Genomic DNA, 42,565 nt, shown 5'->3' on the forward strand with positions numbered 1-42,565 from the left:
CCGAGTCGTACTTCGCCTGGGCCGCGTTCACCGCGCTGCGCGATCCCGGGCTCGAATAGCCGCCCGATGAGCTGCCGGAGCCGCTGCCGTTCGTCCCCGACGACGTGGAAGGCTCCTCGGTGATCGCTCGGACCTTCGGCTCCGCCTCCTGGTTGCCATCATCGACCTGCTGGCACTGAAATGCCGCCTCCCGTTCGGCATCCGCGATCGCCTGGGCCTCCGCCGCGTGCTGCGCCTTCGCGTCGCTCAGCGCACTCTCGCGACTCGCCTTCTCGGCGCCGTTGTAACCCTCGGTCGTGAACTTGGGGTCGGACGCGCTGGGTGCCGCGCCGTGGGAGGTCGGCAGCTTGCCTTCGTGCAAGTCGTACTTCGCCTTGGCGTCGTCGTAACGCTGTGCGACCACTGTCATGGCTTTGCATGCTGCCTCGATCGTTGCAGCCTTCTCGAGCATCTGCGCGGCCGCTTTGCTGTATGACGAGGCGGCCGCTTCGGCTGTGTAGGAGGACGCAGCGAAAGCGTCGCCGCACGCCTTAGCCAGTGCATCGAACTGCGTCGCCGTTGCCCTCAACTGGTCCCCTGACGCGCGCCAGTTGGTGACATAGGTGTCAATGTCGTCAGCATCGGCCGCGAGCAGATACTGCTGCAGGCGAATCATGTGCGGGCCTTTGACCCGGCCGACGCCGCCGCCGCCGTCGAGCGCCCCCATCAGGCACCGTCCTCTCCGGACGAGGAACCGATGATCTCGGCCCGCGACTGCATCTCCTGGAGTAGCCCGGGCGGGACCGGCAGGAACGGGATAGGAATCGGCAGGGCGTCGGGACGATCGTCCTTACCCAGGTTCAGCGAGAGCGGCTGGCTCACCATCGCCACACCGGCCGTCATCGCCCGGCCCCATGCCCCGGCTTCTTCGTCGACGCCGGTCAGTTCCTTGGCGGCGCGGTCTGTTCCGTCGTAGAACTTGATCAGCGCATCAGAAAGATGCGAGAGCGTCGAGTTGATCCGCTCACTCGCCAGATCCAACTGAGACTTGAGCGACTCGCCGCTCGCACCCTGCCCGAGAAGACCCGCACGTGGCGTCTCCGCCCGCACCTTGTCTACGTCGACCTTCATCTCGACCAGCATGTTCTTCATACTGTCAACGACCTCTTGATCGACCTTGGTTTCTTTCCCGCTCCCCACGGTGTACCCCCTCGGATGACGCATGGTGTCGAAACGTCAACCGAGCGCCTTCCGAAGTGTGGCGGTGGCCCGGGACCCATCAACCTTCTCGCCCACATTTTGCATTACAGGTCACCGGCTGTCCACGGAAGTGCGCTGTCTCGGGTTCAGCGTTGCATCTCGCGGCATCGACCTCGGCTCGCTACGCTCGCCACATGCCGACGACTCGGGCACGGCCCCGCCACGTAGTTTCGACGTCAGCCATAACTGTCGTCGCTCTTCTAGGAATCACTCTGAGCGCATGCGGCTCGGCAGAAGATCCAGGCAAGGGCGCCACAACGTCGTCAAGCAGTCCATCGAACGAGCAATCATCACCCTCGGCAGATCCAAAGGAGGACTGGCACACGGCCACGGAGAATGGTGGTCAACTCCTCGTCCCGCCAGACTGGGATGTGGAGGATGCCCCCACTGGGATTAACCTGCATGCTCCTCGTACGCGCGAAGGTGGGGCCCGGGTAGGCGGCGGAATTTTCGCCTCTAGGCTGACTATCGATTCCCCCGGCGCTATCGACGATGCAGGCAACACCGCGTTGGCATTCCACAAGAACGGCATGGACAAGGCCGAGCGTCTCCCTGACGTGACGCTCGGTGGCGTCAGGTTCTATCACGTCCGAGCCGAAGATTCGGCCCAGTGGTTGGACGACTACGGGACCGTCAAGGACGGCAAGTTGATCACCGTCCTGTGGACGTTCAATCGTGGGTTTGTCGATCGCAAGCAGACCGATGAGATGCTCAACCAGGTGATGCCGACCTTCAAGCCGGCGTCCTGAAGCGAGACGGATCCGCCGTCGGTTGCGGGCTGGTCAGTCGGACCCGTCCGGCTCGCCCCTGGCTCATCACGGCGCAGCTGTTTCGACAGGACCTCGTGACCCGAACAGTGGGCGGACCACACGTCGGTCGGACGTCGCGACAGGTGGTGCCGACCGCGCCGCGACGCAGGCATCATTGGACCGCTGGGTCGCTTCGTCCGAGCTGCCTCTGGCCGACCACTACGGACGTACGAGACCGAGTCGGCTCGTGGCTCGACGAGCGGCATACGTCTGCCAGGTTGAGCTCCCGATTGGCGTCGTACGCCTCGGCCAGCGGTGCGACGAAACGCTCGGCCATCACGGTGAGCTCGTCGTAGATCAGTACGACCCGAAATGGCTGCAGAGGCGCTTGAAGAAGTCAGAGTTCGACAATGGCCAGAGTTGTTGGTCGATAGCGAGCGCAACGCCGTCGCGTCCGTTGATGCCCGCGAGCTGCCAGCCTGGGAGTTCGATCGTCCACGCTGCTTCGGCGGCTGCCTCGGTGAGCACCTCGTCACGTGCGTCTTGGTCAGGTCCGAACACCTGGTTGAGCCGATCGATATCGAACGCCCGCAGCGCGGGACGAGCACCCTTGACTGGGCGGACCTTAAGGGTGCGAATCAGTGACGAGACCAGGTAGCCACGTGGAGCTTGAATCTCCTGCACCTGGGTTGGGTCATCGACCGATAGCCCCAATTGCAGGTCGATCGAGGTCATCCCGACGACGGCGCGATGCGCGAGCAGACCGCCGGCGCCGGCCAGCTTCCACGTCACGCTAGTACCGCTCATGGTGCTTCGCTCGGTTTCCAGGCTGTGGCGGTAGCCACCAGGGCGTCAGCCCACTGCGCGTACTCGCTGATGTGGACCGTCGCTGTCAGGGTATGCCCAATGCCGTCGATGTCGACGAACCACTGCTCCATCGCAAGCGGTACGCCTTCAGGCCCGTCGTAGATGGCCAAGCGCCGACCGCCTCGGCGCCCCTCGATGGTCAACTGCTCAAGGTCGATCGGTGTGTATCCCGGGAGCACCTGCGTGAACGCCATGTCAACGCCAACCTGCCAGTCACGAAATCCGAGGTCGCCGTTAGGCTCCGCGGTGGCCGTGAGATTCGATGTGAAGGTTCCGGTGCGCGGCGCATACGCGAGCAGAACCAAGCCGGCGGGCGGGTCGAACTGCTGCCAGCCAGGCGGGAGATTCAACGTTGGCGCCGACACGTCACACCGCCGCTTGTGCACGCAGCTCGCGGTACCAGCGAGGCTTCAGAAACGGTGGCGTCGGCAGGATCATGAAAGCCACATACGCCACGGCGATAGGGAAGAACAGGAGCGCGACGAACGCGAACGCACCGCTGTCGCGAGGAACCAACATCGCGAGGCCGAGCTCGATCGCAAATGCAGCACCGAACGGCTGATGGATGAGCACGTACACCTCGCCGGCACCACCGGCTGCGGGGCCAGTTGCCCACGAGCGCGATCGCGGCGTACGTCCTAGGTGTCGCCAGGTCGTCCATGCCGCTAGGCCGAGGCCAACCAACAACAGCGCGATCCCGAGGAGCAACTTCAGTCCCAAAAGGTAAGTGTGTCGCCGACGTCTTCAGCGACATCTCCGGCATCTTCCAGCGCCGACCCTACGGCATCCGCCGCGGCGCCACCGAGCTCCCCAGCAGTGTCCGCAACCTTGTCAGCAACCCAGCCAGCGGCTCCAGACCCTACGGCCCCGCCGATCAAGCCGCCGACGGCTCCACCGATCACGGTCCCGGCGCCGGGACAGATCATCGTGCCGATCGCGCCACCAAGTTGCGCTCCGCCCCAGGCGCCAGCCGCGGCACCACCGGCGGTGATCAACCCAGTGCTCGCTGCGCGAGCGCTCTTCTCGGTGTTGGAGAGTGTCGGGTCGTCCGAGTCCTTCTGCCATTGGTCGACTCCGGAGGTAACGCCTGTGACCACCCAGCCGGCCTTGGTCGCAACCTTCCCCGCGACGTTCCACTTGTTACGAAGAGCACCCTTGCCCGCCTTCGAGTCCCAATTGTTCTCGGAGAAGTGAGCCTTGAAACGCTGGTGCGGCCTAAGTGGCTGCGGAGGCCCGAATCCGCCGTGGGCCGGCCGCGGATGGAACGTGCCGTAGCGGCTCTTGACCATGAAGTCCACGGCGGCGCCAGTGGCGAGACCTCCCACACCGAAGATGAAGGCGCCCAGCGTGGCGCCACTTGGGAAGTCCGGGGGCAAGAGCTGGAGCTTCTCGAAGAGATTCTCGATCCAGCCGTCACCGGTGGACTTCTCGATCGCCTTATCGAGCGACTCGTGAGCTTGGTCCTCGTTAATTCGAGCGCTCTCGACCCGGGTCACGAGGTCGTCCCAGACCTTGACCTTGTCGTTGTGCGCATCGACTGCTTGCTCGTCGCCACCTTCCGCGGCCCCCGACGCCACGGGACGCCGAATGAACGTGCCGTCGACGGTAAGGCTGGCTCCACGGGCTTCCTCGCGGATCCCGATCATCTTCCGCTCGACCGACTCGAGGTCGTCAGCGAAAGCGGTCAGTCCCTTCCTGATGCCTTCCAAGCGAGACTCGAGGTTCCTCAGATGACTCTTGTGATCGGCGATCCTGGATTCGAATGCTGCGCCTGCCTGACCGTGCCAACTGCTAGCCGAGCGCTCTGCCTTCGATGAGTCAGCGATGCTGTCGCCAACGACATCGATCGCCGTCGTGCATGCTTCGGCCGACTTCCGAACCGACTCCGGGCTGCCGTGGACGGTCGTGTCCATGTCAGTCATCAGGCTCGGTCCTCCAGCCCGCGACGCTGCGCGTGTCCGCGCTGCGCGGCGTCCTCGTCAGCCTCGATCGCGGCGTCCAACGCGTTCTGCGCAGCGTCCTTCAAGACACCGAAACGCTCGGACAAGGCACCAACGACCGCCGCCAGCCCCGCCAGTGCCTCTGCCGTCTCGTCAGACGACTCACCGCAGTCGGGGGTGGTCTGCACTGGCTTGGCCTGTTTGAACAGGTCCGCTCCCGCGGTGTCGAGCGTACGGATCGCGTCCCGCAGGTCGTCCTTGTTGACTTGGATGGTGGCTGGGTAATTCAACGGGGCTCCCGAGATCGACGCCTTGTCCTCCACTCATACCCGCTTGGCGGCAACCTAAACAAAGGAGGCAAACATTTTACTTTGGCGGTCAGTTGCCGCCTGCAGAACTGAGCTCGTTGAGGAACTTTTCGACTGCCTTGGGTGCGGTCTTCTGCTTGATGAGACCTTCCTGGGCGGACGCCTGGACCTTCACGTCGGCCGCGGCGTCGCCGGCAGCGAGTACCTGCACCTCGACGTGCGCCCCGTTCATCCCGCCGAAGCCACTCGGGACGATCCCGACGATGCGTTGCTCCTCAAGACGCCGCTCTTCAACGATCCCGACCCGCTCGAAGGCTTCGAACGCCTTCGTCCATGCGTGTTCCGCCGGCAACGGAAGGATGACCTGACCCTCGGCTGTGTCGATGCGTGCCACGCCGAAAGCGTACCGGCTCCGCTGGGACGAATGGACAAGAGACGCCACGTACACGAGTGGCGACAGTTCGAGCCCCTCCCCAAGTGCTTCGACGATCGAAGCTCCAAGGAACCTGCCGCAGACTTTTTACCTTTCGGAGGCCAGTGCGGCGGCGACCTGGTCGAGGCGGGCACCGCGGGACGCCTTGATGAGCACGACGTCGCCGGGCGCAAGGTGGCTCCGCAGCCAGTCGATGGCGGCGGGGTTGTCGGGCAGGGCCAGCGCGCCTTCCCCCGCGCCCTCGGCGATGACGGCGGCGGCCTCGCCGACGGTGATGACCAGGTCGGCCCGGGTGGCTGCGTACGTCCCGATCTCGTGGTGGGCGGCACGGCTGGCCTCGCCGAGCTCGAGCATCTCGCCGAGCACGGCGATGCGGCGCTTGGCGTCGATCGAGGCCAGCGCGTCCAGGCCGGCCCGGGTGGACTCCGGGTTGGCGTTGTAGGAGTCGTTGAGCAGGGTCGCGCCGCTGCTGAGAGCGCGCAGCTCCATGCGCCACTTCGAGATCGACGCGTGGTTCAGTGCGCTCGCCGCGTCGGCGAGAGGGACGCCCGCGGCGAGCCCGGCAGCCGCGGCGGCCGCGGCGTTGAGCGCCCAGTGCGCACCGACGAACGGGAGCGAGACGACAGTTTGCTCGCCCTGGTGCCGCAGGGTGAACGAGGGCCGGCCGAGCCGGTCCAGGGACAGGCCGAGCACGCGTACGTCCGCCCGGTTGCCGGCGCCGAAGGCCAGCACCGGCCCGTCCCTGAGGCCGCCCATCTCCAGCACCCGCGGGTCGTCGGCGTGCAGGACGGCAGTGCCGCCTGCGGCCATCCCCCGCACCAGCTCGCTCTTGGCCACAGCGATCGCCTCGCGCGACCCGAACTCACCCAGGTGCGCCTGGCCGACGTTCGTCACCACGGCGATGTCGGGCGCGACCAGGCCGGTCAGATCGGCGATGTCGCCGATGTGCCGCGCGCCCATCTCGAGCACGAGGAACCTGGTGGACTCGTCTGCCCGCAGCATCGTGAGAGGTACGCCGAGCTCGTTGTTGAACGAGCCGGAGGTGGCGACGGTGGGCGCCGCGCTCGAGAGCACCGCCTCGATCATGTCCTTGGTGCTGGTCTTGCCCTGGGAGCCGGTCACCGCGACCACCGTGAGCCGGTCGCGCAGCATGATGACGTGGGCAGCCAGACGCTGCAGCGCGGCCTGGGTGTCCTCGACCACGACGGTCGGGAGCGCCGTCGGGCGCGACCCGAGGACGGCGACCGCACCTGCCTCGGCGGCCTGCGGTGCGTGCTCGTGCCCGTCCGTGTGCTCGCCCGCGAACGCGACGAAGAGCCCACCCGGCGCCGCCTCACGACCGTCGATCACGGCGGGGGCGCTCACCGTCACCGAGCCGTCGCCGACGACCTTTCCACCGACCAACGAAGCGATCTCGTCCAAACTGAGGGGAATCATTCCATCAGCAAACGAAATGGCATGTTGTCAGCCTGTATCCGATAATCGATATGCGGACGATATGCCGCAGCGACCTATCGTCTGCATATCGGAAACTTCATACGGGCCCGCAACTGGCCGTCGAGTTTGCTGGCACCGATGATCTACCACGAACCCGCGCTCACGGAGCGCTCCTCGATCACCGTCTACGGTTGCGCACCCGACGAGGCACTGCTCTTCGACTCGCTGGCGCCCGCTCTCGGTGTCTCCGTGACAATCACGACCGAGGCCCTGACCGAGGAGAACGTCGACCTCGCGCGTAGAGACCGGTGCGTCAGCGTGAGCCACAAGTCGCCGATATCGAACGGCACACTTCTCCAGCTGAAAAGGGTCGGCGTCGAATATATCTCGACGCGAAGCGTCGGTTTCAACCATATCGACGTCGACTTCGCCGCGAGCATCGGGATAACGGTCGGGAACGTCGCCTATTCACCCGATTCGGTCGCCGACTACACGTTGATGCTGATGCTCATGTCGTTGCGCGAGGCGAAGTCGACGATCCGTCGCACCGATGCCCACGACTACCGTCAAGCGGACGTACGTGGCCGCGAGCTGCGCGATCTGACCGTCGGCGTGGTGGGGACCGGCCGGATCGGTGCGGCGGTCATCGACCGGCTGCGGGGCTTCGGCTGCGGCGTGCTGGCCCATGACATCCGGCCAAGGCCCGCGGCCGAAGGCGTGGAGCGCGTCGATCTGGACACGCTGGTCGAGCGCAGCGACATCGTCACGCTCCACACACCGTTGAGCACGCAGTCGCACCATCTTCTGGACCGCCGGCGCATCGACCGGATGCGGCCCGGTGCGTACGTCATCAACACCGGTCGCGGCGCGCTCGTCGAGACCCCGGCGCTCATCACCGCGCTGGATCAGGGCCGACTGGGCGGTGCGGCCCTGGATGTGATCGAGGGTGAGGAGGGCATCTTCTATGCCGACCTCAGGGGCCAAGAGTTGCCCAACGCGTGGCTCGCGCGGCTCCAGCAGATGCCGAATGTGCTGGTCAGCCCTCATATCGCCTATTTCACCGACCATGCCCTGAGGGACACGGTCGAGAACTCCATCGTCAACTGTCGTGAATACGAAAGCAGGTTGCAGCATGTCTGAGCTCAAGGTCGGCATCATCTTCGGTGGCGTCTTCGAGGAGCACGCCGTCTCGGTGAAGTCCGCGCAGGAGGTCGCCAAGCACCTCGACCCCGAGGCGTACGACCCCTACTGGATCGGCATCACCAAGAGCGGTGACTGGCGCCTGTGCGAGGGACCCGAGCCGAGCTGGGAGGACGGCGCACACCGTCCGGTCGTGCTCTCCCCCGACCGCAGCGTCCACGGCCTGCTCGTCCTGAACGAGGGCAGCTACGAGACGATCCGGCTCGACGTCGTGCTTCCCGTCCTGCACGGCAAGCTCGGCGAGGACGGCGCGATCCAGGGTCTCCTCGAGCTCTCCGGGATCCCGTACGTCGGCTGTGACGTACAGAGCTCGGCGCTGTGCATGGACAAGTCGCTGGCCTACACGGTCGTCAGCGAGGCCGGCATCGCGACGCCGACCTGTTGGACGCTGGGGCCCGGTCAGACGGTGGACGCTCTGGGTGATCCCGGCGTACTTCCCTATCCGGTGTTCGTGAAGCCCGCCCGCTCCGGGTCGTCGTTCGGCGTCAGCAAGGTGACCTCGGCCGCGGAGCTGGACGCCGCGATCGCGACGGCGCGACGGTATGACGAGAAGGTGCTCGTCGAGGAGGGTGTCGTGGCCGAGGAGATCGGCTGCTCGATCCTCGGCAACGGCGACGAGCTGGTGACCGGCGAGGTCGATCACGTCGCGCTCTCGCACGGGTTCTTCAAGATCCATCAGGAGGACGCTCCCGAGACCGGCTCGGAGAACGCGACCTTCATCGTGCCGGCCGACATCCCGGCCGAGGCTCAGAGGCTGGTCAAGGAGGCGGCGCAGCAGGTCTATCAGGCACTCGGCTGCCGCGGCCTGGCGCGGGTGGACATGTTCCTCAAGGAGGACGGGTCGGTGGTGCTCAACGAGGTCAACACGCTGCCCGGGCTCACCTCCTACAGCCGCTACCCGCGGATGATGGCCGCTGCCGGGGTCTCGATGACCGAGCTCCTGGACCGAGCGGTCACGCTGGCGCTGGAGGTGTCATCGCGATGATGGAGGGGTTCGGCTTCGTCGACGAGCTGGCACCAGGCATCCGCTGGGACTCCAAGTACGCCACCTGGGACAACTTCACCGGCAAGCCGGTCGACGGCTATCTGGTGAACCGGATCGTCGGGACCCGCGAGCTGTGCGCCGCGCTCGCCCGAGCGCGCGACAAGGCAGCCGCCCTCGGGTTCGGGCTGCTGCTGTGGGACGGCTATCGCCCCCAGCGGGCCGTCGACGCGTTCCTGCGCTGGTCCCGGGAGCCCGAGCCTGAGCGCCAGGACGACCGGGGCAAGCTGCGGCACCATCCCTCGATCAGCCGCCCCGAGATGTTCGAGAAGGGGTACGTCGCCGCGAGGTCTGGCCACAGCCGCGGCAGCACCGTCGACCTGACCCTCTTCGACCTCGCGTCTGGCGAGCTGTCGGACATGGGCGGCGACCACGACCTGATGGACGAGATCTCGCACCACGGCGCCTCCGGGATCTCTCCGGCCCAGGCGCGGAACCGCGAGCAGCTGTGCTCGATCATGGAGGCTTGCGGGTTCAGCCGCTACGACAACGAATGGTGGCACTACTCGATGGCCGAGGAGCCCTACCCGGACACGTACTTCGACTTCCCCGTCGGCTGAACCACCGGGCAAGCGGCGCGTCCCGGAAGTTCCTGGGCGCTTCGCGCCGCCACGGCACGCACCTCGCCGCGTTGGCGCCGCTCGAAAGACTGTATGCCCACGCGACGCCGCCTTGCGATGCACACACCCTGACATCGCCAAACGTTCAGGAACCTCCGCGACGCGCCACTACCCGAGCCAGCCGAACACCTTGGGGCGGTTCGCCTTCTTCCACACGGGAGGGAACCGCTCCTCGGCAGCACGGGCAGCGGCCTCCTCGGCCGTCATCAGCCGGCGGAGCGCCTCGTCGTGCTGCGGCCGCTCCTGGATCGTGCCGATCATGACGACCGCGTCGTTGAGGTCGCCCAGGGTCGACTGGATCGACCTGGTTGCCCTGATGAGCCGTTCGGCGTCCTTGCCGTGAGCATCACGCAACGCCTCGGCCGAGTAGCGGGTCCGCTTGGCCCTCTTGCGCGCCTCGTGGAGCTGCTCGCGACGCCTCGCCGTGTTCTTCGTGGCGGCGGCTTTGTCGATGGCTGCGACCAAGCCCCTCCAGTCACGGCGTACGTGCTTGCGCAGAGTCTTGTCGCTCGGCGGGCCTGCTGACCAGGGGAAGCCATCGGACGCGGCGAGGCCCGCGACAAGAGCGCGGTAGCGTTCCCCCTCCAGCTCCGGCAGCAGCCGGTCGCGGCCGTCGGCCCGGCGTTTCACGAGCACCGCCCGAAGCGCGTCGATGCCGGACGGTGCGGGTCCGTGCTCGGCCGTCCAGCGCCGCAGCCGCCCGCGGAGCACCTCCGCGTCGCGTACCTCTCCGAGGAGCTCGGCGAGCCACTTCAGCTCGTGCCGGACCGGCTCGGTCCCCTCCGATTCGAGCAGCGGACGGTAGGTCGCCAGGACGCTGCGCAGCCGACGTGCCGTCACCCGCATCTGGTGAACGGAGTCCTCCTCGTCGCGCAGCACGAGCCGGCCCCAGCGGTGGAGCGCGGCCACCTGGACACGCCACCACTCGCCGACCGGATCGTGGGGAGGAGGACTCATCCTCACAGTTCTACCGCGCTACGCGACTACCGCGCCACGGCGTCCAGCTCACGCTCGGATCGCCCGGGCTCCGGGGTGTTCTTCTCGCGGTGCGGCAGCAGGGTCAGGAGCAGGCCCGCTCCGGCCCAGCAGGCGAGCACGATCAGCGGCATGGTGGTTCCGACGCCGTCGAAGAAGGAGAAGCCGCGGAGCGCCGTCCCGGCGGCCCCCGGGGGCATCAGCTGGCCGAGCCACCCGAACGGCACCATCTCGGGCGCGGAGGTGATCCCGGAGAGCGGGTTGCCGACGAGCAGGACGAGCAGGGCGACGACGCCGACGCCGGCGACGCCGATGATGTGGCGCAGGCCGACGATCGGGAGCGCGACGGCGAGGATGCCGAGGGCGACGACCCCGGCGTTGGCCAGGTAGTTGCCCTCGAGCGCGCCGAGCCAGCCCTGGACGACACCGGTCATCGCCAGACCTCCGCCGATGGCGATCAGAAAGGCGGCCGCGACCCGGTCTCGGGTGCGTGTCAGTGCCAGGGAGGTGATCGCGCCGGCCATGATGCCGCCGATCACCAGCGGCAGCGCGGACGCAGCGAAGACGATTCCTCGCGGGTCGTCCTCGGCACTCGCCACGACGTCGGTCACCTTCGGCTGCAGACCTGCCTCGGCTCCCATCGCGGTGGCCATCTGGGTGAGCTGCTGGGCGACGTTGGCGCTGGCCGCGGAGGCGACCAGGATCTCCTGGCCCTCAGGACCGGCGACGATCGCCCCGTACGCCTCGCGCTCCTCGATCGCCTCGACCGCGGCCTCGCGGTCCGCGGCCGCGGTGACCTCGAAGGCGTCCTCCCCCGCGCTCGCGGCGATCTGGGTCTCGATCTGGGTCACCGCCGCTTCGGGGCCGGCGACGACCAGCGGTAGCGACCTGGGTTCCATCTCGCTGGTGGGCCACGCGAACGCGGAGATGAGCAACGTGAGCAAGGTGACCAGACCGAGGCTGACCCCGATCACGGCTTTGACTGACTTGGACATGGCGATTCCTTAAAAACGAATGTTCATTCTCTTTGGCACCACCATCCTCCTCCGACACGAAATAATCAAGAATGAGCGTTCGTTTTCTTTTGGGGTACGCTTCGTCACATGCCCAAGGTCAGCGACGAGCACCGCACCGAGAAGCGCCAGCAGATCATCGCGGCGACGCTGCGCTGTGTGGAGCGCGACGGCTTCCACAAGACGACGATGGCCGCGGTCGTGCAGGAGTCCGGCCTCTCCGCCGGCTCGGTCTACACCTACTTCCGCGGGAAGCACGAGATCATCCACGCGATCGCCTCGTCCGGAGTGACCGGCGTCAAGGACGCGATCAACGGCCTCATCCCCGAGACCGGCTCGGGCGAGGCCCCTCCCCCTCCCGCACAAGCCCTCGAAGCCGCTACCCGCCATCTGCTGGACCTCTCCGACCAGCTCGGCATCAACCTTCCCCGGATCGCCCTGCAGACCTGGGCCGAGGCCGCCCGCGACCCGGAGTTCCTAGCGCTCATGGCTCCCGAGGCGCGCGGCATCCGTGCCGCCTGGCGGCGCTACGCCGAGGCGGCGATCGTCGCTGGGCAGTTCCGCGAGGGCGCCGACCCCGAGAAGATCGCGATGGTGCTCACCGGACTGCTCCCCGGCTTCATCCTGCAGCTGGTCGTGATCGGTGACGTGACCCCGGAGACGTACGCGGCAGGGCTTACCGACCTGCTCGACTAGCCGCCCGCGGGAGTTCATCGCACGCTCATGTGACCTCGCTTCCCTGAATGGACCAGCCATTCTCAGGGAGGGTCCATGCGCCTGCCAGTCCCCCATCTGCCGCTCCTCGCGATCGTCTCCACGGTCATCGCCCTGACCAGCACAGCCGCACCGGCCCCGGCCAACGCCCGGCCGGCGAGCGCCGTCGCCGCGGCCGACAGCACGAGCCCGAGCCCGTACGACATCGTGGTCACCGACCAGGCCAGCGACCGGATCATCGTGCTCGACGCCGACGACACGGACTGGACCACCGGTGCCGAGGAGTGGGCCTGGAAGCCGACCGGGGCACAGGGCTTCGGCGACCTCACCGACAACTGGGGTCTGCCCGACGAGGCGAAGCTGCGCCACCACGGTGGGCGGCGCTACCTGCTCACCACCGACTCCTACGGGCTGGCCGCGGTGGTCCCCTATCCCAGCGGCAAGGGGTCCTATTGGGCGGCCGACGTCGGCCGCGCCGACAACGCGCACAGCATCGAGCTCCTGCCGAGCGGCAACGTCGCGGTCACGGCGAGCACCGGTGGCTGGGTCCGCATCTACACCGCCTCGCAGGGGCGGCGCTCCAAGGCGTACGTCCAGCTTCCGCTCGCCGGGGCCCACGGTGTCGTCTGGGACCCGGTCACCCGGCTGCTATGGACCCTCGGCGACCACGAGCTGGTCGGGCTGAAGATCGGAGGTACGCGGGCGAAGCCGACGATCACCCGGGCGCTGACCCATCCGCTGCCCACCGGCTGGGGCCACGACCTGCAGCTGGTCCCCCACCAGCCCGGGCGCCTCTGGGTGACCACCGGAACCCGCGTCTACCAGGTGGGCAAGCTGACCGGGACCTTCCACAGCGACTACCCGGACGCGGAGACGATCGATGCCGAGGGCATCAAGTCGGTCACGACCAATCCGGTGACCGGACAGGTCCTCACGACCAAGACCGAGCCGGGAAACCCCTGCACGTGGTGCACCTCGACGGTGCGGATGCACGGTCCGACCGACTCCCGTACGCTCCCGGGCGGGCAGATCTACAAGGCTCGCTGGTGGGTGGACTACGGTCGATCGGCCCAGCGGGCGACCCAGTAACGCACGCCGTACGGATCGTCGTCATAGTCGACCGCGACCGTTCCCGCCCCACGCAGCAGGTCGGCCGACTCCGCGATCGGGGCGACGTCGGCCAAGAGCTCGCCGGCGAGTCCGAGGTCGAGCGCACCGAGCGCCTCGGCGTCGGGCTCGGCGAGGGCCTCACCGAGCATGTCGTCGAACCCGGCCGCGCGCGGGTCGAGGTGGCCGGGTGCCTTCTCGCTGCGGCGGGCCGAGCCGTTGCCGACGATGAGGTAGGCCGCCTCGCCGCTGGTCACCGGAGCCACACCGACCTCGGCGAGCAGCGAGGTCGCGACCCGCATCCCCTGCTCACCGGCCACCACGCGTACGTCCTCGCCCAGCCACGCCACCGCCGCCAGGCAGGCCGCGCGGAGCTCCTCGACCGGGTCGTGGAGGGAGGCGTGCTCGGGAAGCAGCGCCAGGCATCCGGGTACGAGCGCTATTCGCGTCACTGCAGCCCCCTGATCGCCTTCGCCGGGCGGCGTCGCCCGGCGATCGTCCAGACCATGTCGACGGTCTGCCGGGTCTCGGGCACCTGGTGGACGCGGTAGATCCGGGCACCGGCCATCGCGCAGACCGACGTCGCCGCCAGCGTGCCGAGGAGGCGCTCCCCGACCGGCAGGTCGAGCGTCTCACCCACGAAGTCCTTGTTGGAGAGCGAGACCAGCACCGGCCAGCCGGTAGCGACCATCTCCCCCAGCCGCCGGGTGATCTCGAGGGAGTGGAAGGTGTTCTTCCCGAAGTCGTGGGCCGGGTCGATGACGATCGAGTCCTTCGCGACGCCGGCGGCCAGAGCACGCTCGGCGTAGACGAGGGTCGAGTCGATCGCGTCACGGACCACGTCGTCGTACTCGATCCGGTAGGGCCTCGTCCGCGGGGTCACTCCCCCGGTGTGGGTGCAGACCAGCGCTGCGCCGTGCGCCGCGGCCACGTCGACGAGCTCCGGGTCGGCGCCGCCCCACGCGTCGTTGATGACATCCGCGCCGGCGGCGCACACCGCATCACCGACCTCCGCGCGCCAGGTGTCGACCGAGATCACCAGGTCCGGGAGCTCCGCGCGCACCCGGGCGACGAAGTCGACCACGCGGGCCTTCTCCTCCGCGACGTCGATCTCGGCTCCGGGGGCCGCCTTGATCCCGCCGATATCGACGATCTCCGCACCCTGGGAGGCCACCAGGCGTACGCGCTCGAATGCGGCGTCCTCGGCCCAGGTCGCTCCCTTGTCGAAGAAGGAGTCCGGCGTGCGGTTGACGATCGCCATCATCAGGGTGTCGTCATCACCGAAGTCATGTCGTCCGAGACGCAGCATCAGCCGACCCTATCGGTCGCGGAGATGGCGCCATCTCGCACCGGTGGCCGTTCGAGGAGACTCACCGTCCGGTCGACCGTCTTGGTGGACCCGTCGATCGGGACGTACTGCTTCATCTCGACGTCGTCGCCAGACGGTCCGGTGCCGAGGCGGCGCGACATCATGCCGACGATCTGGGTCGCCATCAGACCGAGATCGAAGAGGTCCTGGTGGCTGTGGTCGCGCTGCCCGAGGTCGACCTGCGCGATCACGTCCATCCCGCGGGTGTCGAGGGTGTCGACGAGGGCGGCGAGCTCGACGCCGTAGCCCGTCGGGACGCTCAGCCGCTCGAACAGCGAGCGCCGGATCGACCACTCCCCCGCCAGCGGCTGGATCAGGTCTCGCAGCGGCCGGCGATGCAGAGCCAGCAGCGGACGAGCGACCAGCTCGGTGACGCGGCCGCCGTCGAGGCCGTGCTCGCCCGGGCGACGGTAGAAGCCCTTGACCAGCTCGATCGTCGGATTGTTGACAAGAGGGCCGAGCAGGCCGCGTACGAAATGGGTGTCCCAGTCGGTCAGGTCGGCGTCCATGAAGACGATCAGCTCGCCGGTGGTCACGAACTGCGACTTCCACATCGCCTCGCCCTTGCCCGGGAAGGTGCCGAGGTCGGGACGGATCGCGGCCGAGGCGTAGACGGCGGCGCCGGCGTCCGAGGCGATCCGCGCGGTGTCGTCGGTGGAGTCGGAGTCGATGACCACGAGCTCGTCGACCAGGTCGGCGGTCTCCATCAGGCTGGTGCGCAGCTTGCTGATCAGGTCACCGACCGTGGCTGCCTCGTTGCGTGCGGGGACCACCAGGCTGACCCGTTGCCCCCGCTTGGCCGCGACCAGCTCGGCCATCGACCAGTCGTCCCAGTGATGGGTGTTGAGCTCGGACCACGACATGCCCAAACCCTATAGACCTGGGCCCCAGCGGCTGGTCTACGGAGTGTCCTCGTGGGAGCGGGCGAAGGTGAGGGTCTCGTCGGTCGCGCCGTTCATCCAGACGTCCTGGCACGCCTTGGCCATCTCCTCGAGACCATCGATGATCGTGCCGAAGACGTTCCCGGGCACCCATCCCTGGTCACCGTTGATGAGCAGGTTGTTGCGGCCGTAGAAGAGGGCGAGGTCGACGATCTCGGTCAGCTCGCCCGGACCACGGTCCTCCGGGTATCCGTAGGACGGGTTGCCGAGGTCGTCGGAGGAGAACGCGAAGTAGCACAGGTCGCCCGGGATCGGGGTGATCGTGGTGTTCTCCTTGCCCGGCTCCTTCGCGGCGAAGGCGGGCACCAGGTTGTAGATCTCGTTGCGGGCGTACTTCCCGTGGAAGACCTGGCCGCTGAGCGGCAGTGCGTCCCACACGGCGCCGGCGGTGCGTGGCGCGTCCTCGTCGAGAAGGCGGGCGAGGCAGGAGACGCCACGGCGCTCGAGGCTGACGGTGATGTATCGGCTCATCGGGCTCCTCGTGGATTGTCGACAGGTCGGACGTACTGCGCACCACTGGCCCGCTCATAGGCCCGAGCCGCCCGAAGCACTCTCGCGTCGTCGTGGCGGGCACCGACGATCTGGAGGCCGACGGGCAGTCCCGCCTCGGTGGTGCCGCAGGGCACGCTGGCGGCGGGCTGCTGGGTCATGTTGAACGGGTAGGTGTAGGGCGTCCAGCTCGGCCACCACTGCGAGGGCCAACCCTCCGGCGCCTGCAGTCCGCGTTCGAAAGCGGTGATCGGCATGGTCGGGGTGACCAGGAGGTCGTACGCCTCGTGGAAGCGCCCCATCAGCCGGCCGAGGTCCATCCGGACCGCCGTGGCGTCCAGGTAGTCGGAGGCGGAGCCGCGGCCCTTGGTCTCGATGCCCTCGCGCAGCAGCGGTTCGATCCGGTCGATCGCACCCGGTGGATAGGACTCGAGGACCTTCGCCGCCCCGCAGAACCAGAGCACGTCGAACGCCTCGACCGGATCGGCGAACCCCGGCTCGACCTCCTCGACGTGGGCACCCTCCGCCTCCAGGACCGTGACCGCCGCGCGGACCAGCCGCTCGACCTCCGGGTCGTTCTTCCCGTAGCCGAGCGTCGACGAGAAGCCGATCCGCAGCCCTTCGACGCCGTCCTCGAGCCCGTCGAGGAACGAGGTCTGCGGTGTCGGCATCGCCGACCAGTCCCGGGTGTCGTTGCCCACGATCACGTCCAGGAGCGCTGCCACGTCGGTGACGCTCCTCGCCATCGGGCCCGCGTGCGAGAGCGTGCCGAAGGGACTGGCGGGATAGAGCGGGATCAGTCCGTAGGTCGGCTTGATCGTCACCGTGCCCGTGAACGATGCCGGGATCCGGACCGAGCCGCCGCCGTCGGTGCCGACCGCCCACGGCCCCATGCCGCAGCCGACCGCGGCGGCGGCGCCCCCGCTGGAACCACCCGGGGTCAGGCTCGGATCCCACGGGTTGCCGGTGGACCCGTAGCGGAGCGAGTCGGTCACGCCCTTCCAGGCGAACTCGGGCGTGGTGGTCTTCCCGGTGATCACGGCGCCGGCCTCACGCAGCCGCGCCACCGCGGGCGCGTCCTCCACCCACGGGCCGGCCTCGTCGATGAGCCAGGTGCCGCGAAGCGTCGGCGATCCCGCGGTCCACAAGATGTCCTTGACCGACGTCGGGACACCGTCGGCGCCACCGAGCGGGCGCCCGGCCCGCCACCTCTCGGTGGACGCGGCAGCCTGGGCCAGCGCGCCGTCCGCGTCGACGCGTACGAACGCGTTCACCGCCGCATCGCGCTCCTCGATCGCCTCCAGCACCGACCGCGTCGCGTCCTCGGGCGTGAACGCGCCGGAGCGGTAGCCGGCCACGAGCTCTGCCGCGGTCAGGTCACTGAGCGCGCTGCCGGGGTCTGTCGTGGCGCTTGTCTTGGACACGGTCTTGGGCTCGGTCTTGGGCTCGGTCTTGGGCTCGGTCACGCACTTCCCCTCTCTCCGGGGACGAAGCCACGTTGCTTGTCGACGATGTTCAACGGCGGTTCGCCGGCGATCCAGCGCAGCGCGTTGTCGACGAACTGCCGTGCCAACGCCTCGAGCCAGCCGTCGTAGTCGCCGGACATGTGCGCCGAGATCGCGACCCCCGGCGTCGTCCACAACGGGCTCTGCGCCGGAAGCGGTTCGACCTCGAAGACATCCAGGGAGGCAGTCTCGACCGGGCCGTCGCGGAGCGCGTCGACGAGAGCCGACTCGTCGACGATCGGCCCACGCCCGATGTTGACCAGATGGCTCCCCGGCTTCATCGCGGCGAGCACGTCGGCGCTGATCAGACCCCGGGTGTCGGGGGTCAGCGGCGCCGCCACGACGACATGGTCGGCCCAGCCGACGTGCGCGGCCACTTCGGCGCTCGCCACGACCTCGCCGAAGTCGGGGTCACCGCTGCGGGCGGTGCGGCCGGAGCCACGTACGTCCATCCCGACCGCACGCAGCAGCCGAGCCGTCTCGCGCCCGATCGAGCCGGTGCCGACGATGAGCGCCGTCTCTCCTCGCACCATCCGCGTCTCCCGGCGATACCACTTCTTGGCCAGCTGGAGGTCATGGCTGCCGTGGAGGTCCTTCGCCACGGCCAGGATCGAGCCGAGCACGAACTCCGCGATCGCCCGGTCGAAGATCCCGCGGGCGTTGGTGACGACGACGTCGGAGGCGACCAGCTCCGGGAAGAGCAGCTTGTCGACGCCGGCTGCGGCGACATGGATCCAGCGCAGCGACCCGGCACTCGGCCAGGCGTCGCGCACGGCCTCGGAGAAGAAGTCCCACAGCAGGAGCGCGTCGGCTCCTCGAAGCGCTTCGGAGAGACCCGCCGCGTCGGTGTAGGTGAGGTCGGCATGCGCCTCGACGAGGTCCATCCCGGCAGGTCTGCCGCCGTCCGGCGGGCAAAGAATCGTGATCGCGGGGCGCCGGGATGTCTCCAAGAAATGTCCTCCTGAGCGCTCGTCACACCTCAGCAACAATCCGAGACTACGCTAGGAGGGTAGATTGCAGATTGTCAACAATCCTAGCGAGGTGCGATGTCCCCTCTAGTACGCATCGCCGTGGTCGTTCCGCACGACATGGTGCTCGACCACGAGCTGTGGCGGTGGGCCCCGGCCGATACCGGCCTGCTCATCACCCGGACCCCCTTCACCGACCGTCCCGTCACGCTCGAGATGGCGGAGGAGATCAGCCAGACCGCGGTGGTGGAACAGGCCGTGCGCGACCTGTCGGCCGCCGAGCCCCACGCCTACGTCTACGCCTGCACATCCGGCAGCTTCGTGCACGGGCGCCGCGGCGAACGACGGCTCGCCACGGCCATGCGCCGCGCCGGAGGCGCTCCCGCGGTCACCACCTCAGGTGCGGTGCTGGCATCGCTCTCCGCGCACGGCGTCTCCCGGGTCGCTGTCGCCACGCCGTACGACGCCGCGCTCTCCGCCCGTTTCGGCAGCTTCCTCGCCGAGGCCGGCATCACCGTCGTGAGCACCGGCGACCTCGGCCTGAGCCACCACATCTGGGAGGTTCCGTACGAGACGACGCTCGGGCTGGTGCGGGCCGCCGACTCCGACGCCGCCGAGGCCGTCGTCGTCTCGTGCACCAACCTGGCGACGTACGACATCATCGGCCGGCTCGAGACCGAGCTCGGCAAGCCCGTGATCTCGGCCAACCAAGCGACCATGTGGGCGGCGCTCCGCCTGGTCGGGCGCACCCCGCCCACCTCCGGAGATCTGCTGGGGCACGCCTCATGACACGCCCGCCGGTCATCGGGCTGCTCTATCCCGGCTACGCGGCCGAGGACGACTTCCCGGCGCTGGAGGCCGCCCTCGGCGGCGCGATCCGGCTGCCGTTGGCCCATACGTCGATCGACCGCGACGAGCACACGGTCGAGGCCCTCCTCGACACCGGCTCAGCGACCAGGCTTGCCGAGGGCGCCGACGCGATCGCGGTCCACTCCCCCGACTCGGTGATGTGGGCCTGCACGTCGGGGAGCTTCGTCTACGGACCGGACGGAGCCGCGGCACAGGTTGCCGCGATCTCCGATCGCCTCGGCGTCCCTGCCTCGTCGACCTCGATCGCCTTCGTCGAGGCGGCCCGGGCCCTCGGCCTCGAGAGGGTCGCCGTCGCTGCCTCCTATCCCGAGGAGCTCGCCGGCCACTTCAGCGCCTTCTTGGCCGCAGCGGGGATCGAGGTGGTCTCGTTCGGCTCCAGCGGCATCTTCACCGCAGCCGATGTCGGCCGCCTCGGCCCCGAGGCGGTGGTCGAGATGGTCCGGACCGTCGACGTCTCCGACGCGCAGGCGGTGCTTGTCCCAGACACGGCGATGCACACGCTGAACTGCATCGATGCACTGGAGACCACCCTCGGAAAACCCGTGCTCACGGCCAACCAGGTCACCGTCTGGGAGGGCCTGCGACTCGCCGAGGCCTCCCGCCCCCTGCCCGGCCTCGGGAGACTGTTCCGGTAGCGTCGATGCGTTACGTAAACCTCCGGTCACCTCTCGCGCGGTCGCCCGCGCGCCCTAGCCAGGGGCGCACGGTCAGCGCTAACGTGACGCAAATTGTTGACAAACTTAATGTCGACACCGCGGGTCAATGCGGTCCCCAGCCATCAATCACACCGAGCAGGTGAGAAGAAATGTCAGGAACCCCCACCATCCCCTCCGACGAGGCACAACCCGACAAGTCAAAGCTCCGAAGAGCGATAACCGGCTCCGCTGTCGGTAATGCGACCGAGTGGTTCGACTACGGCGCCTTCGCCTACGTCGCGACCGAGATCACCGCCAACTTCTTCCCGGAGTTCGGCTTCGCCGGCACGGCTCTGACCTTCGCGATCTCGTTCATCCTGCGACCCCTCGGCGGCATCTTCTGGGGCCCCCTCGGCGACCGCATCGGGCGCCAGCGCGTCCTCGCGATGACGATCATCCTGATGGCGGGCGCCACCTTCCTGGTCGGCTGCCTGCCGACGTACGACACCATCGGTGTCTGGGCGATCGTGCTGCTCGTTCTGCTCCGGGTCGTCCAGGGCTTCTCGACCGGTGGCGAGTACGGCGGCGCCGCGACCTACATGGCCGAGTGCGCTCCCGACAAGAAGCGCGGGTTCTACGGCAGCTTCCTCGAGTTCGGCACGATCATCGGCTTCACCGCCGCCATCGCTGTCGTCTTCATCACCGAGAAGAGCATCGGCCAGGAAGCCATGACCGAGTGGGGTTGGCGTATCCCGTTCCTGATCGGTGGCCCGATCGGCCTCGTCGGCCTCTACATCCGGACCAAGCTCGAGGAGACCCCGGTCTTCCAGGAGCTCGAGACCCAGGACGCCGTCGAGGGCGGCGCCGGGGCCGCGCTCAAGGATCTCTTCTCGCTGTTCTGGAAGCCGATCCTCACCCTGATCGGCCTGGTCGCCGCGCTCAACATCGCCAATTACACGCTGCTGGCCTATATGGCGACCTACCTGCAGGAGGAAGCGGGCTTCAACAGCTCCGACGCCGACCTGCTGGTGATCTTCGGACAGGTCGCGATGCTGGTCTTCCTGCCGATCGCCGGATCCCTCTCGGACAAGATCGGTCGCAAGCCGATGTGGGGTGGCTCCTTCATCGGCCTGATCGTGCTGTCGATCCCGATGTTCCTCCTGATCGGTCAGGGATTCTGGCCGGCGGTCATCGGGTTCACGGTGCTGGGCATCGTCTACGTCGCGCAGCTGGCGACGATCTCGGCGACGTTCCCGGCGATGTTCCCCTCGCAGGTCCGCTACGGCGGCATGGCGATCGGCTACAACATCTCCACCGCCGCCTTCGGTGGCACGGCTCTCTACGTCAACGACGCACTGATCGGCGCCACCGGCGACGTGCTGATGCCGGCCTACTACATGATCGCCGGATCCGTGGTCGGCCTGATCGCGCTCTTCTTCGTCGTCGAGACGGCAGGCAAGTCGATCCGTGGCACCGAGATCCCGGGTACACCGGAGTCCGAGGCCGAGCTGGCCAAGTTGGATGACCACGCCTGATCACTGACGCTGATCGCGTACGAGCGGGTCGGGTGCGTCACATGCTCCCGACCCGCTCGTCGCAATTCGGCCCACATGTAATGATTGTCAACAATCAAACTCTTTTCTCGGAAGCCAATCGGAGACCACGTTGACAGCGACATCGAGCTTCGAACCCGTGCACAAGGAGTCGACGGCCTCGGTCATCGCCCGCCAGCTGCGCACCGCGATCATGGAGCGCACCCTGCAACCCGGGGCACAGCTGAGCGAGACCGCGCTGTCCGCGCAGTTCGGTGTCAGCCGTGGCCCGTTGCGCGAGGCGATGCAGCGCCTGGTCCAAGAAGGGCTGCTCCGCAGCGAGCCCAACCGTGGGCTCTTCGTCATCGAGCTCGACGAGGCAGACATCAGCGATGTCTACGTGGCCCGCGGCGCAGTCGAGAGCGCGGCCGCGACGATGATCGCCAAAGCGCGCGTTCCCGCGGCGCTCCGTGAGCTCCGCGAAGCCTGCCACGCGATGACCAAGGCCCTCGAGCTGAGCGACCCGGCAGCACTGAGCGATGCCGACTTCCACTTCCACGACGTACTGGTGCAGTGCTCCGGCAGCCGACGCCTGGCCAGGATGCATCAGACCCTTATCGTCGAGACGAGGATGTGCCTGACCGCCCTCGAGGGCACCTACCAGCAGCCCCTCGAGCTCGTCGAGGAGCACATCCAGATCGTCGACGCCATCGAGGCCGGCGACGTGAAGCTGACCGTCAAGCGGGTCGAGCAGCACATGGATGAGGCGCTGCGGCGCCTCATCCACGCCGAGGACAACGACGAGGGCTACATCTAGAACGGGCGAGCCCCTGGATCACTCCTGGGTCACACCTGGATCACATCGCGATCCCGACGTACTTGGTCTCGAGGAACTCCTCGATCCCGGTCGGGCCGCCCTCGCGGCCGAGCCCGGAGGCCTTGACTCCGCCGAAGGGCGCCGCGGGGTTGGAGACCACGCCCTGGTTGAGCCCGACCATCCCGGACTCGAGCGCCTCCGCCACCCGCAACCCACGGCGCAGGTCGTTGGTGAAGACGTAGTTCACCAGGCCGTACTCGGTGTCGTTGACCGCCTCGACCACCTCGTCCTCGGTGTCGAACGGTGTCAGCGGTGCGACCGGGCCGAAGATCTCCTCGCTGCCCATCCGCGCGGAGGCGGCTACACCGGTGAGCACCGTCGGCGGGTAGAAGAAGCCCGGCCCCTGGGGGGCGACGCCGCCCGTCAGCACACGGGCGCCACCGGCGACCGCGTCGTCGACGAGGGTCTGCACCTTCTCCCTGGCTGCCTCGTCGATGAGCGGCCCGACGCGTACGCCGGCCTCGACCCCACGCCCGACAGGCAGCTCCGCCATCGCCTTGGCGAGCCGCTCACCGAACTCCTCGATGACCGAGCGCTGCACGAAGATCCGGTTCGCGGCCGTGCAGGCCTCCCCCGTGTTGCGCATCTTCGCGGCCAGCGCGCCAGCGACCGCCTCGTCGACGTCGGCGTCCTCGAAGACGACGAACCCTGCGTTGCCGCCGAGCTCCATCGACGTACGCAGCACCTTCTCCGCGCTCTGCGCGAGCAGCAGCCGACCGACCGCCGTGGAGCCGGTGAAGGAGAGCTTGCGGATCACCCCTGAGCGCAACAGCGGCTCGGTGAGCTCGCCGGGACGACTGGTCGGCAGAATGTTGACAATCCCCTCAGGAGCGCCCGCCTCGCGCAGGATCTCCCCCAGCGCCAGCATGGACAGCGGGGTCTGCTGGGCCGGCTTGATGATGCTCGTGCAGCCGGCGGCGATCGCCGGCCCGATCTTGCGGGTGCCCATCGCCATCGGGAAGTTCCAGGGGGTGATCAGCAGCGCCGGACCGACCGGCTGCTTGGTGATCAGGAACCGGGCCCCGCCCGCCGGCGCGGTCTGGTAACCGCCGTCGATCCGCACCGCCTCCTCGGCGAAGTGGCGGAAGAACTCCGCGGCGTACGCGATCTCCCCCTTCGCCTCGGCCAGCGGCTTGCCCATCTCGAGCGTCATCAGCAGCGCGAGGTCCTCGACCCGCTCGTGCAGGAGCTCGTACGCCGCCATCAGCATGTCCGCGCGAGCTCTAGGAGGGGTCGCTGCGAGCTCCTTCTGGGCCGCCGCCGCGGCCTCGAGCGCCCGCCGGCCGTCCTCCGGGGTGGCGTCGGCGACGGCACAGAGCACCTCGCCGGTCGACGGATCGAGCACGTCGAAGGTGCCGCCGTCGCTCGCATCCACCCACTGGCTTCCGACGAGGAGCCCCTTCGGCACCTCGTCCACGACCCGCGCCTCGGTCGGTGTCCCCGCCCGTGTCCCCGTCCGGTCCTCGCTCATGTCGCCTCAGCCTCCAGATCGCGATTCGACCGTCCTGATGACAGCCGCCCGATGCTCGCCTACTGTAGTGTTTAGTCGGATTGTCGACAATCAACAGGAGCTCACGGTGGCCAACCTCTCCCCCATCCTCAAGCAGGCAACCCCGGTCGTGGCGGCTCGCGGCGAGGGCGTCCTCCTCTTCGACGAGGACGACCGCCGCTATCTCGACTTCACGGCCGGCATCGGTGTCACCAGCACCGGCCACAGCCATCCGAAGGTGGTCGAGGCCGCCCAGCGCCAGATCGCGTCACTGGTCCACGGCCAATACACGACCGTGAAGCACCGACCCCTCCTCGACCTCGTCGACCGCCTCGGCACCGTCCTCCCCCAGGGCCTCGACAGCCTCTTCTTCGCCAACTCCGGCTCGGAGGCCGCGGAGGCCGCGATCCGGCTGGCCCGCCAGGCGACCGGCCGGCCCAACATCGTCGTCTTTCACGGCGGATTCCACGGACGCACCGTCGCGGCCGCCTCGATGACCACCTCGGGCACCAAGTTCCGTGCGGGCTTCAGCCCGCTGATGGCCGGTGTCGTGGTCTCCCCGTTCCCCGACGCACCTCACTTCGGCTGGTCGCAGGAGGAGGCGACGGAGTTCGCGCTGCGCCAGCTCGACTACACGCTGCAGACCCAGAGCGCCCCGGACGACACCGCCGCGTTCCTCGTCGAGCCGGTCCTCGGCGAGGGCGGCTACGTACCCGCCGACACCGCCTTCCTGGCCGGCCTTCGCGAGCGCGCCGACAAGCACGGCATCCTGCTCATCATCGACGAGGTCCAGACCGGGTTCGGCCGCACCGGCGAGTTCTGGGGTCACGACCACTTCGACGCTCGCCCCGACATCATCATGACCGCCAAGGGCCTGGCCTCCGGCTTCCCGCTCTCGGCGATCGCCGCGAGCGAGGCCCTCATGTCGAAGGCCTGGCCCGGCTCGCAGGGCGGCACCTACGGCGCCAACGCCGTCGCCTGCGCCGCGGCCCTGGCCACCCTCGAGGTCATCGAGGAGGAGAGCCTGGTGAAGAACGCCGCCGAGCGTGGCGCCCAGCTCCGCTCGGCCCTGGAGCAGGTCGCCGACAAGCACGAGGCGATCACCGACGTACGCGGCCTGGGGCTCATGCTCGGCAACGAGTTCCGCACCTCCGACGGCGACCCCGACGCCGCCACCGCGACAGCGGCCCAGCAGGAGGCCGCCAGGCGCGGCCTGCTGCTGCTCACCTGTGGCGCCTGGGGTCAGGTCGTGCGCTTCATCCCCGCCCTCGTCGTCGATTCGGCAGCTGTCGACGAGGCCGCCGGACTCTGGGCGGAATCCGTCTCCTCGGTCCTCGAGTAATCACCCGATGGCGACGTACGACCTGGAGCGCCTGCTCCGCTGGGAGGAGGCGGGCGCGACCTGGGAGGCGATCTGGCCCCGTGCCGGCGAGGTCACGATCGTGCTCCGCACCTGCGACAGCGGCGAGGAGGTCGACCGCTACACCTCGGCAGCGGCCGACCTCCTCGGCTATGTGCGGGACTCCCCCGCCTGATCCGGCAACGGCCTCAGCCGCGGTGCTGCATCCGCCGAGGCGACCTGCCCCCGACGACCTGGCTCCCCCGGCCGACGCGCCCCGCGTCCCGGCGCTGGCGACCGCCCGCCGAACGCCGCTGCGCGAGGTCGTCGACCGGCGGCGACACCACCGCGGCGCCCCAGGTGATCCGGCCGAGGTCGAGGTTGTCGTTCGTGCTCGTCATGAGAGTGCTCCTTGAAGTCGAGGCGTGCTGTCCGTGGGCTGCCCACCCGAATGAGGCTGACTGGTCATGGATGACTCTCCTTCGATAGACGGATCGTTTGGTCGGAGCGGGCCGGCGAGGTCTCAGGCGTCAGCGTTCGCCCACTCGACGAGCTGCACGACGACCCCGTTGGGATCGGTGACCTGGAACAGGCGCTCGCCCCACTCCTCCTCGCGCAGCGGCATGGTGATCTCGACACCTTCGGAGCGGAGTCGCTCCTCCTCTGCGGCGAGGCCGGTCACCGTGAACGCGACGATTAGTCCGGATGCTCGCTGATCCCGCTGCTCCGGCGGAAGCACCTCGGTGCCCCGGGCGAGCAGGACGATGTCCAGGGCATCGTCCCGGGTGAGCGAGGCGAACCCATCGGCGGCCATGGCGACCTGATAGCCCAGGTGGTCGGTGAAGAACGCCTGCGAAGCGACGACGTCATCGACCGTGAGCGAGATCGTGCTGGCAGTGATCTGCATGTGGATCCTCTCGTACGAACATTACGACGAGGGCAACTTTAGCCCATGCCCCTAGATGCGTCAAGTACAAATTTATGACTGTAGTAAGATTCCGTCATGGACACCGAGATGGGACTCCGAGAGTCCAAGAAGCTCCAGACCCGCCAAGAGATCTCCGACCACGCCACCCGCCTCTTCATGGAGAAGGGCTTCGAGGCGACGACGATCGCTGAGATCGCGGTCGCGGCCCGTGTCGCCAAGAAGACGGTGACCAACTACTTCACCCGCAAGGAGGACCTCGCCCTCGACCACCACGAGGCGTACGTCCAGGGCCTGGCCGACGCCGTCGCCGACCGCCCCGACGGCGAGTCCCCCACCATGGCTTTCGGCCGTACGCTCCGCGCCGCCCTCACCGACCACGACCCGGTCGTCGGCTTCTCGGGGAAGGACTTCGCCGGCATGATCGCCGAGAGCCCGACCCTCACCGCGCGACTGCGTGAGCTGCACGACCTGCGAGAGGCGGCTCTCGCAGACGCGCTGGCCGACAAGAGCGATGCCCCTGCCGCGCGCACGAGCGCCGCGCTGATCGCCGCTGTCGACCGACTGATCTTCCGGCGCATCCAGGAGCTCACCCTCGCCGGCTCCACCGACGACGAGATCACCACGCTCCTGCTGCCCGAGGCCGAGTCCGCGTTGTCGGCGCTGGAGCGCGCAGACGCGCGCGAGCCCTGATCCGACCGGGCACGACCGATATCCAGTTGCCCCGCGGCGTACGCCCTCTCGATGATGGGCCGATGACGCTGACCGAGGTGTGGCCGCTGTTCGGCCTGGTGATCCGGACCCCACGACTGGAGCTGCGCCTACCCACCGACGCCGAGCTCGTACGGCTGGCGCAGGTCGCCGCGGACGGCGTGCACGAGCCCGGGCAGCGACCGTTCCTGACGCCTTGGGCCGAGCGGCCGCCGCTGGAACGGGCCCGCCACGTGATGCGGGGCGCCTGGTCGAGCCGGAGCGACTGGGAGCCCGACGACTGGAGCCTGGACCTGACCGTCTTCGCCGACGACGCCCCGATCGGCGTCGTGTGGGTCTCTGCGAGCGAGTTCGGTGCCCGGCGCGAGGTGAGCACCGCTTCCTGGCTGGGACTACGACACCACCGCCGCGGCTACGGCACCGAGGCCCGCCTCGCCGCCCTCACCCTTGTCTTCGACCACCTCGGCGCCGCCTATGCCACCTCCGAGGCGTTCCCCGACAACGCCGCCTCTGTCGGCGTCTCCACCAAGCTCGGCTATGAGCCCGACGGCATCTCCCGCGACGTACGCGAGGGTGAGGTGCTCGTCTCCCACCGCCTCCGCCTCAGCCGGGAGCGATGGGAGCTCAACGACCGCAGCGGCATCGACGTCGACGGCGTAGAGGCCTGTCATGAGCTGTTCGGCGTCGCCGAGTAGTCCCTCAACCCTGCCCCGCGGCGTACATCCAGGTGACGACGAGCGTGGCCAGCGACAGCGCGAGCCCACCGATCGGTCCGGCGAGGCCCCGGTCTCCCACCCGCAGGTGCGCACCGATCGCGAGCACGAAGAACACCACGAACCCGGCTGCGGCCAGGATCCCCACGACCGGGACGGCCAGCCCTGCCACCAGCCCGAGGAAGCCGAGGCCGTACGCGGTCCCGATCGGGAAGGTGAGCCACCCCACCGGCACGCCCAGCCGCCGGGCCTGGGTCACCGGGATCCGGTGCGCGGTCAGGTTGAGCACCGCCCCGCCGAGCGCGGCGACCGAGGTGATGAGGGTCAGGGTGAGGTACGCGGCCGTCATGTTCATTCAGACACCAGAGCACCGAGAGCTGTGACACCCGCACCTCACCTGCCCACAAGCAGCCCGGCGATCGCCCCCACGCCTGCGAGCCCGGTGTCGCGCGCGGCGACGGCCGCCGCGTTGTCGATCTGACCGAGGACGCCGACCAGCCGCGACGCCCCCACCAGACCCAACGTCGCCGGACGCCGGCGCCGGTCGTACGCCGCGAGCGCACTCTCGATGTCCAGCTGGTCCGCGAGCCGCGCGGTCAGGACGGCGGCGTCCTCGATCGCCGCGCAGGCACCCTGGCCGAGGTTGGGCGTCGTCGCGTGCGCGGCATCCCCGAGGAGCACGACGCGGCCGTGGTCGAACCGCCTCAGCGGTAGCCGTAGGTCGCAGATGTCCCCGCGGATGACGGCGCTCGCGGGCGTCGCCGCCAGCAGCTGCGGGATCGGCTCGTGCCAGTCGCCGACCAGGGCCGAGACGTCGCCGTGATGGTCCTCGCTGGTCTCCCCCGGCGGCCGGTTCGCGGTGGCGAACCAGTAGGTCCGGCCGTCCACCAGCGGCAGGTGGCCGAACCGTACGCCCGCGCCCCACGTCTCCCCGCCGGAGGTCGATCCTTCGCCGGGCACCGGCTCCGCGGTGATGCCACGATAGGCGGTGTAGCCGGCGTAGCGGACGTCGTCCCGCTGATGCAGGGCCTTGCGGACCGAGCTGCGGATGCCGTCGGCGGCGATCACCAGGTCTGCCTCGAGACGGGTGCCGTCGGTGGTCTCGACGACCGCTCCACGGCCGCCGCTGCGTACCTTCTCGGCCGTCGTGCCGGTGCGTATCTCCGCCTCGCCGAGCGACGCGACCAAGGCCTCGTGCAGCTGAGCTCGGTGCACCATGACCGGGGCCCGCGTGGCAGCCCCCGCACTCGCCTTGGCCAGCCAGCGACCGTCCGGCCGGCGCAGCCCGGCCTGGAGCGCCGGCCGCGCACCGTCGGCGAGGCGTTCCGCGACCCCGAGGTCGGCGAGGATGCCCCAGGCCCGCGGCCAGATCGAGATGCCCGCGCCGACCTCGCCGAGCTCCGGGGCGCGCTCGAGCACCGTGACCTGCCACCCCGTGCGGAACAGCGCGGCCGCCGCGGCGAGTCCCCCGATCCCCGCACCGACCACCAGAGCACTTCGACCCGCTGATCTGTTCACAACTGAAACCTAGCCTGGGCCAGTTGAGTACTCGCACTCATGCCATCCCGGGCCGGATCGGGGACGCTGGAGACATGAAGCTATTCGTACGTCTGGTGGCCATGCTCGGTGGCACCGTCCTCTACACGATCGCCGCGATCAACCTCTTCCCCACCGAGGACGCCAACATCGGCGCCGGCCTGATCTACTTCGCGCTCCTGCTCGTCGTCTCGGCGCTCTGGGGCCTGTGGGACGGCTACCACTCGACGGTCCTTCCTCCCGTGTTCATCCGCTGGGCGCTGGTCGCCATCGTGATCGGTCTCGCATTCCCGATCCGTATCTGGTCGGAGGAGGGCCTCGACTTCGATGTCCTGTGGAGCGACCTGGCAAACCTGGCGCCCTTCGTGGCCGGGCTCGTGCTCGCACCCGCCGCGGTCGGGATCGCCATCGGCCAAGCCCTCAACAGCCCGGGCCGGAGACTTCCGAGCATGCCGCGCTGAGCCGGCCGCGCCTCGGGGCAGACGGTCGAGACAGCTCAGCGGCGGACGATGCCCTCGCGCCATGCGAGCACGGCCAGCTGAGTGCGATCGTTGAGCTGCAGCTTGTTGAGCACATTGCTTACATGGCCCTTGACCGTCTTCTCGCTCAGCACGAGCCGTTCCGCGAGCTGGCTGTTGGTCAGCCCGGCGGCGATCAGCCGCACCACCTCGAGCTCACGGTCGGTCAGGCTGCTGATCGCCTGGCTCGATCGGTCGCGTCCACCCCGCAGCTCATCGATCACCCGTCCCGCGACGCGCGGGTGCAGCACTGCATCCCCGCGGGCGGCGCTGCGGATCGCATCGGCCAGTGCGTCGGATCCGATGTCCTTCAACACGTAGGACAGCGCCCCCGCACGCAGCGCCGGGAAGATGTTCGCGTCGTCGTCGTAGGAGGTGAGGATCACCACCTGGCTGCAAGGACTCGCCTCCTTGATCAGTCTGGTCGCGTCGACCCCGTCCATCCCGTCCATGATCAGATCGAGCAGCACGACGTCGGGGGCGAGCTCGGCGGCCAGCGCGACGCCCTCCTCGCCGGTGCCGACATCGCCGACGACGAGCAGATCGGCCTGGGTCGAGAGGAAGGCCCGTACGCCTTGTCTGACGATCTGATGATCGTCGACGAGGATGACCGAGATCTGCGTCATCTTGGAGCTCCCATCCGTACGGTGACCGAGGCTCCCCGTCCGGGAGCGCTCTCCAGGATCAGCTCGCCGCCCAACGCTTCGGCCCGTTCGCGCATCGAGGCGAGGCCGACGCCGCCTGCCGAATGGTGCGGCTCGAACCCGATGCCGTCGTCGGTGATCGACAGTGCGATAGCGCGACCCTCTGCCAACAGCTCGAGGCGCACCGAGGCGGCCCGGCTGTGGCGGGCGACGTTGGCCATCGCCTCCTGGGCGATCCGCAGGAATGCGTACTCGGCTTCGGGCATCTCGGGCATGTCACCGCTGATGGCGACCTCGGTTCGGATGCCGCTCTGGCCGGACCAGTCCCGGGCATAGCCGCGCAGCGTGTCCGGAAGACCTCGATCCTCGAGCTCGACCGGCCTCAGCTCTTGGATGACCAGGTTCAGCTCCGACCCGGCCTGACGAGCCAGGCGCTCCGCGTGATCGATCGCCTCCCGAGCGCGGCCCGGCTCCCGGTCCAGCAGCACCTGAGCCGTACCGAGCTGCATGATCATCGCGAACACCCGCTGCTTGACGCTGTCATGGAGGTCCCGGGAAAGCCGGTTGCGTTCCTGAGTGACGGCGAGGCGCTGCAGCTGGTCCTGGGCCTCGCGCAGCCTGGCCAGTGCGTCCTCGCCGTCGCTGCGAGCCTGCGCCATCCGTCGCAGTGTGTAGCCGAACAGCCCACACAGCGGAAAGACGCCGAGATTGAAGACGACCGCGAACCAGGCGTTATCGGCGTCTGCCGTGATCGAGGCGACGCTGGAGATCATCCAGAACAGCCCGATCCACACGACCGAGGCGCGATCGCCGAAGACCAGCGGCACGTGAACGCTGAGGACGAAGAAGAGGAACACGAACGACGCGTAGTCCTCGGATCCGAGGAGCACCAGACCGGTGACCATCGCCGTCTGGGTCGAGAACATCGCGACCCTGCCTGCGGTGGCCCTTGCCACCCTCGGTCCGAGCGCGGTCATCGCGCCGACCACAAGACACAGCACCACCGCGACCAGCCTTCGGCCGTTGTCGGGCAGCCCGATGATCCCGAGGGAACCCATCACGGCGAGCGCACCGTAGCTGGACAGATCGAGCAGGCGCGAGGTGCGACGATCCAGGGTCGGCGTGGCCATGTGTGTCACTCCTGTTCCGCGGGTGACGCCGGCCGTCGGCGAACGAGGGAAAGCAGCGTCAGCATAGCCAGCACGACGGCGGACAACAGCACCAGCGCCTCACCAAGGAACGGGTAGGGCGTGTCTCTCCCGCGGATGGGGACGTCGGCCAGCACGGTCACGCGGTCGGCGGCGTAGTAGTCGCCGAAGGCCAGCGTCTCTCCCAGATGGTTCACGATGACCGAGTGCCCGCCGCCAGTCGGCCTCACCATGCTGACCCCGTTCTCGACCGCGCGATAGATCGAGGCCTGGGCGAGCATCGCGTCGATCGGCTGCCAGTCGTTGGCCGGCACCAGGAGGATGTCGGCCCCAGCCCGCCCTGCCTGCCGCACCAGCGCGGGAAAGTCGGCGTCGTAGCAGATCACGGTCGACAAGACCCCGTACGGCGTAGACACCGTCGGCACCGTGCCCGGGCCGGGCTCGTAGACCTGGTTGTCACCGAAGGGATGCACGGTCTTCAGGTAGTCCCAGATCACCCTGCCGTCGGGTCCGATCATGATCGCGTGGTTCTCGGCGTACGGGTGGGTCTGCGTCCGCCGGACAGCCACCGTGCCGAGCTGTAGGTAGATCGCTTCGGCACGGGCGAGGTCACGAGCCCGGTCGACCAGAACCGCCGAGTCTTCGGCCAGCACGAACACCGCGGCCTCGGCCCACGAGACGATCTTCGCGCCGTCCCGCGCCACCCGAGCCGTACGCTCCAGCAGCTCGTCGGCCGCCGGCGTGAACTCGGCTCGGGCCGAACGGCGTACCTGCGGGCTCCCGGCGGCGAGGTCCGCGAGACTCGGGGCGTCCATCGCATCGGTGAGCGCGCGGTCCGCGGCCAATCCGGCGACCCGCACGGTCTCCGGGGCGGGTCGGTCGAACGCGATCCGGGCCTGGCCGGCGGCGAGCACGACCAGGACGAGGACCATCGCCGGGGCGAGGACGCGCCGGGCCTCAACGCGGTTCATCCGGCCCGACCAGACCTCGTTCGCCGATGCCGCGACCCAGCAGACCACAAAGGTCACGCCCCAGACTCCGGTCACCGACACGAGCTGGCGCAGACCTGCACCGACGACGAGGGAGTTGGCCATCGAGCCGAGCGTGCCCAGGCCGGTGAGGCTGATCAGCCACTCTGTCACCACGGCCGCGGCCGGGAAGATCAGCGTCGCCGGCACCCCACTGAGCCGGCGCGCGACCAGCCGGTCGATGAGATATGGGACCACGCTGAAGGCCCCGGTGAGGCCCACGATCAACACCTCGGGCCACTCGAAGATCCCCCGTAGCGCGACGGTCTGGGCCACGCAGGTGGCCAGGATCAGCACCGGCAGGCACACCCTCGTCCGGGCGGTCCGGGCGAACCGGAGCAGGAGGACCGGCGCCATCCAGGCCGCCAGCGGCACGGTTGTCTGCAGCTGCGCGAACGGCAGCAGCGCCGCCCCGATCAGGAGAGGGATCCAAGCGGTTCGCAGTCGAATGTCAGGGGTTTTCACCAGGCCCGTGGCGGCTGTCGGCATCATGGTCACGACGCTAGGAGCGCAAGCCGGCCGCGACATCGGTCCACAGGACCGAACCGACCGCGACCACAGACCCACGAGGAGCTCAGATGACCACCTTCCGCGAGGCGATCGAGGCCAAGGACATGGACGCCGTGGAGGCGATGCTCGCCGACGACGTCGTGTTCACCAGCCCGGTCGCGTTCAAGCCCTACCCGGGCCGCGCGATCACCGCCGCGATCCTGCGCGCCGTGGTGAAGGTGTTCGAGGACTTCACCTACGTCCGCGAGATCCACGACGGCGTCCACCACGCCTACGAGTTCACCGCCAAGGTCGACGGCCTCGAGCTCAACGGCTGCGACTTCCTCACCTGCGACGAAGAGGGCAAGATCGTCGACTTCAAGGTGATGGTCCGTCCGCTGCGTGCCGCCGAGGCCCTCGCTGCCCGGATGGGTGCTCAGTTCGAGGAGATCAAGGCCGCCGCTCAGGGCTGAAGGCGTGGCTGAGGGCGGGCTGAGTCAGCGGACGAGCCCCTCGTCGCACAGCCACTCCCAGGCCACCTCGGACGGTTCGCGTCCGTCGACATCGACCTCGGCGTTGAGCCCGGCGATCACCTCATTGGTCAGCTTCTCCGACACCGGCGCGAACAGCTTCTCGATCTCGGGGTGCTCCTCGAGGACCTGCTGACGTACGACCAGCGAGGCGTTGTACTTCGGGAAGAAGCTGCGGTCGTCCTCGAGCGCCGTCAGATCCAGCGCCTCGATCCGACCGTCGGTGGTGAAGACCTCGCCGAACGTGCAGTCCCCCTTGGCGGTCGCGTCGTAGATCGCGCCGGTCTGCAACGTACGCAGGTTCTCCCTCGGGATCCCCTTCGGGCTGTCCAGCGGCAGATCGTAGGCCTCGAGCATGCCCTTGAGCCCGTCGGGGCGGTTGGTGAACTCCGACTCGACGCAGAAGGTGCGCTCGGCGGGCGGCACCTTGCTCATCTCCGAGAGCTTGGTGATCTTGTACTTCTTCGCGCTCTCGGCGCTGATCGCCATCGTGTAGGTGTCGTTCATCGGCGTCGGCGGCAGCCAGACCAGGTTGTTCTCGCGCAGATCGGCGTCGCGGGTCGCGATGTACTGCTTGCGCTCGTCCGGGATCGGCTTGGCGTTGTTGAGGTAGGTCAGCCAGGCGGTGCCGGTGTACTCCCAGCCGAGCTCCACCTGTCCGGCCAGCTGCGCCTCACGGGCGGCCGCGCTGCCGGGGATGTTGGTGAGGTCCTGGACGTCGGCACCGGCCGACTTGAGCAGGATCACCGTCATCTTGCCGAGCAGGATCTGCTCGGTGAAGTTCTTCGAACCGACCGAGAGGCTGGCGCCATCGAGGTCGATCCCGTCAACCGGTCCGGCCAGCGTGCCGCTCCTCGAGAAGCCGCCCGCGGTGCCGAGTCCGATGCTGCACCCGGACAGCGCGATCGCGACGACGGCGGTGGTGATCGCCAGGGTGAGTCGCTTGGTTCTCATCAGATCCCCTTCGGTCGGAGGACGATCTCGAGCACGCGGCCGACCCACTCGATCAGCAGCGCCAGCAGTGCGATCAGCAGCGCCGCGGCGACCATGACCGGGAACCGGAAGAGCGTGATCCCCGAGGTCAGCGCGCCACCGAGGCCACCGGCGCCGATGAAGGTCACCAGCGCGGCGGTGCCGACGACGAGCACGAGCGCGGTGCGGATGCCGGCCATGATCACCGGCAGCGCGAGCGGGAGCTCGACACGGAGCAGGACCTCCGGCCCCGACATCCCGATGCCCCGGCCGGCCTCGACCAGCGTCGGATCCACGCCCTGCAGGCCGGTGATGGTGTTGCGCAGCACCGGCAGCAGCCCGTAGACCACCAGCCCGAGCACCGCGGTCCAGAAGCCGAAGCCCAGCCAGATGGCCAGCAGCACGATCAGCCCGATCGAGGGTGCCGCCTGGCCGGCGTTGGCCACTGCCACGACCGCCGGGGCGATCGCCCGGGCCCTGCCGCGGGTCAGCAGGATTCCCAGCGGCACCGCGACAGCGACCACGATCACCGAGGAGACCAGGGTGATCACGATGTGATCGCGGAGCTGCTCCCAGATCGCACCCCAGGCCAGCGTGGACTCCTCGATCGAGTCGAGGTCCGCGGTCTGGCGCCAGATCACGAAGCCGATGAAGAGCACGACGACCACGATCGGCAGCACCAGCAGCATGGCGGCGCTCTCGCCGCCCGGCAGCTGGAACCTGGAGCGCCGTACGGTCGTCCCGGTGTCGACGACGGTCGGGTCCAGCGTGGTCATGACCCGGCCTGCGCGGTATCGGCGGCGGCTTCCACTGCGGCGGCTTCCTCTGCGGCCACTTCCTGGGCGACCGCCTTCTCGACCGTACGCATGTGGTCGGTGACGCTCTCGAAGTCGGCGACCCCGAGATACTGGTCTCGGCTGTCGTTGACGATGGCGCCGCCATGGCTGGAGGCCAGCATCACGTCCAGTGCGTCGTTGAGGGTCGCGCGCTCGTCGAGCGTCACCAGCTTCTCCCGGTCGCCGTCCAAGATCGTGTCGCGACGGGCGACCTCGCGCAGGAACCGCCAGGCCACCGGTCGGCGCCGGGCATCGAGGATCACCAGGCTGTTGTCGCCGGCGGCCTCCGCCCGCGCGATCGCCTCACGGCTGGGCTCGCCGACCGTAGCGGTGCCCCAAGCGCGCAGGTCGATATCGGAGACACGCGAGAGGGTGAGCTGCTTGAGCGCCGACCCGGAGCCGACGAAGTCGTCGACGAAGTCGTTGGCGGGCGCGGCGAGGATCTTCTCGGGGGTGTCGTACTGGGCGATGTGTCCACCCTCTTGAAGGATCAGCACCCGGTCGCCGAGCTTGATCGCCTCGTCGATGTCGTGGGTGACCATCACGATCGTCTTGTGCAGCTCGCGTTGGATGCCGAGCAGCTCGTCCTGGAGCCGCTGCCGGGTGATCGGGTCGACGGCGCCGAACGGCTCGTCCATCAGGATCACCGGCGGATCTGCGGCGAGACCGCGGGCCACGCCGACCCGCTGCTGCTGGCCGCCGGAGAGCTCGCGCGGGTAGCGCCCGCGATAGCGGTCGGGCTCGAGGCCGACCAGGTCGAGCAGCTCGTCGACGCGCTCGGCGATCCGCGCCTTGTTCCAGCCGAGCAGCCTCGGCACGATCGCGATGTTGGTCGCGACCGTCATGTGTGGGAAGAGCGATCCACCCTGGATGACGTAGCCGATGTGCCGGCGCAGCTCGTCGGAGCTGCGCCCCGAGATGTCCTCGCCGTCGAGCCTGATGATGCCCGAGGTGGGCTTGATCAGCCGGTTGATCATCTTCAGCGAGGTGGTCTTGCCGCAGCCGGAGGGCCCGACGAAGATGACCATCTCACCGGCGGGCACGGTCAGGCTCAGCGAGTCGACGGCGGCCACCTTCTGCCCGGGATAGCGCTTCACCACCTCGTCGAGCTCGATCGAGATGCCGCTGACGTCGCTGGCCCCATGGGCGGGTGTGGTGGTCATCAGACTCGGATTCCCTTCGAGATTGTCACGCGCCCGACGAGCACGAGCAGCAGGTCGAGGAGCAGCGCCAGCAGGACGACGCCCAGCGTTCCGACCAAGGCATAGTTGATGGCGTTCTTGCCGCCGATCTGGGCCAGCCCGCTGAATATGTAGCTCCCCAGACCAGGGCCGAGGACGTACGCCGCGATCGCCGCGATGCCCATCGACATCTGCAGCGAGACCCGGATGCCGGCCAGGATCACCGGCCAGGCGAGCGGGAGGCGTACGCGGGCCATGACCGCGGCCTCCCCCATGCCCATCCCGCGCGCGGACTCGAGCAGAGCCGGCTCGACCCCCTTGAGGCCGACCACCGCATTGCGCAGGATCGGCAGCACGGCGTAGAAGCAGACGCAGATGAAGGCGGTGGTGCTACCGATGCCCGTGGCCGGCATCAGCAGCCCGACCAGAGCGAAGCCTGGGATGGTCAGGCCGATCGCACTGACCATGTTGGCGGTGCCGCTCAGCCGCGGGATCTTGGTGACGAGCATCGCCAGAAGGATCGCGAGGACCGTGGCCGCGGCGACCGCCAGCACCACCAGGTAGACGTGTTGGAATCCGTCATAAAGGATCTGCTGGTGTCGTTCCGCGATGAAGTCCCACACGTCCTCAACACACCTCCACGACCATTCGCGCTACGTTCGAAAACCGCCTCCACCCAACCACACTCTTGCCGCCGTTCGGTTGATGCGTCACCGAACCGTGACCATAATCGCAGGTCAAACGGCATGAGACACACCCGAGATATCTGCGAGATCAGCAGGTGGTGACCACGTCAAAGCGTCCGGACGCCGACTCCTGCAGCGTCGTCCTGGTGGCGTCACCCTGGCCCATGTAGTCCTCGGAGACGTTCGCGTAGAACGGGTTGTACGGGTCGGTGCCGAACGCGTGGGCGCGTCCTGCCGCCTCGTGCTCGGCGTTGGTCGCCGACCCGCAGAACAGGCCGGGCTCGGTCGGCGGGTCGGTCGGCTCCTCGGTCGGCGGGTCCGTAGGCGGGTCGGTCGGCTCGGTGCCGCGGTCCACTCGGCGGTTGTTGTCGAAGAAGAAGTCGGTGACGTACGCCGGGTAGCTGATCGAGTTCGTGGTGATGTATGCGCCGCCGGGCCCACCACCGGCCGGCCAGTTGTGCCCCATCCCGGTGTTCTGGATCAGCGACACGCGTGGCCCGGCGCCGTCCGACCACAGCGTCCCCGAGCCGGCGGTGTTGTTGCCGGGGAGGCCGGAGAGGGAGAAGCCCGACTGTGCCGATGCGCCGTAGATCCCTGCCATGACCTGGGCGTTCAGGGTGTTGTAGCCGGGCGCGACCGTGGTGTCGTTCGAGCCGTAGATCACCGAGGTGACCTGGGTTCCGAACCCCGACGAGGCGGAGCCGGCGAAGGTCTCGCACGTCTCCGTCGCCTGCGCCCGCGTCACGGCCACGGACCCGATCTGGCCCGCGGTCGTACCCACCGACGGGCCCGCGTTGATGCCGATCCCCGCGAACACGTCGGGCGCGAGGCAGCCCATCACCATCGTCTCGCCGCCACCCGACGAGAGTCCCGAGAGGTAGACCTGGGTGGGGTCGATGTCGAGCGCAGGATCGGCGAGCAGGTCGCTGACCAGCTGGAGAAGGTTGTCGTCGTGCCGGGCCGGCGAGGTCCGGGAGTGGTTGCCGTCGTAATAGTCCCAGCAGCCGAGCAGCACGCCGCCGTTCGGTGCCGCGGGCACCGCCACGACCATGCCCCGATCATCAGCGGTCGCCGCCCAGTTCCCGCCGTCGCGCAGGTTGGTCGACTTCTGGACGCACCCGTGCAGATTGACCATGAGCGCACGCCCGGTGCCGAGCGTCGGCTCGGTGCTGGGGACGTACAGCTCTGTCGTCATCCCACCCACCGTCCGAGCCGTCCACGTGCCCGCGGCCGTGGTGGCGGCGTCCGATGGCGCTACCGCCACGGCTGCCCCGCCCATCACCAGGCCGGCCACCGCGACGGCGGCACCGATTCGACTGTTCCGGAACCATCGAGAACTTCGGAACCCGAGACGCATGCGCGATCCTCCACATCGAAGTCTGGCCCGCGCGGCTCGTCCCGGCGAGCAGACTCAGACGCTAGATGTGACGCACACCACACGTCTATGTATGCCCGCCCCACAATCCCGGTCGGAGGTGTATCGACGCGGGAGTCCCGAGGTCACCGGGTGACCTCGGGACTCCCGCGTTCGCGCCATCACCGGTAGAGCTCCTCGTCGATGCTCGCCAGGCGAGACGGATGGACCCGATCTCCGAGGCCGTAGAAGTGTTGGAAGCTCATCACCAGCGGCCGCCATCGATCGGGATCGATCCGGTTGAGGTGGCCGGCGAGGCGCAAAGCAGGTGCCACCCGTACTGCTGTCACGCCGACCTCCACGGCAAGCAGCTTCGGCTCGCCGAGGTCATGGAGCGATGACACCATCCCCTCCATGTGCACCGGGCACTCCGCGACCGAGGTCGGAAGCACGGTGTCGGACCCATACGGCGTCAGCTTGGCGCGGGCGTACTTGTCCGCCACGAATACGTAGCCCCGCTTGGCCTTGCCGGATGACATCGCCGCGTTGCCCGTGGTCAGGGCGAGCCCGTCGACCTGGGTGACCAGGTCGACGCTGGGAAGGTTGATGACGATCTCCGGCCGATCCCTCAGGTTCTGTGCCGTCTGGGACGATGCACCGATCCCGAGGACAGCCGTACGACCCAGCCAGAACACCGACGACATCGGCATCAGGTTGGTGGTGCCGTCCTCGTTGAGAGTGGAGAGCAAGACAACTGGCGTGCCGAAGTAGAGGATGGCCGGATCGATGTCGACGTGATTATTCATGCCTCGAAACTAGGACGCGGTGCCGGCGACTTCCGGCGGGTATCCGACGCCGCGACCAGCGCTCGGTCTCCCACCCCAAGCCGCCGGTCATCGGTTCTGCTGATGCATTGCGCCAAAAGGATTCGTTTGCCAGAGGACTAGGGCCATCACGACCATGGTGGCGCGCCTCACACCTTTGGAGAATGAACCATGCCAGACCAGCCTGTCGTCGAGAAGCACACCATCGGCTACGTTCCACCGGAAGACCGTCACGGCAAGGTCCGTGACCTCTTCACCCTGTGGTTCGGGACGAACATCGCGCCCCTGCCCGTCGTCACCGGTGCCGCCGGAGTCACCGTCTTCGGCCTAGATCTGTTCTGGTGCGTTGCCGCCATCGTGGTCGGTCACCTCGTGGGCGGGGTCTTCATGGCACTGCACTCGGCCCAGGGCCCGCAGATGGGCATTCCGCAGATGATCCAGAGCCGCGGCCAGTTCGGCTCGTTCGGCGCACTGATCGTCGTGGTGATCGCGGCTGTCATGTACCTGGCGTTCTTCGCCTCGAACATCGTGCTCGCCGGCCAGTCGCTGCACGGCATCGCCGCCCCGGTCCCGGTCGAGGCGGGCATCGTGCTCGGCGCGCTGGGCTCTGGCCTGATCGCGGTGATCGGCTACAAGGTGATCCACTCGCTCAACAAGGTCGCCACCTGGGTCCTCGGCATCGCGATCGTGCTCGGCACCGTCGCGATCTTCGTCTCCGGTCTACCCGCGGGCTTCTGGACCCAGGGCAGCTACAGCACCGCCGGCTTCCTCGCGACCGTGTCGCTCGGCGCGCTGTGGCAGATCGCCTTCGCGCCGTACGTCTCGGACTACTCGCGCTACCTGCCGGCCGGCGTCGGCGTCCGGGCGACCTTCACCGCCACCTACCTCGGCTGCACCCTCGGCTCGATCCTGCCCTTCGCCTTCGGCGCGATCGTCGCGCTGGCCATGAAGCCGGGCATCGAGGTCATGACTGGGGTCCGCGACACCACCGGTGCATTCGGTACGCCGCTGCTCGTCCTGTTCCTGCTCTCGGTGATCAGCCACAACGCGCTCAACCTCTACGGCACGGTGCTCTCGATCATCACCTGCGCGCAGACGTTCGTCGCCAGCTGGATCCCGACCGCCCGCAGCCGCGTGGTGCTGTCCCTGGTCGTGATGGCCGCCTCGACGTACTTCGCCATCGGCGTCTCCGGCAACTTCATCTCGTACTTCGTCGACATCGTGCTCGCGCTGCTCGTCGTGTTGGTCCCGTGGACCGCGATCAACCTGATCGACTTCTACCTGATCCACCGCGGCAACTACGACCTCGACTCGATCTTCGCGGCCGACGGCGGCATCTACGGCCGGTTCAACGGCCAGGCGATCCTCGCCTACGTGATCGGCATCCTCGTCCAGATACCGTTCATGGCGACGCCGCTCTACACCGGACCGGTCGCGGAGAGACTCGACGGCGCCGACCTGAGCTGGATCCTGGGCCTGGTCGTCACGGCGCCCGTCTACTACCTGCTCGCGCGCGGTCGCAAGCTCGCGCCGAGCGAGATGGCGCTCGCCTCGCACGCCTGAGGCACAGCGCCCCAGCCATCAGCAATCCCCCGGCGGGAAGGTCGCCTCAGCGGCCTTCCCGCCGTCGTGCTGCGCGACCCGAGGAGCGGACGAACGCCTGGGCCCGTGCGGTCAGACGCACGCCCTTCATCGAGGCCAGCACGACCTCGAGGGGCTCGACCTCGTCGGTGATCTCGAGGGTGACGATCTGGGCACCGTCGTACGTCGTGTCGCTGGCCGGGCGCTGGTTGAGGACCGACCATCCCTGGCCGTTGGCGACCATCGCCCGCACGGTCTCGAAGCCGGCGCTGCGGTGGCGGATCTGCGGGCGGACGCCGGCCGACTCGACGAGCCGCTCGAAGTACTGACCGCTGTGCGGCAGGTCCAGGAGCACCATCGGCTCCTCCTCGAGCTCAGCGAGCGCGACCTTCTTGCGGCGCGCCAGCCGGTGGCCCTTGCCGATGAGAACGTACGGCGCCGCCAGGCCGACCCGGACGTGGTCGATGTCGTCGTCGAGGTCGTAGCCGTACATCAGCGCCAGCTCGCAGCTGCCCGAGCGCAGCGCATGCTTGAGCGCGGCGTGCTCGTCCTCGACGACGGAGACGTGGATGCCGGGGTGGTCCTGCTCGCAGGCGGCCAGCAGCCGCGGCAGCTCGAACGGGCCCAGGGTGGTGAAGCAGCCGATGGCGAGGTCGCCGACGAGCGCCTGACCGGCGGACCGCGCCACCTCGACCAGCTCGCTCGTGTGCACGAGGTAGCTGCGCAACTCGCGGAAGAACTCCTCGCCCGCCGCCGTCAGGGTCAGCCCGCGCGCGTGGTGGCGCAGCAGCAGCTGGACGCCCAGTTCCTTCTCGAGCTGAGCCACGGCCGTCGAGACGGCCGACTGCGAGACCACGAGCTGCCGTGACGCGGCCGTCATGCTGCCCAGCTCCGCAGCCGCGGCGAAGTAGCGCAGCTGGGTCAGGGTGAAGGACGGCTCGGCCATGCGAGCCATCCTGCCCGAAGTCACTCTCGTTTCGCCCCGGTTGCGCCGTTCGCCACATTCGCGTCGAGGTTCGCGAGCGTCTCGGGACGCAGCAGCTCGTCGAGCACCGCCGGGTCGAGACCACCGGCGGCAAGCGCCAGATCGCGTACGTCGCCCGAACCGCTCAGCGCAGCCTTGGCGATCTCGGCGGACCGCGCGTAGCCGAGCAGCGGGGTCAGGGCGGTGGCGAGCCCGGCGTTGCCGGCGGCCACGGCGGCGAGCTTGGCGGCGTCGACGGTGATCCCG

At 68.5% G+C, this 42,565-nt stretch carries 49 protein-coding genes and 1 pseudogene; 17 read left to right on the top strand and 33 right to left on the bottom strand.

Annotation, left to right across the window (positions count from 1 at the left end):
* Both ACRDPS_RS09060 and ACRDPS_RS09065 read right to left on the bottom strand, forming a co-directional pair.
* Positions 1 to 706, bottom strand: a 706-nt coding sequence (locus ACRDPS_RS09060) for a hypothetical protein (RefSeq protein ID WP_431501299.1), incomplete at its 3' end; no start/stop codon positions are given.
* On the bottom strand, positions 706 to 1,131 hold the full coding sequence (locus tag ACRDPS_RS09065) for a hypothetical protein (RefSeq protein WP_431501300.1): 426 nt from the start codon (positions 1,129 to 1,131) through the stop codon (positions 706 to 708). The genes ACRDPS_RS09065 and ACRDPS_RS09060, both read right to left, overlap by 1 nt.
* A gap of 479 nt (positions 1,132 to 1,610) precedes the next feature.
* On the opposite strand from ACRDPS_RS09065, the gene ACRDPS_RS09070 reads away from it, so the two are divergent.
* The gene (locus ACRDPS_RS09070; RefSeq protein WP_431501301.1) at positions 1,611 to 1,988 is read left to right on the top strand and encodes a hypothetical protein; all 378 of its coding nucleotides are present in this window, start codon (positions 1,611 to 1,613) and stop codon (positions 1,986 to 1,988) included.
* Positions 1,989 to 2,345: 357 nt separating this feature from the next.
* Here the strand turns inward: ACRDPS_RS09070 and ACRDPS_RS09075 are convergent, their stop codons facing one another.
* From ACRDPS_RS09075 to ACRDPS_RS09105, 7 genes are all read right to left on the bottom strand, one after another.
* Positions 2,346 to 2,780: a hypothetical protein gene (locus ACRDPS_RS09075; RefSeq protein WP_431501302.1), complete on the bottom strand. Its 435-nt coding sequence runs from the start codon at positions 2,778 to 2,780 to the stop codon at positions 2,346 to 2,348.
* An 11-nt stretch (positions 2,781 to 2,791) separates the two neighbouring features.
* Positions 2,792 to 3,205: a hypothetical protein gene (locus ACRDPS_RS09080; protein WP_431501303.1), complete on the bottom strand. Its 414-nt coding sequence runs from the start codon at positions 3,203 to 3,205 to the stop codon at positions 2,792 to 2,794.
* 16 nt (positions 3,206 to 3,221) lie between these two features.
* Positions 3,222 to 3,434, bottom strand: a complete 213-nt coding sequence (locus ACRDPS_RS09085) for a hypothetical protein (RefSeq protein WP_431501304.1) — start codon at positions 3,432 to 3,434, stop codon at positions 3,222 to 3,224.
* A 131-nt stretch (positions 3,435 to 3,565) separates the two neighbouring features.
* Complete coding sequence (locus tag ACRDPS_RS09090) at positions 3,566 to 4,777, bottom strand: WXG100 family type VII secretion target (RefSeq protein WP_431501305.1); 1,212 nt, start codon at positions 4,775 to 4,777, stop codon at positions 3,566 to 3,568.
* Complete coding sequence (locus tag ACRDPS_RS09095; RefSeq protein ID WP_431501306.1) at positions 4,777 to 5,118, bottom strand: hypothetical protein; 342 nt, start codon at positions 5,116 to 5,118, stop codon at positions 4,777 to 4,779. Before ACRDPS_RS09095 ends, ACRDPS_RS09090 begins: the two co-directional genes overlap by 1 nt.
* Positions 5,119 to 5,173: 55 nt before the next feature.
* The gene (locus ACRDPS_RS09100; RefSeq protein ID WP_431501307.1) at positions 5,174 to 5,497 is read right to left on the bottom strand and encodes a hypothetical protein; all 324 of its coding nucleotides are present in this window, start codon (positions 5,495 to 5,497) and stop codon (positions 5,174 to 5,176) included.
* A gap of 126 nt (positions 5,498 to 5,623) precedes the next feature.
* Positions 5,624 to 6,973: a UDP-N-acetylmuramoyl-tripeptide--D-alanyl-D-alanine ligase gene (locus ACRDPS_RS09105; RefSeq protein ID WP_431501308.1), complete on the bottom strand. Its 1,350-nt coding sequence runs from the start codon at positions 6,971 to 6,973 to the stop codon at positions 5,624 to 5,626.
* A gap of 138 nt (positions 6,974 to 7,111) precedes the next feature.
* Here ACRDPS_RS09105 and ACRDPS_RS09110 point away from each other — a divergent pair, with 138 nt between their 5' ends.
* The 3 genes from ACRDPS_RS09110 to vanX are packed head-to-tail and all read left to right on the top strand — an operon-like array spanning position 7,112 to position 9,775.
* On the top strand, positions 7,112 to 8,113 hold the full coding sequence (locus tag ACRDPS_RS09110) for a D-isomer specific 2-hydroxyacid dehydrogenase family protein (RefSeq protein WP_431501309.1): 1,002 nt from the start codon (positions 7,112 to 7,114) through the stop codon (positions 8,111 to 8,113).
* On the top strand, positions 8,106 to 9,158 hold the full coding sequence (gene vanA, locus ACRDPS_RS09115; protein ID WP_431501310.1) for a D-alanine--(R)-lactate ligase: 1,053 nt from the start codon (positions 8,106 to 8,108) through the stop codon (positions 9,156 to 9,158). Before ACRDPS_RS09110 ends, vanA begins: the two co-directional genes overlap by 8 nt.
* Positions 9,155 to 9,775: a D-Ala-D-Ala dipeptidase VanX gene (gene vanX / locus ACRDPS_RS09120; RefSeq protein WP_431501311.1), complete on the top strand. Its 621-nt coding sequence runs from the start codon at positions 9,155 to 9,157 to the stop codon at positions 9,773 to 9,775. Before vanA ends, vanX begins: the two co-directional genes overlap by 4 nt.
* A 168-nt stretch (positions 9,776 to 9,943) precedes the next feature.
* Here vanX and ACRDPS_RS09125 read toward each other — a convergent pair whose 3' ends face one another.
* Entirely contained in the window at positions 9,944 to 10,792 is an 849-nt protein-coding gene (locus ACRDPS_RS09125; RefSeq protein WP_431501312.1) for a CHAD domain-containing protein, read from the bottom strand.
* Between the two features lie 26 nt (positions 10,793 to 10,818).
* Complete coding sequence (locus ACRDPS_RS09130) at positions 10,819 to 11,805, bottom strand: hypothetical protein (RefSeq protein ID WP_431501313.1); 987 nt, start codon at positions 11,803 to 11,805, stop codon at positions 10,819 to 10,821.
* A gap of 108 nt (positions 11,806 to 11,913) precedes the next feature.
* Between ACRDPS_RS09130 and ACRDPS_RS09135 the strand changes: the two genes are divergently transcribed.
* Positions 11,914 to 12,519, top strand: coding sequence for a TetR/AcrR family transcriptional regulator (locus ACRDPS_RS09135; RefSeq protein WP_431501314.1), 606 nt, complete (start codon positions 11,914 to 11,916; stop codon positions 12,517 to 12,519).
* A 75-nt stretch (positions 12,520 to 12,594) separates the two neighbouring features.
* Positions 12,595 to 13,626, top strand: coding sequence for a DUF6528 family protein (locus ACRDPS_RS09140; protein ID WP_431501315.1), 1,032 nt, complete (start codon positions 12,595 to 12,597; stop codon positions 13,624 to 13,626).
* Here the strand turns inward: ACRDPS_RS09140 and ACRDPS_RS09145 are convergent.
* Genes ACRDPS_RS09145 through ACRDPS_RS09170 form a run of 6 tightly spaced genes read right to left on the bottom strand, consistent with a single transcriptional unit; the run spans position 13,593 to position 18,832 of the window.
* The gene (locus tag ACRDPS_RS09145; RefSeq protein ID WP_431501316.1) at positions 13,593 to 14,096 is read right to left on the bottom strand and encodes a hypothetical protein; all 504 of its coding nucleotides are present in this window, start codon (positions 14,094 to 14,096) and stop codon (positions 13,593 to 13,595) included. The two genes, ACRDPS_RS09140 and ACRDPS_RS09145, sit on opposite strands and share 34 nt — an antisense overlap.
* Complete coding sequence (gene folP, locus ACRDPS_RS09150) at positions 14,093 to 14,953, bottom strand: dihydropteroate synthase (protein ID WP_431501317.1); 861 nt, start codon at positions 14,951 to 14,953, stop codon at positions 14,093 to 14,095. The genes ACRDPS_RS09145 and folP overlap by 4 nt, the downstream gene beginning before the upstream one ends.
* Positions 14,953 to 15,876 carry a glucosyl-3-phosphoglycerate synthase gene (locus ACRDPS_RS09155; RefSeq protein WP_431501318.1) on the bottom strand — a complete coding sequence of 308 codons (924 nt, stop codon included), beginning with the start codon at positions 15,874 to 15,876 and terminating at the stop codon, positions 14,953 to 14,955. The genes folP and ACRDPS_RS09155 overlap by 1 nt, the downstream gene beginning before the upstream one ends.
* Positions 15,877 to 15,912: 36 nt before the next feature.
* Positions 15,913 to 16,425: a DUF3830 family protein gene (locus ACRDPS_RS09160; RefSeq protein WP_431501319.1), complete on the bottom strand. Its 513-nt coding sequence runs from the start codon at positions 16,423 to 16,425 to the stop codon at positions 15,913 to 15,915.
* Positions 16,422 to 17,909 (bottom strand): amidase, encoded by a 1,488-nt coding sequence (locus tag ACRDPS_RS09165; protein WP_431501320.1) that lies wholly within the window; start codon positions 17,907 to 17,909, stop codon positions 16,422 to 16,424. The genes ACRDPS_RS09160 and ACRDPS_RS09165 overlap by 4 nt, the downstream gene beginning before the upstream one ends.
* Entirely contained in the window at positions 17,906 to 18,832 is a 927-nt protein-coding gene (locus ACRDPS_RS09170) for a D-2-hydroxyacid dehydrogenase (RefSeq protein ID WP_431501321.1), read from the bottom strand. Before ACRDPS_RS09170 ends, ACRDPS_RS09165 begins: the two co-directional genes overlap by 4 nt.
* A 162-nt stretch (positions 18,833 to 18,994) precedes the next feature.
* On the opposite strand from ACRDPS_RS09170, the gene ACRDPS_RS09175 reads away from it, so the two are divergent.
* The 4 genes from ACRDPS_RS09175 (at position 18,995) to ACRDPS_RS09190 (ending at position 22,770) form a co-directional block, all read left to right on the top strand.
* Positions 18,995 to 19,705, top strand: coding sequence for a maleate cis-trans isomerase family protein (locus ACRDPS_RS09175; protein WP_431501322.1), 711 nt, complete (start codon positions 18,995 to 18,997; stop codon positions 19,703 to 19,705).
* Positions 19,702 to 20,421 carry a maleate cis-trans isomerase family protein gene (locus tag ACRDPS_RS09180; protein WP_431501323.1) on the top strand — a complete coding sequence of 240 codons (720 nt, stop codon included), beginning with the start codon at positions 19,702 to 19,704 and terminating at the stop codon, positions 20,419 to 20,421. Before ACRDPS_RS09175 ends, ACRDPS_RS09180 begins: the two co-directional genes overlap by 4 nt.
* 170 nt (positions 20,422 to 20,591) lie before the next feature.
* The gene (locus ACRDPS_RS09185) at positions 20,592 to 21,956 is read left to right on the top strand and encodes an MFS transporter (RefSeq protein WP_431501324.1); all 1,365 of its coding nucleotides are present in this window, start codon (positions 20,592 to 20,594) and stop codon (positions 21,954 to 21,956) included.
* A gap of 130 nt (positions 21,957 to 22,086) precedes the next feature.
* Complete coding sequence (locus ACRDPS_RS09190) at positions 22,087 to 22,770, top strand: GntR family transcriptional regulator (protein WP_431501325.1); 684 nt, start codon at positions 22,087 to 22,089, stop codon at positions 22,768 to 22,770.
* A gap of 40 nt (positions 22,771 to 22,810) precedes the next feature.
* On the opposite strand, the gene ACRDPS_RS09195 is transcribed toward ACRDPS_RS09190, so the two are convergent.
* Positions 22,811 to 24,301: an NAD-dependent succinate-semialdehyde dehydrogenase gene (locus tag ACRDPS_RS09195; protein WP_431501326.1), complete on the bottom strand. Its 1,491-nt coding sequence runs from the start codon at positions 24,299 to 24,301 to the stop codon at positions 22,811 to 22,813.
* Between the two features lie 106 nt (positions 24,302 to 24,407).
* Between ACRDPS_RS09195 and ACRDPS_RS09200 the strand changes: the two genes are divergently transcribed.
* Positions 24,408 to 25,661, top strand: a complete 1,254-nt coding sequence (locus ACRDPS_RS09200) for an aspartate aminotransferase family protein (RefSeq protein WP_431501327.1) — start codon at positions 24,408 to 24,410, stop codon at positions 25,659 to 25,661.
* Positions 25,662 to 25,668: 7 nt separating this feature from the next.
* Positions 25,669 to 25,854 carry a hypothetical protein gene (locus ACRDPS_RS09205; RefSeq protein ID WP_431501328.1) on the top strand — a complete coding sequence of 62 codons (186 nt, stop codon included), beginning with the start codon at positions 25,669 to 25,671 and terminating at the stop codon, positions 25,852 to 25,854.
* 13 nt (positions 25,855 to 25,867) lie between these two features.
* On the opposite strand, the gene ACRDPS_RS09210 is transcribed toward ACRDPS_RS09205, so the two are convergent.
* Both ACRDPS_RS09210 and ACRDPS_RS09215 read right to left on the bottom strand, forming a co-directional pair.
* Positions 25,868 to 26,059 (bottom strand): hypothetical protein, encoded by a 192-nt coding sequence (locus ACRDPS_RS09210; protein ID WP_431501329.1) that lies wholly within the window; start codon positions 26,057 to 26,059, stop codon positions 25,868 to 25,870.
* 122 nt (positions 26,060 to 26,181) lie between these two features.
* Positions 26,182 to 26,565: a VOC family protein gene (locus ACRDPS_RS09215; RefSeq protein WP_431501330.1), complete on the bottom strand. Its 384-nt coding sequence runs from the start codon at positions 26,563 to 26,565 to the stop codon at positions 26,182 to 26,184.
* A gap of 96 nt (positions 26,566 to 26,661) precedes the next feature.
* On the opposite strand from ACRDPS_RS09215, the gene ACRDPS_RS09220 reads away from it, so the two are divergent.
* Positions 26,662 to 27,276, top strand: a complete 615-nt coding sequence (locus tag ACRDPS_RS09220) for a TetR/AcrR family transcriptional regulator (protein ID WP_431501331.1) — start codon at positions 26,662 to 26,664, stop codon at positions 27,274 to 27,276.
* A gap of 62 nt (positions 27,277 to 27,338) precedes the next feature.
* Positions 27,339 to 27,989 (top strand): GNAT family N-acetyltransferase, encoded by a 651-nt coding sequence (locus tag ACRDPS_RS09225; protein WP_431501332.1) that lies wholly within the window; start codon positions 27,339 to 27,341, stop codon positions 27,987 to 27,989.
* 4 nt (positions 27,990 to 27,993) lie between these two features.
* Here the strand turns inward: ACRDPS_RS09225 and ACRDPS_RS09230 are convergent, their stop codons facing one another.
* The gene (locus ACRDPS_RS09230; RefSeq protein WP_431501333.1) at positions 27,994 to 28,362 is read right to left on the bottom strand and encodes a DoxX family protein; all 369 of its coding nucleotides are present in this window, start codon (positions 28,360 to 28,362) and stop codon (positions 27,994 to 27,996) included.
* A 38-nt stretch (positions 28,363 to 28,400) separates the two neighbouring features.
* A complete protein-coding gene (locus ACRDPS_RS09235) occupies positions 28,401 to 29,525 on the bottom strand; it encodes an FAD-dependent monooxygenase (protein WP_431501334.1) in 1,125 nt (374 codons plus the stop codon).
* 74 nt (positions 29,526 to 29,599) lie between these two features.
* Here ACRDPS_RS09235 and ACRDPS_RS09240 point away from each other — a divergent pair, with 74 nt between their 5' ends.
* On the top strand, positions 29,600 to 30,004 hold the full coding sequence (locus ACRDPS_RS09240; RefSeq protein ID WP_431501335.1) for a hypothetical protein: 405 nt from the start codon (positions 29,600 to 29,602) through the stop codon (positions 30,002 to 30,004).
* Positions 30,005 to 30,039: 35 nt separating this feature from the next.
* On the opposite strand, the gene ACRDPS_RS09245 is transcribed toward ACRDPS_RS09240, so the two are convergent.
* The 3 genes from ACRDPS_RS09245 to ACRDPS_RS09255 are packed head-to-tail and all read right to left on the bottom strand — an operon-like array spanning position 30,040 to position 33,373.
* Positions 30,040 to 30,687 carry a response regulator gene (locus ACRDPS_RS09245; protein WP_431501336.1) on the bottom strand — a complete coding sequence of 216 codons (648 nt, stop codon included), beginning with the start codon at positions 30,685 to 30,687 and terminating at the stop codon, positions 30,040 to 30,042.
* Entirely contained in the window at positions 30,684 to 31,835 is a 1,152-nt protein-coding gene (locus ACRDPS_RS09250) for a sensor histidine kinase (protein WP_431501337.1), read from the bottom strand. Before ACRDPS_RS09250 ends, ACRDPS_RS09245 begins: the two co-directional genes overlap by 4 nt.
* A gap of 5 nt (positions 31,836 to 31,840) precedes the next feature.
* Complete coding sequence (locus tag ACRDPS_RS09255) at positions 31,841 to 33,373, bottom strand: nitrilase-related carbon-nitrogen hydrolase (RefSeq protein ID WP_431501338.1); 1,533 nt, start codon at positions 33,371 to 33,373, stop codon at positions 31,841 to 31,843.
* 86 nt (positions 33,374 to 33,459) lie between these two features.
* Between ACRDPS_RS09255 and ACRDPS_RS09260 the strand changes: the two genes are divergently transcribed.
* A complete protein-coding gene (locus ACRDPS_RS09260) occupies positions 33,460 to 33,843 on the top strand; it encodes a nuclear transport factor 2 family protein (RefSeq protein ID WP_431501339.1) in 384 nt (127 codons plus the stop codon).
* A 24-nt stretch (positions 33,844 to 33,867) separates the two neighbouring features.
* Here the strand turns inward: ACRDPS_RS09260 and ACRDPS_RS09265 are convergent, their stop codons facing one another.
* From ACRDPS_RS09265 to ACRDPS_RS09290, 6 genes are all read right to left on the bottom strand, one after another.
* Positions 33,868 to 34,854: a glycine betaine ABC transporter substrate-binding protein gene (locus tag ACRDPS_RS09265; protein ID WP_431501340.1), complete on the bottom strand. Its 987-nt coding sequence runs from the start codon at positions 34,852 to 34,854 to the stop codon at positions 33,868 to 33,870.
* Positions 34,854 to 35,648, bottom strand: coding sequence for an ABC transporter permease (locus ACRDPS_RS09270; RefSeq protein ID WP_431501341.1), 795 nt, complete (start codon positions 35,646 to 35,648; stop codon positions 34,854 to 34,856). Before ACRDPS_RS09270 ends, ACRDPS_RS09265 begins: the two co-directional genes overlap by 1 nt.
* The gene (locus ACRDPS_RS09275) at positions 35,645 to 36,871 is read right to left on the bottom strand and encodes an ABC transporter ATP-binding protein (protein WP_431501342.1); all 1,227 of its coding nucleotides are present in this window, start codon (positions 36,869 to 36,871) and stop codon (positions 35,645 to 35,647) included. The genes ACRDPS_RS09270 and ACRDPS_RS09275 overlap by 4 nt, the downstream gene beginning before the upstream one ends.
* Positions 36,871 to 37,512 carry an ABC transporter permease gene (locus tag ACRDPS_RS09280; protein ID WP_431501343.1) on the bottom strand — a complete coding sequence of 214 codons (642 nt, stop codon included), beginning with the start codon at positions 37,510 to 37,512 and terminating at the stop codon, positions 36,871 to 36,873. The genes ACRDPS_RS09275 and ACRDPS_RS09280 overlap by 1 nt, the downstream gene beginning before the upstream one ends.
* A 151-nt stretch (positions 37,513 to 37,663) precedes the next feature.
* The gene (locus ACRDPS_RS09285; RefSeq protein WP_431501344.1) at positions 37,664 to 38,770 is read right to left on the bottom strand and encodes an extracellular catalytic domain type 1 short-chain-length polyhydroxyalkanoate depolymerase; all 1,107 of its coding nucleotides are present in this window, start codon (positions 38,768 to 38,770) and stop codon (positions 37,664 to 37,666) included.
* A 341-nt stretch (positions 38,771 to 39,111) separates the two neighbouring features.
* A complete protein-coding gene (locus ACRDPS_RS09290) occupies positions 39,112 to 39,735 on the bottom strand; it encodes a flavin reductase family protein (protein ID WP_431501345.1) in 624 nt (207 codons plus the stop codon).
* Between the two features lie 189 nt (positions 39,736 to 39,924).
* Here ACRDPS_RS09290 and ACRDPS_RS09295 point away from each other — a divergent pair, with 189 nt between their 5' ends.
* Positions 39,925 to 41,316, top strand: a complete 1,392-nt coding sequence (locus tag ACRDPS_RS09295; protein ID WP_431501346.1) for a purine-cytosine permease family protein — start codon at positions 39,925 to 39,927, stop codon at positions 41,314 to 41,316.
* A 46-nt stretch (positions 41,317 to 41,362) separates the two neighbouring features.
* On the opposite strand, the gene ACRDPS_RS09300 is transcribed toward ACRDPS_RS09295, so the two are convergent.
* Positions 41,363 to 42,280: a LysR family transcriptional regulator gene (locus ACRDPS_RS09300; protein ID WP_431501347.1), complete on the bottom strand. Its 918-nt coding sequence runs from the start codon at positions 42,278 to 42,280 to the stop codon at positions 41,363 to 41,365.
* Between the two features lie 20 nt (positions 42,281 to 42,300).
* A pseudogene (gene aspA, locus ACRDPS_RS09305) lies at positions 42,301 to 42,565 on the bottom strand (aspartate ammonia-lyase); the annotation flags it as partial.

It is taken from the genome of Nocardioides sp., assembly GCF_050699375.1.
Lineage (GTDB): Bacteria > Actinomycetota > Actinomycetes > Propionibacteriales > Nocardioidaceae > Nocardioides.

Excerpts from the sequence above, each read along its gene's own strand:
- ACRDPS_RS09065 (WP_431501300.1), bottom strand. The coding sequence starts at position 1,131 with ATGAAGAACATGCTGGTCGAGATGAAGGTCGACGTAGACAAGGTGCGG.
- ACRDPS_RS09090 (WP_431501305.1), bottom strand. The coding sequence starts at position 4,777 with ATGACTGACATGGACACGACCGTCCACGGCAGCCCGGAGTCGGTTCGG.
- ACRDPS_RS09105 (WP_431501308.1), bottom strand. The coding sequence starts at position 6,973 with ATGATTCCCCTCAGTTTGGACGAGATCGCTTCGTTGGTCGGTGGAAAG.
- ACRDPS_RS09110 (WP_431501309.1), top strand. The coding sequence starts at position 7,112 with ATGATCTACCACGAACCCGCGCTCACGGAGCGCTCCTCGATCACCGTC.
- vanA (WP_431501310.1), top strand. The coding sequence starts at position 8,106 with ATGTCTGAGCTCAAGGTCGGCATCATCTTCGGTGGCGTCTTCGAGGAG.
- vanX (WP_431501311.1), top strand. The coding sequence starts at position 9,155 with ATGATGGAGGGGTTCGGCTTCGTCGACGAGCTGGCACCAGGCATCCGC.
- ACRDPS_RS09125 (WP_431501312.1), bottom strand. The coding sequence starts at position 10,792 with ATGAGTCCTCCTCCCCACGATCCGGTCGGCGAGTGGTGGCGTGTCCAG.
- ACRDPS_RS09130 (WP_431501313.1), bottom strand. The coding sequence starts at position 11,805 with ATGTCCAAGTCAGTCAAAGCCGTGATCGGGGTCAGCCTCGGTCTGGTC.
- ACRDPS_RS09135 (WP_431501314.1), top strand. The coding sequence starts at position 11,914 with ATGCCCAAGGTCAGCGACGAGCACCGCACCGAGAAGCGCCAGCAGATC.
- ACRDPS_RS09140 (WP_431501315.1), top strand. The coding sequence starts at position 12,595 with ATGCGCCTGCCAGTCCCCCATCTGCCGCTCCTCGCGATCGTCTCCACG.
- folP (WP_431501317.1), bottom strand. The coding sequence starts at position 14,953 with ATGCTGCGTCTCGGACGACATGACTTCGGTGATGACGACACCCTGATG.
- ACRDPS_RS09155 (WP_431501318.1), bottom strand. The coding sequence starts at position 15,876 with ATGTCGTGGTCCGAGCTCAACACCCATCACTGGGACGACTGGTCGATG.
- ACRDPS_RS09160 (WP_431501319.1), bottom strand. The coding sequence starts at position 16,425 with ATGAGCCGATACATCACCGTCAGCCTCGAGCGCCGTGGCGTCTCCTGC.
- ACRDPS_RS09170 (WP_431501321.1), bottom strand. The coding sequence starts at position 18,832 with ATGGACCTCGTCGAGGCGCATGCCGACCTCACCTACACCGACGCGGCG.
- ACRDPS_RS09175 (WP_431501322.1), top strand. The coding sequence starts at position 18,995 with ATGTCCCCTCTAGTACGCATCGCCGTGGTCGTTCCGCACGACATGGTG.
- ACRDPS_RS09180 (WP_431501323.1), top strand. The coding sequence starts at position 19,702 with ATGACACGCCCGCCGGTCATCGGGCTGCTCTATCCCGGCTACGCGGCC.
- ACRDPS_RS09185 (WP_431501324.1), top strand. The coding sequence starts at position 20,592 with ATGTCAGGAACCCCCACCATCCCCTCCGACGAGGCACAACCCGACAAG.
- ACRDPS_RS09195 (WP_431501326.1), bottom strand. The coding sequence starts at position 24,301 with ATGAGCGAGGACCGGACGGGGACACGGGCGGGGACACCGACCGAGGCG.
- ACRDPS_RS09205 (WP_431501328.1), top strand. The coding sequence starts at position 25,669 with ATGGCGACGTACGACCTGGAGCGCCTGCTCCGCTGGGAGGAGGCGGGC.
- ACRDPS_RS09210 (WP_431501329.1), bottom strand. The coding sequence starts at position 26,059 with ATGACGAGCACGAACGACAACCTCGACCTCGGCCGGATCACCTGGGGC.
- ACRDPS_RS09215 (WP_431501330.1), bottom strand. The coding sequence starts at position 26,565 with ATGCAGATCACTGCCAGCACGATCTCGCTCACGGTCGATGACGTCGTC.
- ACRDPS_RS09220 (WP_431501331.1), top strand. The coding sequence starts at position 26,662 with ATGGACACCGAGATGGGACTCCGAGAGTCCAAGAAGCTCCAGACCCGC.
- ACRDPS_RS09225 (WP_431501332.1), top strand. The coding sequence starts at position 27,339 with ATGACGCTGACCGAGGTGTGGCCGCTGTTCGGCCTGGTGATCCGGACC.
- ACRDPS_RS09230 (WP_431501333.1), bottom strand. The coding sequence starts at position 28,362 with ATGAACATGACGGCCGCGTACCTCACCCTGACCCTCATCACCTCGGTC.
- ACRDPS_RS09240 (WP_431501335.1), top strand. The coding sequence starts at position 29,600 with ATGAAGCTATTCGTACGTCTGGTGGCCATGCTCGGTGGCACCGTCCTC.
- ACRDPS_RS09245 (WP_431501336.1), bottom strand. The coding sequence starts at position 30,687 with ATGACGCAGATCTCGGTCATCCTCGTCGACGATCATCAGATCGTCAGA.
- ACRDPS_RS09250 (WP_431501337.1), bottom strand. The coding sequence starts at position 31,835 with ATGGCCACGCCGACCCTGGATCGTCGCACCTCGCGCCTGCTCGATCTG.
- ACRDPS_RS09255 (WP_431501338.1), bottom strand. The coding sequence starts at position 33,373 with ATGATGCCGACAGCCGCCACGGGCCTGGTGAAAACCCCTGACATTCGA.
- ACRDPS_RS09260 (WP_431501339.1), top strand. The coding sequence starts at position 33,460 with ATGACCACCTTCCGCGAGGCGATCGAGGCCAAGGACATGGACGCCGTG.
- ACRDPS_RS09265 (WP_431501340.1), bottom strand. The coding sequence starts at position 34,854 with ATGAGAACCAAGCGACTCACCCTGGCGATCACCACCGCCGTCGTCGCG.
- ACRDPS_RS09270 (WP_431501341.1), bottom strand. The coding sequence starts at position 35,648 with ATGACCACGCTGGACCCGACCGTCGTCGACACCGGGACGACCGTACGG.
- ACRDPS_RS09275 (WP_431501342.1), bottom strand. The coding sequence starts at position 36,871 with ATGACCACCACACCCGCCCATGGGGCCAGCGACGTCAGCGGCATCTCG.
- ACRDPS_RS09285 (WP_431501344.1), bottom strand. The coding sequence starts at position 38,770 with ATGACGACAGAGCTGTACGTCCCCAGCACCGAGCCGACGCTCGGCACC.
- ACRDPS_RS09290 (WP_431501345.1), bottom strand. The coding sequence starts at position 39,735 with ATGAATAATCACGTCGACATCGATCCGGCCATCCTCTACTTCGGCACG.
- ACRDPS_RS09295 (WP_431501346.1), top strand. The coding sequence starts at position 39,925 with ATGCCAGACCAGCCTGTCGTCGAGAAGCACACCATCGGCTACGTTCCA.
- ACRDPS_RS09300 (WP_431501347.1), bottom strand. The coding sequence starts at position 42,280 with ATGGCCGAGCCGTCCTTCACCCTGACCCAGCTGCGCTACTTCGCCGCG.